Genomic DNA, 49369 nt, shown 5'->3' on the forward strand with positions numbered 1-49369 from the left:
TTTCACAACGAGGTCAGCACCATGAACAGCAGCTCTCCATCAGATCCGCCTTCCGGGTCTGTGAACGATTCAGCAAGCCGCAAGGGAGAGCGCTCGAAACCGTCCGCGAAAAAACCGTCGAGCTTCTACATGAAGCAGATGCGCGCGGGCCTGGGTGCCGCCGGTTATGTAAAACACGAGACTTGGGTGCTTCCCGAAAACCGAAGCCTGCTCAAGCAGATGGAGAAACAGCTACGCCAACCGATCCTGGCTGGCTCATTCATGTCGGAGAATTACATGAGCGCAGGTAACAACTGGAACATCGATCGCCTCTACAGCGCCCTTCAAGCCCTGGACGAAGTGGTCTCGAACGACATCACCCTCTCCCTCGTCCAAGGCTCCGAATCCAGCATCAAGCTGGAAATGAACGACTTCGGTGGCTTGCCGATTTACATCGCGGTAGTGGGCGACCAGATCATCGTCGATACCGTGCTGGTCGACGTCGAGTCGATCAAGGACGTGCCGGCCTTCAATGATGCCGTGCTGCGCAGCCGGGAAATGTTCCCGCTGTCGTCGATCGGCATCGAGTCCATGCCTAACGGGCAGGTCGTTTACAACATGTTTGGCGCGCTCAGCTCCGACTCGAGCCTGACCAACGTCGTGACCGAGGTCAAAACCCTCGTCGACAACGTGCAGCGCGCCAGCGAAGCCTTCGAACGTTTTTTCAATTAATTATTCGGGAATCAGGGAAAATCCAATGACTCAGTCCATCTGGAGCAAATTGTTCACCGCACTGCGTGGCGGTGCCAATGAAGTCGGCGAATCGATCGTCGACCAACAGGCCCTGCGCATCCTCGACCAGGAAATTCGCGATGCCGACAGCGCGCTGGCCAACGCCAAGCGTGAGCTGGTCACCATCATGGCCAAGCACAAACTGTCCGCTGATCGCGTCAGCGAGTACAACGCCAAGATCAAGGACCTGGAATCCAAGGCGCTGGCCGCCATTCAGGCCAACCGCGAAGACCTGGCACTGGAAGTGGCCGAAGCCATTTCGACCCTGACCAACGAGCTGGATGTCGAGCAGAAGCAGGCCACCGAATTCGGCGGTTATGCGGACAACATGCGCAAAGACATCACCAAGGCTGAAAGCCGCATCAAGAGCCTGCGCCAGCAAGTGGACATGGCCAAGGCCCGTGAAAGCGTGCAGAAAGCCCAGGTCAGCGCATCCATCGCCAGCGGCGGCGCCAACGGCAAACTGGAAACCGCAGTCGGCACGCTGAACCGCTTGCAAGCCAAGCAGCAGCAACGCGCCGCTGAACTGGAAGCCCAGGACCAACTGGCCGATGCATCGACCGGCACCGACCTGGAGCGCAAACTGCGCGAAGCCGGCATCACGCCGGACGAGGGCAGCGCCAACGCGATCCTGGAGCGCCTGAAGCAGAAATCGGCTGAGTAACCCACTCAGTCGCAGATGCATAACCTGTGGGAGCTAGCCTGCTAGCGATTACGGTTTGTCAGGCGACATTAATGTTGACTGACACTCCCTCTTCGCGAGCAGGCTCGCTCCCACATTGGATATGCGTTTCAGTTTTTCGTTGAATCGAGGTCAAGGATGGATGCCCTGAAGGGTTTCAAGACAATCGCCAGCCTCGCCATTTTCATGGTGGCGCTGCAACTGCTCAACGTCGCGACCGGCTACAGCCTTGTGGCATTCGGCCTGGTGCCGAGAACAGCCCACGGACTGGTCGGCATCATCACCTCGCCTTTTTTGCACGCGTCCTTTGCGCACCTCAGCGCCAACCTGATTCCCTTCCTGATTCTGGGCACCCTGGTCATTGTCGACGGGCTCAACCGGTTCCTGGCCGTCAGCGCGATCATCATTCTGCTGGGCGGCGCGCTGGTCTGGCTGTTCGGGTTTTCCGGCGTGCACATTGGCGCCAGCGGCTGGGTATTCGGGCTGTGGGCCTACCTCCTGTCCCGCGCCTGGTTTCACCGCAGCTGGGGCAACCTGATCACGGCCAGCGTCGTGGCGTTGCTCTATGGCGGCCTGGTCTTTGGCTTCCTTCCGCGTCAGGGTGTGTCCTTCGAAGGACATCTCTTTGGGGCGCTCGCCGGATTTATTGCAGCCAAGGTACTTTTCTCTGCGCCGCGCAGCAGGTTTAATGCCGCCGGTTAACCGCACTTGAGCATTCAGACGCCGAGGCGATAACGTCGCCAGGAATGAGTACCCACGGAGTCAGGGACGAAATGTCGATTTTCCTTTTATTGCGCATGTATGCCTCGTCCCTCTTCCACCGATTCGGTTGGGCGGGACTGGTCATCGCCTTGGCCGTGCACCTGACCACGGCGTATCTGGGCCTGGTGTTGCTGGGCGAACAGCACCTCACCGCCCCCGCCACGTTTACCTACTTCTATCTCACCACCACGCTTACCGTAGGCTATGGCGATCTCGCGCCACAGACATCGGCGGGGCGCATTTTCGTGGCCACCTGGGTCATGCTCGGCGGCATTGCGCTGCTGACGGCAGCCATCGGCAAAACCACCAGCAGCGTTATCGATGTATGGAGAAAAAGCATGAAGGGCAAAGGTGACTACACCGGCAATGTCGGGCATACGGTGCTCATCGGCTGGGAAGGTGCATCCAGCGAACGGGTCGTTGAGTTGTTGCTTCAGGATGAAACCTCCAACGACAACCTGATCGTCATTTGCGATTGCACCCTTGAAGAAAACCCCATGCCTGGCCAGGCGTCCTTCATCAAGGGCGAAAGCCTGTCCTCGGTGGCGCTGCTACTGCGCGCCGGCGTTCCCGGTGCCGAACGCGTTCTGGTGCGAACCCATTCAGACGACCTGACCCTGGCCACCGTGCTGGCGGTCAATCAACTGAAGCCTGTCGGGCATGTGGTCGCCCACTTCAATGACAGTGAAATCGCCTCGCTCGCCAGCGCCTACGCCCCTAGCCTGGAATGCACATCAAGCATGGCCATCGAGATGCTTGTGCGCGCGTCTCAGGACCCCGGCTCGTCCGTGGTCATCAACGAATTGCTGTGCGTGGGCCAGGGCGCGACCCAATACCTGATGAAACTGCCCGATACGTTTAACGCGACCTTCGGCGATCTGTACACGCAGATGAAAGAACGTCACAACGCCACCCTCATCGGCTACCGCGCCAAGGGCGCCCGACAACCATCGATCAACCCGCCTGGCGCCACACGCGTCGAGGGCGGCGAGCTCTTCTACATCGCCTCCACTCGCCTCAAGGAAATCTCCAATGGGATGGTTTAAACAGTTGTTGGGGCTTGAGGCCCCGAACGCGAATTCAGAATCGAAATGGACCGCCAGCGAAACCCAACCGGCCGCCGGCCCGCTGGGTCTGGCGCTGGGCAAAGGCGTGATGTTCGACAGCACGCTGCAATTGTTGCTCGACGAAAAAACCGCCGTGGCCATCCCCGGCTCGCAGCAGATCTGGAGCAACGGCACCATTGACCTCGGGCAGTCGACCTGGCTGTCGCGCTACTACATGAACGACGAAGACTACTGGCTGCAAGTGCACACCACCGGCGACATCGCCGGCCAGGTCGAGTCGGTGATCCTGTTCAACTACCTCAGTTACATCACCATCAGCAGCGAAGCGGAGCTGCGCCGTCTGGCCGGCCCGAACAGCCTGATCGGGCTGCCGACCTACACCCACAACGGCGTCGAATACACCCGCGAATGGGGCACCGAGAATGGCCAGACTGAACTGGTGGCGTTGAGCGAACAGCTGAAAAACCCGGATGAGTCCTACAGCGTCGAGCACCGTTCGATGCTGTACGCCCGCGAAACCGGCCTGACCGACCGCCGTGAATTCCTGCTGTTTTCTGTCGAAGAAGACGCCGAAGGTACGATCAGCTTGAGCACTTCGCTGGGCATTTCGCTGTACACCACCGACTTGAACACTTTTTAAAAAGGAAGAAACCCCATGCTAGAAGCGCTCTCCGTCTCCCTGAACAAAGCCGCCGTGCTCGGGTTTGTTGCGTACATCCTCGGCGCCGCCGTGCTGTTCGCGCTGTTCCAGTTCATCTACACCCGCATCACCCCGCACAAGGAATTCGAGCTGATCCGTTCGGGCAACGTCGCGGCTGCAATCGCCCTGGGCGGTGCGGTCATCGGTTTCGCGATTCCGGCCAGCAACGTGATCGCCTACTCGGTCAGCCTCCTCGACTTCGTGGTCTGGGCAGTCATCGCCGCGTTCGTGCAATTGTTGGCGTTCCTGATGACCAGCCTGGTGCTCAAGGGCACCTCCGAGCGCATCAAGAAAGGTGAAATCGCCGCCGGCATCTACGTGGCAGCCGTGGCCATCAGCGTCGGCATGTTGAACGCCGCCTGCATGACCCCTTCCTCGAACTGATCGCGCACGGAGCTCCCGATGAAACGAAGCAAGTACGTTCAGCTGTCGCTGGCAGCCTCGGTCGCGATGGCGATTTCGGGCTGCGGGCCGACGGAAAAAACCTACTCGGTGCAGAAAAAGTACAACTTCCAGTCCGTGCAGCAATGCGCCGATGAAAAACTTCCGGTGGACGTCTGCTCGGACGCCTTCATGACCGCCATGGCCGAACATCGACGCATTGCACCGGTGTACGACAACCAGGCCGATTGCGAAGCCGACTTCGTCGCCGACTGGTGCCAGCAAGATTCCGCAGGCAAGTTCATCCCCAAACTCGGCGGCTTCGAACTGACCGCCAATGGCGAGGTGACGCAATCCCAGGTGGATGCCGCCAAAGCGCAATTGCCTGCCTCGGAAGCGAACAGTGGCGGTTCGGGATTCTCCGGCACCAGCCTGCTGACCGGCCTGCTGATCGGCAACATGCTGAGCAACAACCGCAACAGCTACTATTCCGAGCCGGTGTACCGCTACCGCGACGACCGTGGCAGCTATTCGTCTTCGACACTCGGCCAGCGGATTTCGAAAGGTTCGACCTTTACCAAATCCAATCAGGCGCGATACGGCAGCAGCAACTACGCCGACTCGATTCGTTCCGCCAGCAAACCGGTGTCCGTTGCCTCGTCCACTTCCCGTGGCGGCTTCGGCAGCAAAGCCAGTGCGCGCAGCGGCTGGGGTGGCGGCGGGTCGAGCAGTTAAGGAAACAGGGCCATGAAGAAAATCCTCTGCGCAGAGCGTCATGACTGGAAACAGACCGCCGAAAACCTCGGCTTTCTGTTCCACACCATCGACGACGAACCCTATTGGGACGAGAGCGCGTACTACCAGTTCACGCTCAAACAGATCGAGAACGATCTCGAAGACCCGACCACCGAGATCCATGAGATGTGCATGGACCTGGTGGCTCGCGTGGTGCAGAGCGAGGAGTTGCTGGAACGCCTGAGCATTCCGGCACCGTTCTACGACCTGGTTCGTACGTCATGGCTCGAAGGTCATCCGCATCTGTACGGGCGCATGGACTTTTCCTACAACGGCAACGGCCCGGCCAAGCTGCTGGAGCTCAACTACGACACGCCGACCAGCCTCTACGAAGCGGCGGCGTTCCAGTGGGGCTGGCTGGAGCAGTGCATTGAGCGTGGTTTGTTGCCCAAGAACGCCGACCAGTTCAACAGCATCGACACCAAGCTGCATCAGGCCTTTGCTCAACTGCAGATCACGCAGCCCTTCTATTTCGCCTCGATGAAAGACTCGGTCGAGGACAAGGGCACCACCGATTACCTGCGGCTGGTTGCGGAAAAAGTCGGCATCGAATCCCGTCACATCGACATCGAAGACATTGGCCTCACCAGTGACGGACGTTTCGTCGATCTTGAAGATCGCTGGATTCCTCACCTGTTCAAACTGCACGCCTGGGAGTTCATCTTCCACGAGCCCTTTGGTGCAGCGATTGCCCAGAGCGATACGCAGTTTTTCGAACCGGCCTGGAAATCCATCATCTCCAACAAAGGCATCCTGCCGCTGCTGTGGGAATTCAACAAAGGCCATCCGAACCTGCTCGCCGCCCACCTGGATACCGCCCCGAACAAAGCGGTGCCCAAGGGTTGGGTGCGCAAGCCATTCTTCTCGCGGGAAGGCGCCAACATCGAGCTGCAAACAACGGACGGTCTGATCGTGAAAGAGGATGGGCCCTACACGGATGCGCCGTTTATCCTTCAGGAGTTCGCGCCGCTGCCGAAGTTTGGCGATAGCTACACGTTGATCGGCTCCTGGGTGATCGGCGATCAAGCCGCGGGCATCGGTGTGCGCGAGGACAACAGCCTGATTACCAAGGATTCCAGCCGATTCTTGCCGCACCTGATACTCGACTGAACATTTACCGTCAGTGAAAAAGCCCGTTGCCATGCATCGGGCGTCGGGGTGAAACAGGTGTAAACCCGATCAGGGACCCGACAACCACAAGACTTACCGCTGAAAAGCCGGATAATGGCGGCCAAATCGTCTAGCCCGTTATTCTGGTACCCCCCCATGGAAATCAAGGTCAACTTTCTCGACAACCTTCGGCTTGAAGCCAAGTTCGACGACTTCACGGTGGTGGCCGACCAACCAATCCGCTACAAGGGCGATGGCTCGGCACCCGGTCCGTTCGACTACTTCCTGGCTTCGTCGGCGTTGTGTGCGGCGTATTTCGTGAAGTTGTACTGCAGCACACGCAATATCCCCACGGATAACATCCGCCTGTCGCAGAACAACATTGTTGACCCGGAAAACCGCTACAACCAGATTTTCAAGATCCAGGTCGAGTTGCCCGCGGACATCTCCGACAAGGACCGCCAGGGCATCCTGCGCTCCATTGACCGTTGCACCGTGAAAAAAGTGGTGCAGGCCGGGCCTGAGTTTGTGATCGAAGAAGTGGAAAACCTCGACGCCGATGCCCAGGCGCTGTTGATGCCTGCTTCCAGTTCAGAGGCGAGCACTTACATTGCGGGTAAGGATCTGCCGCTGGAACAAACCATCGCCAACATGTCGGCCATTCTGGCGGACCTGGGCATGAAGATTGAAATCGCCTCGTGGCGCAATATCGTGCCCAATGTGTGGTCGCTGCATATCCGCGATGCGCACTCGCCGATGTGCTTCACCAACGGCAAGGGTGCGACCAAGGAAAGCGCACTGGCGTCGGCGTTGGGCGAGTTTATCGAGCGGCTCAACTGCAACTTCTTCTACAACGACCAGTTCTGGGGCGAAGACATCGCCAACGCGGAATTTGTGCATTATCCGGACGAGCGCTGGTTCAAGCCTGGCCGCAAAGACGCGCTGCCGACCGAGATTCTCGACGAGTACTGCCTGAAGATTTACAACCGCGACGGCGAGTTGCGCGGTTCCCATCTGATCGACACCAACTCGGGCAATGAAGAGCGCGGTATCTGCTCGCTGCCGTACGTGCGCCAGTCGGACGGCGAGGTGGTGTATTTCCCGTCCAACCTGATTGAAAACCTGTATCTGAGCAACGGCATGAGTGCCGGCAACACGCTGGCCGAAGCGCAGGTGCAGTGCCTGTCGGAGATCTTCGAGCGCGCGGTAAAACGCGAAATCATCGAAGGTGAATTTGCACTGCCGGATGTGCCGGCCCACGTGCTGGCAAAGTACCCAGGGATCCTCGCCGGCATTCAGGCGCTGGAAGAACAGGGTTTCCCGGTGTTGGTGAAGGATGCGTCCCTGGGCGGTGAATTCCCGGTGATGTGCGTTACGTTGATGAACCCGCGTACCGGCGGTGTGTTCGCCTCGTTCGGCGCGCACCCAAGCCTTGAAGTGGCATTGGAACGCAGCCTCACCGAATTGCTCCAAGGCCGCAGCTTCGAAGGTCTCAACGACCTGCCCCAGCCGACGTTTGAAGGTCATGCGGTGACCGAGCCGAACAACTTCGTCGAGCACTTCATCGACTCGAGCGGCGTTGTGTCGTGGCGCTTCTTCAGTTCGAAGTCGGATTACGAATTCGTGGAGTGGGACTTCTCCGGCCAGGGTGAAAACTCGAATACCGAGGAAGCCGCGACCTTGTTCGGCATTCTCGAAGGCATGGGCAAGGAAGTGTACATGGCGGTCTACGAGCATATCGGCGCGACGGCCTGCCGCATTCTGGTGCCGGACTATTCGGAAATTTATCCGGTAGACGATCTGATCTGGGATAACACCAACAAAGCGCTGTTCTTCCGCGAAGACATCCTGAACCTGCATCGCCTGGACGAAGAAGAGCTGCGAGCGCTGGTCGAGCGCCTGGTGGAAAGTGAGCTGGACGACTACACCGACATCACCAGCTTGATCGGCATCGAATTTGACGACAATACCGCTTGGGGCCAGTTGACGATCCTGGAGTTGAAGCTGCTGATTTATCTCGCCCTGCAACAATTTGAAGAGGCGAAAGAGGCGGTGGAAATGTTCCTGCAGTACAACGACAACACGGTTGAGCGCGGCTTGTTCTACCAGGCTGTCAATGTGGTGCTGGAGATGAAACTGGACGAAGACCTGGAACTGGAAGACTACGAGGCCAATTTCCGTCGGATGTTTGGCAGCGAGCGGACGGATGCAGCAATCGGCTCGGTGGACGGGACCGTGCGCTTCCATGGCTTGACGCCGACCAGCATGAAACTGGAGGGGCTCGACAGGCATCTGCGCCTGATCGACAGCTACAAAAAACTGCACACGGCGCGGGCCGCTGTCACCACGTCATCCCGTTAACCACAAACCTGTAGGAGCCGGCTTGCCGGCGATGGCGGAGGTTCAGTCAACCTGTTTATTGACTGGATGGACGCCATCGCCAGCAAGCTGGCTCCTACAAATTAATGTGCAAAAGAAAACCCCCGACCAGTCCAGAGGACCGATCGGGGGTTTCGAGGCTAAACCTTACAAAGGCCTAAGCCATATCCTAGAACGGGATATCGTCATCAAAGCTGTCGAAATCCGGAGCCGGCTGAGGAGCGGCCTGCTGTGGAGCCGGACGCGACTGTTGCGGTGCCGACTGCTGCGGACGCGGCGCCTGCTGCTGGCGTGGAGCCGGAGCGGACTGCTGATAGTTGTTGCCCCCGCCTTGTTGGTCGCCCTGCTGTGGACGGCCGCCCAGCAGTTGCATGGTGCCTTGCATGTCGACCACGATTTCAGTGGTGTAACGCTTGATACCGTCTTTTTCCCACTCGCGGGTCTGCAGCTTGCCTTCGATGTAGACCTGCGAACCTTTACGCAGGTATTCGCCGGCGATTTCCGCCACTTTGCCGAACATCGACACACGGTGCCATTCGGTCTTCTCGACCTTCTGACCGGTCTGCTTGTCGGTCCACTGTTCGCTGGTCGCCAGACTCAGGTTGGTCACGGCGTTACCGTTAGGCAAGTAGCGAACTTCGGGATCCTGGCCGCAAGTGCCGACCAATATGACTTTGTTAACCCCACGGGCCATAACGTTCTCCTAGGCTACGCACGCTGCCTCGGGCGGGTTGTTCACCAGGCGCTCGAGGGTAGTGCGATCCAATAGTTCTGTGTCCAATTTGATGTAAATCGCTGCTTCATCAGCAACGATTACCGCATCTGTTACCCCTACGACGGCCTTCAGGCGCTCAACCAGACCCGCTTCGCGGATCGCCTCGGGCGACAACGGCAAGCGCAGGCTCGTGACATAAGGTGGTTCGCGCATGGTAACAGCAAAGGCCAGCCAGAGGGCAGCCAGGCCGGCGCATCCGAGGAAGACAACCGACAGACCGCCATGCTGGAACATCCAGCCGCCGAGGATCCCGCCCAGTGCCGATCCGAGGAACTGACTGGTGGAATAAACCCCCATCGCCGTGCCCTTGCCGCCCGCCGGTGAAACCTTGCTGATCAGCGATGGCAACGAAGCTTCCAGCAAGTTGAACGCGGTAAAGAACACCACCGTCCCGATCACCAGAGCCCGCAAGCTATCGCCGAACTGCCAGAAGAATAGCTCAGTGAGCATCAGCGTCAGCACTGCGCCCAATAAAACTCGTTTCATTTTGCGTTTCTTTTCGCCGTAGATAATGAACGGGATCATGGCGAAGAAGGAAATCAGCAGCGCGGTCAGGTAGACCCACCAGTGCTGCTCTTTGGGCAGCCCGGCTTTTTCGACCAGGGCCAGCGGCAATGCAACGAAGCTCGACATCAACATCGCGTGCAACACAAAAATACCCAGGTCCAGACGCAGCAGGTCCGGGTGCTTGAGCGTCGGCATCAGTGCCTGGCGCGCGACGCCGGATTCACGGTGCTGCAACGGCCCGGTGGAGCGCGGCACCATGAACATCACGATCACGATACCCACCAGCGCCATGCCACCGGTGGCGAGGAACAACCCGGACAGCCCAAAGGCACGAGTCAGCAAAGGCCCTACCACCATGGCGACCGCGAACGACAGACCAATCGTCATGCCGATCATGGCCATGGCTTTGGTCCGATGCTGTTCGCGGGTCAGGTCTGACAGCAACGCCATCACTGCTGCGGAAATCGCCCCGGCGCCTTGCAGGATTCGTCCGGCGATAACGCCCCAGATCGAATCGGCGTTGGCCGCCAGCACACTGCCGAGGGCGAACACGATCAGCCCCAGGTAAATCACCGGGCGGCGCCCGATGCGGTCGGAAATGAAGCCGAACGGAATCTGAAATATCGCCTGGGTCAGGCCGTAAGCGCCAATCGCCAGCCCGATGAGGGCCGGGGTCGCTCCTGCCAGATCCATCCCATAGGTCGCCAGTACCGGCAACACCATGAACATGCCAAGCATACGGAACGCGAACACGAGGGCCAGACCGCTTGCTGCGCGGGTCTCACTGCCACTCATGCGTTCGCTGTGGGGATCGTGCATGGAAAAACCTCATGTGAACCGGCGGCGATTCTACCAGTCCCATCGATTGACAGGGTATATCGCGACGCTTTGACGCGTTCCGCTGACAGACTCTTCATGTACGACAGTAAACCACTCGTTTGATAGTGTGCATCCATCCAGTATTTGGCCGTATACTCCTACGTTTTCGACGCCCGCCGAGCGAGGCCACTTTGGACAAGATCCTGATTCGTGGGGCCCGAACCCACAACCTGAAGAACATCGACCTGACCCTGCCACGGGACAAACTGATCGTCATCACCGGCTTGTCCGGATCCGGCAAATCGTCCCTGGCGTTCGACACGCTGTACGCCGAAGGCCAGCGCCGCTATGTCGAGTCGCTGTCGGCCTATGCCCGGCAGTTTTTGTCGATGATGGAAAAGCCTGACGTCGACACCATTGAAGGTTTGTCGCCAGCCATTTCCATTGAGCAGAAGTCGACCTCGCACAACCCGCGTTCGACGGTCGGCACCATCACCGAAATCTACGACTATCTGCGCCTGCTCTACGCTCGCGTCGGTATTCCGCGCTGCCCGGATCACGACATTCCGCTGGAAGCGCAGACCGTCAGCCAGATGGTCGACCTGGTCCTCGCCCAACCGGAGGGCAGCAAACTGATGCTGCTGGCGCCGGTGATCCGCGAGCGCAAAGGCGAACACCTTTCGGTCTTCGAAGAACTGCGCGCCCAGGGCTTTGTCAGGGCCCGGGTCAACGGCAGGATCTGCGAACTGGACGAACTGCCGAAGCTGGACAAGCAGAAGAAGCATTCGATTGACGTCATCGTCGACCGCTTCAAGGTTCGCGCCGATCTGCAACAGCGTCTGGCCGAATCCTTCGAGACCGCGCTGAAACTGGCGGACGGCATTGCCCTGGTCGCACCGATGGACGACGAACCCGGCGAAGAGATGATCTTCTCAGCGCGCTTCGCCTGCCCGATCTGCGGTCACGCGATCAGCGAGCTGGAACCCAAGCTGTTCTCCTTCAACAACCCGGCCGGCGCCTGCCCGACGTGCGATGGTCTGGGCGTGAAGCAATTCTTCGACATCAAGCGACTGGTCAATGGCGAACTGACTCTGGCCGAAGGTGCGATTCGCGGCTGGGACAGGCGTAACGTCTATTACTTCCAGATGCTCGGGTCGCTGGCGGCGCACTACAAGTTCAGCCTCGAAGTACCGTTCAACGAACTGCCGGCCGAACAGCAGAAATTCATCCTGCACGGCAGCGGCTCCCAGAACGTCGATTTCAAATACCTGAATGACCGTGGCGACATCGTCAAACGTTCGCACCCGTTCGAAGGCATCGTGCCAAACCTGGAACGTCGCTACCGCGAAACCGAATCGGCTTCGGTGCGTGAAGAGCTGGCCAAGTTCCTCAGCACCCAGCATTGCCCGGATTGCCGTGGCACCCGCCTGCGTCGCGAGGCGCGGCATGTCTGGGTCGGCGAGAAGACACTGCCGGCGGTGACCAATCTGCCGATCGGCGATGCGTGCGAATACTTCGGTGTGCTGAAGCTGACCGGGCGTCGTGGTGAAATTGCCGACAAGATCCTCAAGGAAATCCGCGAGCGCCTGCAGTTCCTGGTCAACGTCGGCCTCGACTATCTGTCGCTGGATCGCAGTGCCGACACGTTGTCCGGTGGCGAGGCGCAGCGGATTCGTCTGGCCAGTCAGATTGGTGCCGGCCTGGTGGGCGTTCTATACATCCTCGATGAACCGTCGATTGGTCTGCACCAACGCGACAACGACCGTTTGCTCGGCACGCTCAAGCACCTGCGCGACATCGGCAACACGGTGATCGTGGTCGAACACGATGAAGATGCCATTCGCCTGGCTGACTATGTCGTGGATATCGGCCCGGGTGCCGGCGTGCACGGGGGGCATATCGTCGCCGAAGGTACGCCAGCGGAAGTTATGGCTCACCCTGACTCGCTGACCGGCAAGTACTTGTCGGGTCGGGTGAAGATTGCCGTTCCAGCCAAACGCACACCGCGTAACAAGAAGTTGTCGCTGTCCCTCAAGGGCGCTCGCGGCAACAACTTGCGCAACGTCGATCTGGAGATTCCGATTGGCCTGCTGACCTGCGTAACCGGCGTGTCCGGTTCGGGCAAGTCGACGCTGATCAACAACACACTGTTTCCCTTGAGCGCTACGGCACTCAACGGTGCGACAACGCTTGAGGCTGCGGCTCACGACAGCATCAAAGGGCTGGAACACCTGGACAAGGTCGTCGACATTGACCAGAGCCCGATCGGCCGTACGCCACGCTCCAACCCGGCGACGTACACCGGGCTGTTCACGCCGATTCGCGAACTGTTCGCCGGCGTGCCGGAATCCCGTTCCCGCGGTTACGGGCCGGGGCGTTTCTCCTTCAACGTGAAGGGCGGACGCTGCGAGGCCTGCCAGGGCGATGGCCTGATCAAGGTTGAAATGCACTTCCTGCCGGACATCTATGTTCCGTGCGACGTCTGCAAGAGCAAGCGCTACAACCGCGAAACGCTGGAGATCAAGTACAAGGGCAAGAGCATCCACGAAACCCTCGAGATGACCATCGAGGAAGCCCGGGTGTTCTTCGACGCGGTGCCGGCACTGGCACGCAAGCTTCAGACGTTGATGGATGTCGGCCTGTCGTACATCAAGCTGGGGCAATCGGCGACCACCCTGTCTGGTGGTGAAGCGCAGCGGGTGAAGCTGTCCCGCGAGCTGTCCAAGCGCGATACCGGCAAGACGCTGTACATCCTCGATGAGCCAACCACTGGTTTGCACTTCGCGGATATCCAGCAACTGCTCGACGTGCTGCATCGACTGCGCGACCACGGCAACACCGTGGTGGTGATCGAGCACAACCTGGACGTGATCAAGACCGCTGACTGGTTGGTGGATCTGGGGCCGGAAGGTGGTTCCAAAGGCGGGCAGATCATTGCCGTCGGTACGCCGGAAGAAGTCTCCGAGATGAAGCAGTCTCACACCGGTTTCTATCTCAAACCGCTGCTGGCTCGCGACAGGGACTGAATCAAGCCCATGAAAAAGCCCCTGTCACTTTGTCGGTGACAGGGGCTTTTTCGTTGACACTGTAGGAGCACAGCTTGCTGGCGATGGCGATATCAAGGAAGCCTTCGCCAGCAAGCTGTGCTCCTACGGTTCAATGTCAGGTGTGAGATTGCAGGTAATTTTCCAGACCGATCAACTTGATCAGACCCAACTGCTTCTCGAGCCAGTAGGTGTGGTCTTCTTCGGTATCGTTCAGTTGAATGCGCAGCATCTCGCGGCTGACGTAGTCTTTGTGCTGCTCGCAGAGTTCGATGCCCTTGCAGAGCGCGGCGCGGACTTTGTATTCCAGTCGCAGGTCGGCAGCTAGCATGTCAGGAACCGTGGTGCCGACATCAAGATCGTCCGGACGCATGCGTGGCGTGCCTTCGAGCATCAGAATTCGGCGCATCAGCGCATCGGCGTGCCCCGCTTCCTCTTCCATCTCGTGGTTGATTCGTTCGTAGAGCTTGGTGAATCCCCAGTCCTCATACATCCGCGAGTGAACGAAATATTGATCACGCGCGGCCAGTTCGCCGGTCAGCAACGTGTTGAGGTAATCGATTACGTCTGGGTGGCCTTGCATCGCCCTACATCTCCCTGCTTGAAAGTCTGTAGTTTGAACCACAGCGACTGTTTGGTCACTTGGTTTGCGCGATAAAAGCGAAGATATTCTGAGAAAAGTAGTTTAAATAGCGCAAAAACCGCCCTAATGAGGGCGGTTCTGCTTCTCGTTTAGACTTCGTTAATCTGTACGTTGAGCGCCTTTGCGATTGCGTCTCCATAAGCCGGGTCGGCCTTGAAGAAATGCTGCAACTGGCGATCCACTACATCAGCGGAGACCCCTGCCATCGCGCCCGCAATATTGTTGGTCAGCAGGTTTTTCTGCTCATCACTCATCAAACGGAACAACGCACCTGCGTGGCTGTAGTAGTCCGTGTCTTCGCGATGATCGTAACGATCAGCCGCACCGCTCAATGCCAAAGCAGGCTCAGCATAACGAGGCGCCTGTTTTGGCGACTCTACGTAACTGTTCGGCTCGTAGTTCGGCGCTGCACCACCATTGCTGCCAAACGCCATGGAGCCATCACGCTGGTAGCTGTTGACCGGGCTGCGCGGCGCATTCACCGGCAGTTGCTGATGGTTGGTACCAACACGGTAGCGGTGCGCATCGGCGTAAGCGAACACTCGCCCTTGCAGCATGCGGTCTGGCGACAGGCCAACACCTGGAACCATGTTGCTCGGACCGAACGCCGCTTGTTCAACTTCCGCGAAGTAGTTCTGCGGATTGCGGTTGAGCTCGAGCTCACCCACTTCGATCAGTGGAAACTCTTTCTGCGACCAGGTCTTGGTCACATCGAAAGGGTTCTCGTAATGCGCCGCAGCCTGGGCCTCGGTCATGATCTGAATGCACACACGCCATTTGGGGAAGTCGCCGCGCTCAATCGCTTCAAACAAGTCGCGCTGTGCGTAATCCGGATCGGTGCCCGCCAGGCGAGCAGCTTCTGCCGGCGCCAGGTTCTTGATCCCTTGCTGGGTCTTGTAATGCCACTTCACCCAGTGACGCTCGCCGCTGGCACTGATCAGGCTGTAAGTGTGGCTGCCGAAGCCGTGCATGTGACGGTAGCCGTCAGGGATGCCACGGTCCGAAAACAGGATGGTGACCTGGTGCAGCGCCTCAGGCGAGTGCGACCAGAAGTCCCACATCATCTGCGCACTTTTCAGGTTGCTTTGCGGCAGGCGTTTTTGGGTGTGGATAAAGTCCGGAAACTTGAGCGGATCGCGAATGAAGAACACTGGCGTGTTGTTGCCAACGATGTCCCAGTTACCTTCTTCGGTATAGAACTTCAGGGCAAAACCACGTGGGTCGCGTTCCGTGTCAGCCGAGCCGCGCTCACCGCCCACGGTGGAAAACCGCAGAAAGGTTGGGGTCTGCTTACCGACGGATTCGAACAGCTTGGCGCTGGTGTACTCAGTGATGTCGCGCGTCACGGTGAACGTACCGTAAGCACCCGAGCCCTTGGCGTGTACGCGGCGCTCAGGAATGTTTTCACGGTTGAAGTGGGCAAGCTTCTCGATCAGGTGGAAGTCGTCGAGCAGCAATGGGCCACGAGGGCCGGCAGAGCGGGAATTCTGGTTGTCGGCGACAGGAGCGCCACTGGCGGTGGTAAGTATTTTATTTTGGCTCATGCGATCTCTTCCTCTGTCAGTCTAGAACTGCCGGCTAATCGGCTGAGAGGAAGTATTGATCACCAACGTTACACCTACAAATTCATTAACTTGTAAGTGTCGATAGAAAATTACTAACGTAGAGTCTACTTTTCAGACGCCCACAAAAAACCGGGCACTAGGCCCGGTTCTTCGTTTCAGACTGACGTCTTACTCAGCGGATACAGCTTCACCGCCGGTAGCACGATCAACCAACTCGACGTACGCCATAGGCGCGTTGTCGCCAGTGCGGAAGCCGCACTTGAGGATGCGCAGGTAGCCACCCTCACGGGTAGCGTAACGCTTGCCCAGGTCGTTGAAGAGCTTACCAACGATAGCTTTCGAACGAGTACGGTCGAAAGCCAGACGGCGGTTAGCCAGGCTGTCTGTCTTGGCCAAAGTGATCAGCGGCTCAGCAACGCGACGCAGTTCTTTAGCTTTCGGCAGTGTAGTTTTGATCAGCTCGTGCTCGAACAGCGACACTGCCATGTTTTGGAACATGGCCTTGCGGTGCGAGCTAGTGCGGCTCAGGTGACGACCACTTTTACGATGACGCATGGTTCATTCCTTACCAAACACGACGTTCGGTGATTACGACGATCAGGCAGTCGCCTTGTCGTCCTTCTTAAGACTTGCAGGCGGCCAGTTGTCGAGGCGCATGCCGAGGGACAGACCGCGGGAGGCCAGAACGTCCTTGATTTCAGTCAAGGATTTCTTGCCAAGGTTCGGAGTCTTCAACAGCTCTACTTCGGTACGCTGAATCAGGTCACCGATGTAGTAGATGTTTTCCGCCTTAAGGCAGTTAGCCGAACGTACAGTCAGTTCCAGATCGTCAACCGGGCGAAGCAGGATCGGATCGATCTCGTCTTCCTGCTCGACAACCACTGGCTCACTGTCACCTTTGAGGTCGACGAACGCAGCCAACTGCTGTTGCAGAATGGTTGCAGCGCGACGGATAGCCTCTTCAGGATCCAGAGTACCGTTGGTTTCCAGATCAATAACCAGCTTGTCCAGGTTAGTACGCTGCTCGACACGGGCGTTTTCCACCACGTATGCGATACGGCGAACCGGGCTGAACGAAGAGTCAAGCTGCAAGCGACCGATGCTGCGGCTTTCGTCTTCATCGCTCTGACGCGAGTCTGCCGGTTCATAACCACGACCACGAGCTACGGTGAGCTTCATGTTCAGGGCGCCGTTAGACGCCAGGTTAGCGATTACGTGATCGGGGTTAACGATCTCGACATCATGATCCAGCTGAATATCGGCAGCGGTAACCACCCCCGAACCCTTCTTCGACAAGGTCAGCGTAACTTCGTCACGACCGTGCAGCTTGATAGCCAGACCTTTAAGGTTCAACAGGATTTCAATTACGTCTTCCTGTACGCCTTCGATTGCGCTGTACTCATGGAGTACACCGTCAATCTCGGCCTCGACTACTGCACAGCCGGGCATTGAGGACAACAGGATGCGGCGCAGCGCGTTGCCCAGGGTGTGGCCGAAACCACGCTCGAGAGGCTCGAGAGTGATCTTGGCGCGGGTTGGACTGACAACCTGCACATCAATATGGCGGGGTGTCAGGAACTCATTTACCGAAATCTGCATGGATGCACCTATTTTCTAGCCCTTACTTGGAGTAGAGCTCGACAATCAGGCTTTCGTTGATGTCGGCGGACAGATCACTGCGAGCTGGAACGTTCTTGAAAACGCCCGACTTCTTCTCAGTGTCTACTTCTACCCATTCTACGCGGCCACGTTGGGCACACAGATCGAGAGCTTGGACAATGCGAAGTTGGTTCTTTGCTTTCTCGCGAATCGCGACCACGTCACCAGCACGAACCTGGTAAGACGGTACGTTTACGGTCTGGCCGTTAACGCTGACGGATTTGTGCGATACCAGCTGACGGGATTCGGCACGAGTAGAGCCAAAACCCATACGGTATACAACGTTGTCCAGACGGCATTCGAGCAGTTGCAGCAGGTTTTCACCGGTTGCACCTTTCTTGCCAGCAGCTTCTTTGTAGTAGCCGCTGAATTGACGCTCGAGAACGCCGTAGATACGACGAACCTTCTGCTTTTCACGCAGTTGGGTGCCGTAATCGGACTGGCGACCGCGGCGTTGGCCGTGGATACCAGGTGCTGCTTCAATGTTGCACTTCGATTCGATCGCGCGCACGCCGCTCTTCAGAAAGAGATCGGTGCCTTCGCGACGAGCGAGTTTGCATTTTGGACCAATGTAACGAGCCATTCTTTACAATCTCCTGGATTACACGCGGCGCTTCTTCGGCGGACGGCACCCGTTGTGCGGGATTGGCGTCACGTCGGTGATGCTGGCGATCTTGTAGCCACAGCCGTTCAAAGCGCGGACTGCAGATTCACGACCTGGGCCTGGACCTTTGACGTTAACGTCGAGGTTTTTCAGACCGTATTCCAGCGCAGCTTGGCCAGCACGTTCAGCAGCTACTTGAGCAGCAAACGGGGTGGACTTGCGGGAACCGCGGAAACCCGAACCACCGGAGGTAGCCCAGGAAAGAGCGTTGCCTTGACGGTCGGTGATGGTCACGATTGTGTTGTTAAAAGAAGCATGGATGTGGGCGATGCCATCAACCACTGTCTTTTTAACTTTTTTACGAGGACGAGCAGCAGGTTTAGCCATGATTAATTTCCTGTCGATTCGCTGGGGCGATTACTTGCGGATCGGCTTACGCGGACCTTTACGGGTACGCGCGTTAGTCTTGGTACGCTGACCGCGTACTGGAAGACCACGACGATGACGCAGACCGCGATAGCAACCGAGGTCCATCAAACGCTTGATTTTCATGTTGATTTCGCGACGCAGGTCACCTTCAGTGGTGAACTTCGCCACTTCGCCACGCAGCTGTTCAATCTGCTCGTCGCTCAGATCCTTGATCTTTGCGGCTGGGTTTACCCCAGTCACTGCACAGATCTTCTGTGCAGTAGTGCGACCAACACCATAGATGTAGGTCAGCGAGATAACAGTATGCTTGTTATCTGGAATGTTAACGCCTGCAATACGGGCCATTCAGTGGGACTCCAATTGACAGCTACCTACGCCCCGGAAGCCAAGAAATAGGGCGCGAGATAATATCGCTGTAATAACAAATAATCAACCCGGTAGCGCACTAGCTACCGGGCTTGAAGCACAATCACACTCAGCCTTGGCGCTGTTTGTGACGCGGTTCCGCGCTGCAAATTACTCGAACAACACCTTCGCGGCGAATAATCTTGCAGTTACGGCACAGCTTTTTCACCGATGCACGAACTTTCATCACCAACTCCTCGAACCTTATGGGTACTCAGCGCAACATGCCGCTGCCGTAACCCTTCAGGTTGGCTTTCTTCATCAGGGATTCGTACTGGTGCGAAACGAGGTGCGATTGTACTTGGGACATGAAGTCCATCACAACCACGACGACGATCAGCAACGAGGTCCCGCCAAGGTAGAACGGTACGTTTGCCGCAACCACCAGGAACTGGGGAAGCAGACACACGGCCGTCATGTAAAGAGCACCGAACATGGTCAAGCGAGTCAGAACGCCATCAATGTAGCGCGCAGACTGCTCACCTGGACGGATGCCCGGAATAAAGGCACCGGACTTCTTCAGGTTTTCCGCTACGTCTTTCGGATTGAACATCAACGCCGTATAGAAGAAGCAGAAGAAAATAATCCCTGCACTAAACAGCAGAATATTCAACGGCTGACCAGGAGCGATCGACTGCGAGATGTCCTGCAACCAGCCCATACCTTCAGACTGGCCGAACCAGGCACCCAACGAAGCCGGGAACAGCAAAATGCTGCTCGCGAAAATGGCCGGAATAACACCGGCCATGTTCACCTTCAGCGGCAAGTGGCTAGTCTGCGCAGCGAAGACCTTACGGCCCTGCTGACGCTTGGCGTAGTGAACAGCAATACGACGCTGACCACGCTCAATGAACACCACGAAACCGATAATCGCTACTGCCAGCAAACCGATGGCAACCAGGGCGAAGATGTTGATATCACCCTGACGTGCAGACTCGAAAGACTGCCCGATCGCTCTCGGAAGACCGGCGACGATACCCGAAAAAATCAACATCGAGATACCGTTGCCAACACCACGCTCAGTAATCTGCTCACCCAGCCACATCATGAACATCGCACCAGCCACAAATGTGGATACCGCGACGAAATGGAAGCCAAAGTCACCAGTGAACGCAACGCCCTGCCCTGCCAGACCAATGGACATGCCAATTGCCTGAACAAGAGCGAGGACGACAGTGCCGTAGCGGGTGTACTGGCTGATCTTGCGACGGCCAGCTTCACCTTCCTTCTTCAACTGCTCCAGCTGCGGGCTGACGGCGGTCATCAGCTGCATGATGATCGATGCCGAAATGTACGGCATGATCCCCAATGCAAAGATGCTCATCCGTTCCAGCGCGCCGCCGGAAAACATGTTGAACAAGCTAAGAATGGTCCCCTCATTCTGTCGAAACAGGTCCGCGAGTCGGTCCGGGTTGATACCTGGAACCGGGATGTGTGCGCCTATTCGGTAGACGATAATCGCCAGGAACAGAAAACGCAGACGAGCCCAGAGTTCAGACATACCGCCTTTGCCGAGCGCAGAGAGAGCACCTTGCTTAGCCATTTATTCCTCGAACTTGCCGCCAGCTGCTTCGATAGCCGCACGCGCACCTTTGGTGGCGCCGATTCCCTTTCCGATGGTAACAGCGCGAGTCACTTCACCGGACAGCATGATTTTCACACGCTGTACGTTGACGTTGATCACGTTGGCATCTTTCAAGGACTGCACGGTGACGATGTCGCCTTCCACTTTAGCCAGCTCGGACAAACGCACTTCTGCGCGATCCATGGCTTTCAGGGAAACGAAACCGAACTTCGGCAGGCGACGATGCAGCGGCTGTTGACCGCCTTCAAAGCCTGGAGCAATGGTGCCACCGGAGCGGGAGGACTGACCTTTGTGGCCACGGCCACCGGTCTTACCCAAACCACTACCGATACCACGGCCCGGACGATGCTTTTCGCGACGGGAACCCGGCGCTGGACTCAGATCATTGAGTTTCATCGATTAACCCTCGACACGCAGCATGTAGTAAGCCTTGTTGATCATCCCGCGATTCTCGGGAGTATCAAGTACTTCTACAGTGTGACCGATGCGACGCAGACCCAGACCCTTAACGCACAGTTTGTGGTTAGGGATGCGGCCGGTCATGCTTTTGATCAGCGTAACTTTAACGGTAGCCATGATCAGAAGATCTCCTTGACGCTTTTGCCACGCTTGGCGGCAATGGATTCAGGAGACTGCATAGCTTTCAAACCTTTGAAAGTGGCGTGAACCACGTTTACCGGGTTAGTCGAGCCGTAGCACTTGGCCAGAACGTTCTGAACGCCAGCAACTTCGAGGACAGCACGCATAGCGCCGCCAGCGATGATACCGGTACCTTCAGAAGCAGGCTGCATGTACACCTTCGAAGCGCCGTGACCGGACTTCATTGCGTACTGCAGAGTGGTGCCGTTCAGGTCAACTTGGATCATGTTGCGGCGAGCAGCTTCCATTGCCTTCTGGATCGCAGCAGGCACTTCACGTGACTTGCCACGGCCGAAGCCAACACGCCCTTTACCATCACCAACCACGGTCAACGCGGTGAAAGTGAAGATACGGCCGCCTTTAACGGTTTTGGCTACGCGGTTAACTTGAACCAGCTTCTCGATGTAGCCTTCGTCGCGCTTTTGGTCGTTATTTGACATAACTTAGAACTCCAGCCCAGCTTCACGAGCAGCATCAGCCAGCGCCTTGACGCGGCCGTGGTACTTGAAGCCAGAGCGGTCGAAAGCCACCTGCGAGACGCCAGCGGCTTTAGCACGCGTAGCGACCAGCTGGCCAACCTTAGTGGCCGCGTCGATGTTGCCAGTGGCGCCATCACGCAGTTCTTTATCCAAAGTCGAGGCAGATGCCAGGACTTTGTTGCCGTCGGCCGAAATGACCTGGGCGTAGATGTGCTGCGACGAGCGGAACACGCAGAGACGCACGACTTCGAGTTCGTGCATTTTCAGGCGTGCTTTGCGAGCGCGACGCAGTCGAGTAACTTTTTTGTCGGTCATTTGCTATGCCCTACTTCTTCTTGGCTTCTTTACGACGGACGACTTCGTCCGCGTAGCGCACACCTTTGCCTTTGTACGGCTCTGGTGGACGGAAGTCGCGGATCTCGGCGGCCACTTGACCTACCAGCTGCTTATCGATGCCCTTGATCAGGATATCGGTCTGGCTAGGAGTCTCAGCGGTGATGCCTTCCGGCAGTTCATAATCCACTGGGTGCGAGAAGCCAAGAGCCAGGTTCAGCACTGTGCCTTTTGCTTGCGCTTTGTAACCAACACCGACCAGCTGGAGCTTACGCTCGAAGCCTTGGCTTACGCCTTGGACCATGTTGTTTACCAACGCACGAGTGGTACCAGCCATTGCGCGAGTTTGTTGATCGCCATTGCGAGCAGCGAAACGCAGCTCACCAGCTTCTTCAACGATCTCAACGGACGAATGGATGTTCAGTTCGAGAGTGCCCTTGGCACCCTTCACCGAAAGCTGTTGGCCTGCGAATTTGACTTCGACGCCGGCTGGCAGCTTAACGGGGTTCTTAGCGACGCGTGACATGCTTATCCCCCCTTAGAACACAGTGCAAAGAACTTCGCCGCCGACACCGGCAGCGCGCGCAGCACGATCCGTCATCACACCTTTGTTGGTGGAGACGATAGACACACCGAGACCGCCACGAACTTTTGGCAGATCATCGACGGACTTGTACTGACGCAGGCCTGGACGGCTAACGCGCTTCACTTCCTCGATGACCGGACGGCCTTCGAAGTACTTCAGCTCGATGGACAGCAGTGGCTTGATTTCGCTGCTGATCTGATAACCCGCAATGTAACCTTCGTCCTTCAGGACTTTGGCAACAGCTACCTTCAAAGTAGAAGATGGCATGCTTACGACGGACTTTTCAGCCATCTGGGCATTACGGATTCGAGTTAGCATGTCCGCTAACGGGTCCTGCATACTCATGGGCTAGACGCTCCTAATACACAAAAAATTAGCCTTGCGGCTACTACGTGTCGCCGAGGACATCCGTGCAAAAAAAGCACGGGCTCAGGCGAGCCGGGTATTCTAGACACACCCCACAAATGAATCAAGCCCCAAAAGGGGCTTGATTCAAGTTCAAGGTCACCGGCGGTCAGGATCTTGCGATCCCGAACACCGAGACTTTGATAGTGCTTACCAGCTGGCTTTAACCAGACCAGGTACGTCACCACGCATTGCAGCTTCACGCAGTTTGTTACGGCCGAGGCCGAACTTGCGGTAAACGCCGTGTGGACGACCGGTCAGGCGGCAGCGGTTACGCATGCGCGAAGCGCTTGCGTCACGTGGCTGCTTTTGCAGAGCTACTGTAGCTTCCCAACGCGCTTCTGGACTTGCGTTCAGATCAACGATGATAGCTTTCAGTGCTGCACGCTTTTTGGCGTACTTGGCAACCGTGAGCTGACGCTTCAGCTCGCGGTTTTTCATGCTCATCTTGGCCATTTTCCTACTCCAATCAGTTGCGGAACGGGAATTTGAAAGCACGCAACAGGGCGCGACCTTCATCATCGTTCTTGGCAGTGGTGGTCAGGGTAATGTCCAGACCGCGGAGAGCATCGATCTTGTCGTAGTCGATTTCCGGGAAGATGATCTGCTCTTTAACGCCCATGCTGTAGTTACCACGACCATCGAAGGACTTGGCATTCAGGCCGCGGAAGTCGCGAACCCGAGGCAGGGAGATCGACAGCAGACGATCCAGGAACTCGTACATACGCTCACGGCGCAGGGTCACTTTGACGCCGATCGGCCAACCTTCACGGACTTTAAAGCCAGCGATGGATTTCCGAGCGTAAGTCACAACGACTTTCTGGCCGGTGATCTTTTCCAGGTCAGCAACGGCGTGCTCGATGACTTTTTTGTCACCGACTGCTTCGCCCAGACCCATGTTCAGGGTGATTTTGGTAACGCGTGGAACTTCCATCACGTTCGAAAGCTTAAGTTCTTCCTTAAGCTTCGGTGCGATTTCTTTCCAGTAAATCTCTTTTAGTCGTGCCATGGTCTCATCTACCTAGCAGTGTTCAAGCATCAACCGCTTTTTGGGTCGACTTGAAGACACGAATTTTCTTGCCGTCTTCTACTTTGAAACCAACGCGATCAGCCTTGTTGGTTTCGCCGTTGAAAATGGCTACGTTAGAAGCGTCCAGTGGAGCTTCTTTCTCGACGATACCGCCTTGTACGCCCGACATCGGGTTAGGCTTGGTATGACGCTTGACCAGGTTCAGACCACCGATAACCAGACGGTTATTAGCGAGAACCTTAAGCACCTTACCGCGCTTACCTTTGTCTTTGCCGGCGATCACGATGATCTCGTCGTCACGACGAATCTTTTGCATGTCGGATCTCCTTACAGCACTTCTGGGGCGAGCGAGACGATCTTCATGAACTTCTCAGTACGAAGTTCACGGGTCACTGGCCCAAAGATACGGGTGCCGATCGGCTCTTGCTTGTTGTTCAGAAGAACAGCAGCGTTGCCATCAAAGCGGATAATGGAGCCATCAGCACGACGAACGCCGTGACGAGTGCGGACTACAACAGCAGTCATCACTTGGCCTTTTTTCACTTTACCGCGAGGAATTGCTTCCTTCACGGTAACTTTGATGATGTCACCGATACCAGCGTAACGACGATGGGAGCCACCCAGCACCTTGATGCACATAACGCGGCGAGCGCCGCTGTTATCGGCCACATCGAGCATGGATTGAGTCTGAATCATATAATTTCTCCGACCCCTAGTCCTTAGACTTCCACAGCGCGTTCGAGAACATCAACCAGCGCCCAAGACTTGGTCTTGGCCAAAGGACGAGTTTCACGAATAGTGACTTTGTCGCCGATGTGGCACTGATTGGTTTCGTCGTGCGCGTGCAGCTTAGTCGAACGCTTAACGTATTTACCGTAGATCGGGTGCTTAACGCGACGCTCGATCAGAACGGTGATGGTCTTGTCCATTTTGTCGCTGACAACACGGCCAGTCAGCGTACGGACGGTTTTTTCGGCTTCAGCCATGATTACTTACCTGCCTGCTGTTTGAGCACAGTCTTCACGCGAGCGATGTCACGCTTAACTTGCCGGAGCAGGTGAGACTGCCCCAACTGGCCAGTTGCTTTCTGCATGCGCAGATTGAACTGGTCGCGCAGCAGGCCGAGCAGTTGCTCGTTAAGCTGCGGCGCGTCTTTTTCACGAAGTTCGTTCGCTTTCATCACATCACCGTCCGTTTAACGAAGGCAGTGGCGAGCGGCAGCTTTGCAGCAGCCAGGGCAAATGCCTCACGCGCCAGCTCTTCAGAAACACCCTCGATTTCATACAGGACTTTGCCTGGCTGAATCTGGGCAACCCAGTATTCCACGCTACCTTTACCTTTACCCATCCGAACTTCGAGTGGCTTCTTGGAAATAGGCTTGTCCGGGAATACACGGATCCAGATCTTGCCGCCACGTTTAACGTGACGGGTCAGTGCACGACGCGCTGACTCGATCTGACGAGCGGTGAGACGACCACGAGCTACAGACTTCAGCGCGAACTCGCCGAAGCTGACTTTGCTACCGCGCAATGCCAGGCCACGGTTGTGACCAGTCATCTGCTTGCGGAACTTCGTACGCTTTGGTTGCAACATTTGGCGTACCCCTTACTTAGCAGCTTTTTTACGAGGCGCTGGTGCTTGTGGTTTCAGTTCTTCTTGGCGACCACCAATTACTTCGCCTTTGAAGATCCAAACCTTTACACCGATCACACCGTAAGTGGTGTGAGCTTCGTAGTTGGCATAGTCGATGTCGGCACGCAGGGTGTGCAGTGGCACACGACCTTCGCGATACCATTCAGTACGTGCGATTTCAGCACCGCCGAGACGACCGCTCACTTGGATTTTGATGCCTTTGGCACCAATGCGCATGGCGTTCTGTACAGCGCGCTTCATAGCGCGACGGAACATTACGCGACGCTCCAGCTGCTGAGCTACGCTCTGCGCAACCAACATACCGTCGAGTTCCGGCTTGCGGATTTCTTCGATATTGATGTGCACAGGCACACCCATTTGCTTGGTCAGGTCCTGACGCAGTTTCTCAACATCTTCACCTTTCTTCCCGATAACGATACCTGGACGAGCGGTGTGGATGGTGATACGTGCAGTTTGGGCCGGACGATGGATATCGATACGGCTTACGGACGCGCTTTTTAGTTTGTCTTGGAGATACTCACGCACCTTCAGATCAGCGAACAAATAGTCCGCATAAGTCCGACCGTCTGCGTACCAGACGGAGGTGTGCTCCTTGACGATTCCCAGGCGAATGCCAATGGGATGTACTTTCTGACCCATCTCTTCGACTCCGTTACTTGTCAGCAACCTTGACAGTGATATGGCAAGACCGCTTGACGATGCGATCAGCACGGCCTTTGGCACGTGGCATGATTCGCTTCAGCGAACGCCCTTCGTTGACGAAAACGGTGCTGACTTTAAGGTCATCAACGTCTGCGCCTTCGTTATGCTCGGCGTTGGCTACGGCCGACTCCAGCACTTTCTTCATGATCTCGGCGGCTTTCTTACTGCTGAAAGCCAACAAGTTGAGCGCTTCGCCCACCTTCTTCCCGCGGATCTGGTCGGCGACCAAGCGGGCTTTCTGGGCGGAGATTCGAGCGCCCGACAACTTAGCGGCTACTTCCATTTCCTAACCCCTTAACGCTTGGCTTTCTTGTCAGCCACGTGCCCACGATAAGTGCGGGTACCGGCGAACTCGCCCAGTTTGTGGCCGACCATGTCTTCGTTCACGAGAACTGGCACATGTTGACGACCGTTGTGTACTGCGATGGTCAGACCGACCATTTGTGGCAGGATCATCGAACGGCGCGACCAGGTTTTAACTGGTTTGCGATCGTTCTTTTCCGCCGCCACTTCGATCTTCTTCAGTAGGTGAAGATCGATAAAAGGACCTTTTTTCAGAGAACGTGGCACTGTCGTATCCCTCTATTTACTTGCGACGACGGACGATCATTTTGTCGGTACGCTTATTACCACGAGTCTTCGCGCCCTTAGTCGGGAAGCCCCATGGCGATACCGGATGACGACCACCAGAGGTACGACCTTCACCACCACCATGTGGGTGGTCAACCGGGTTCATGGCAACACCACGAACGGTTGGGCGAACGCCACGCCAGCGTTTGGCACCAGCTTTACCCAGCGAACGCAGGCTGTGCTCGGAGTTCGAGACTTCGCCCAGGGTCGCGCGGCATTCAGCCAGCACTTTACGCATCTCACCAGAACGCAGACGCAGGGTCACATAGACACCTTCACGAGCGATCAGCTGAGCCGAAGCACCAGCGGAACGAGCGATTTGCGCGCCTTTACCTGGCTTCAATTCGATGCCGTGTACGGTACTACCAACTGGAATGCTGCGCAGTTGCAACTGGTTGCCCGGCTTGATCGGAGCCAAAGCACCCGAAATCAGCTGATCACCAGCGTTCACGCCTTTAGGGGCGATGATGTAACGGCGTTCGCCGTCTGCGTACAACATAAGAGCAATGTGAGCAGTACGGTTTGGATCGTATTCGATACGCTCGACAGTGGCTGGAATGCCATCTTTGTCGTTGCGACGGAAATCGACCAGACGATAATGCTGCTTATGGCCACCACCGATGTGACGAGTGGTAATACGACCATTGTTGTTACGACCACCAGACTTCGATTTCTTCTCGAGCAGCGGTGCGTGAGGAGCGCCTTTATGCAGCTCCTGGTTGACCACCTTGACCACATGACGGCGGCCAGGGGAAGTCGGTTTGCATTTAACGATTGCCATGATGCACCCCTTCCTTACTCAGCACTGCTGCTGAAATCGAGATCTTGGCCTGGCTGAAGGGAGATAACTGCCTTCTTCCAGTCATTACGCTTGCCCAGACCGCGAGCAGTGCGCTTGCTCTTACCCAGAACATTCAGGGTAGTAACACGCTCTACTTTCACGCTGAACAGGCTTTCGACGGCCTTCTTGATTTCCAGCTTGGTTGCGTCAGTGGCAACCTTGAAAACGAACTGGCCTTTCTTGTCTGCCAGAACCGTAGCCTTCTCGGAAACGTGCGGGCCAAGCAGAACTTTAAATACGCGTTCCTGGTTCATCCCAGCAGCTCCTCGAATTTCTTCACGGCCGACACGGTGATCAACACCTTGTCGTATGCGATCAGACTAACTGGATCGGAACCTTGCACATCACGTACATCTACGTGCGGCAGGTTGCGAGCAGCCAGGTACAGGTTCTGATCAACAGCGTCAGACACGATCAGAACGTCGGTCAGGCTCATGTTGTTCAGTTTGCCCAGCAGGTCTTTGGTTTTCGGCGTTTCAACGGCGAAATCCTGAACCACGACCAGACGATCAGTACGCACCAGCTCAGCAAGGATGGAACGCATTGCTGCGCGATACATCTTCTTGTTCAGCTTCTGGGAGTGATCCTGAGGACGAGCTGCGAAAGTGGTACCGCCGCCACGCCAGATTGGGCTACGGATAGTACCGGCACGAGCACGGCCAGTACCTTTCTGACGCCATGGGCGCTTACCGCCACCACGAACGTCGGAACGGGTCTTTTGCTGCTTGCTACCTTGACGGCCGCCGGCCATGTAGGCCACGACTGCTTGGTGAACCAGCGTCTCGTTGAATTCGCCGCCAAATGTCAGTTCGGAAACTTCGATCGCTTGAGCGTCATTTACATTTAATTGCATGTCAGCTTCCCCTTAACCGCGAGCCTTGGCTGCTGGACGTACAACCAAGTTGCCGCCAGTAGCGCCAGGAACAGCGCCCTTGACCAACAACAGATTGCGTTCAGCGTCCACGCGCACTACTTCGAGGGACTGCACGGTCACGCGCTCAGCGCCCATATGACCGGACATTTTTTTGCCCTTGAATACACGACCAGGAGTCTGGCACTGGCCGATAGAGCCTGGAACGCGGTGGGACACGGAGTTACCGTGGGTATTATCTTGCCCGCGGAAGTTCCAACGCTTGATCGTACCCTGGAAGCCTTTACCTTTGGACTGACCGGTTACATCAACCAGTTGACCAGCAGCGAAGATTTCAGCGTTGATCAGATCGCCAGCCTGGTACTCGCCTTCTTCAAGGCGGAATTCCATTACGGTACGACCAGCGGCAACGTTCGCTTTAGCGAAGTGGCCAGCCTGAGCAGCTGTAACACGCGAAGCACGACGCTCGCCTACAGTGACTTGCACTGCACGATAGCCATCGGTCTCTTCAGTTTTGAACTGGGTGACGCGATTCGGCTCGATCTCAATGACCGTGACCGGAATGGAGACACCTTCTTCGGTGAAAATACGGGTCATACCGCATTTACGACCGACTACACCAATAGTCATGTTGTAAACCTCATGAGTGTACGGGGCTTTCACCCGCTATGGCCGCCCATTTCAGAGCGTTACACGACTAAGACCGAGTCTTAGCCGAGGCTGATCTGCACTTCCACACCGGCCGCAAGATCAAGCTTCATAAGAGCATCAACGGTTTTATCCGTTGGCTGGACGATGTCCAGAACGCGCTTATGAGTACGGATCTCGTACTGGTCACGCGCGTCTTTGTTGACGTGCGGGGAGACCAGAACGGTGAACCGCTCTTTACGGGTAGGCAGTGGAATTGGACCACGCACTTGAGCACCAGTACGTTTCGCGGTTTCCACGATTTCCTGGGTGGATTGGTCGATCAGGCGATGGTCAAAAGCCTTCAACCTGATACGGATTTGCTGATTTTGCATTGGATTTCAGACTCCGGCTGCTATTCCCACCGGGCGCAATACGCCCGTTAAAAGGAGGCGCAATTCTATAGACGCCCCAGATAGGTGTCAACCCAATAAAAAAGCCCCCGCTAAGCGGGGGCTTTTTCAACTCATCAAAGCTTACTCAAAAAGAGCTTACTCGATGATTTTGGCTACGACGCCAGCGCCGACGGTACGACCGCCTTCACGGATAGCGAAACGCAGACCGTCTTCCATTGCGATGGTTTTGATCAGGGTAACAGTCATCTGAATGTTGTCACCTGGCATTACCATTTCAACGCCTTCTGGCAGCTCGCAGTTACCAGTCACGTCAGTAGTACGGAAGTAGAACTGTGGACGGTAGCCTTTGAAGAACGGAGTATGACGACCGCCTTCTTCCTTGCTCAGAACGTAAACTTCTGCGGTGAACTTGGTGTGCGGCTTAACCGAACCCGGCTTAACCAGAACCTGGCCACGCTCAACGTCGTCACGCTTGGTACCACGCAGCAGAACGCCGCAGTTCTCGCCAGCACGACCTTCGTCGAGCAGTTTGCGGAACATTTCAACACCGGTGCAGGTGGTGACGGTGGTGTCACGCAGACCAACGATTTCCAGTGGATCCTGAACGCGAACGATACCGCGCTCGATACGGCCAGTCACAACAGTACCACGACCCGAGATCGAGAATACGTCTTCGATTGGCATCAGGAACGGCTTGTCGGTCAGACGAACTGGCTCTGGGATGTAGCTGTCCAGAGTTTCAACCAGTTTACGAACGGCAGTGGTGCCCATTTCGTTTTCGTCGTTGCCTTCCAGAGCCATACGAGCAGAACCGATGATGATCGGAGTGTCGTCACCTGGGAAGTCGTAAGTGCTGAGCAGGTCGCGAACTTCCATCTCAACCAGTTCCAGCAGCTCTGCGTCGTCTACCAGGTCAGCCTTGTTCAGGAAAACCACGATGTACGGAACGCCTACCTGACGGGACAGCAGGATGTGCTCACGGGTTTGTGGCATCGGACCATCAGCGGCCGAGCAAACCAGGATAGCGCCGTCCATCTGAGCAGCACCGGTGATCATGTTCTTCACATAGTCAGCGTGACCTGGGCAGTCAACGTGAGCGTAGTGACGGATCAGCGAGTTGTATTCAACGTGCGCGGTGTTGATGGTGATACCACGAGCTTTCTCTTCTGGTGCGCTGTCGATCTTGTCGAAGTCAACACGAGCCGAACCGAAAACTTCGGAGCAGACGCGAGTCAGAGCAGCAGTCAGAGTGGTTTTACCGTGGTCAACGTGACCGATGGTGCCAACGTTGACGTGCGGAAGGGAACGATCAAATTTTTCTTTAGCCACGACAATTAACTCCTAGCCTAAAGGACTGAATCAGCCTTGTTTTTTGGTTACAGTTTCGACGATGTGCGACGGAGCTGTATTGTATTTTTTGAATTCCATAGAGTAGCTTGCGCGACCTTGGGACATGGAACGAACGTCGGTCGCATAACCGAACATCTCGCCCAACGGAACCTCGGCACGAATTACTTTACCGGAAACCGTATCTTCCATACCCAGGATCATGCCGCGACGACGGTTAAGGTCGCCCATCACGTCACCCATATAGTCTTCAGGTGTAACAACCTCTACAGCCATGATCGGCTCAAGCAACTCACCACCGCCCTTCTGGGCCAGTTGCTTGGTCGCCATGGAAGCAGCCACCTTAAACGCCATCTCGTTCGAGTCGACGTCATGGTAGGAACCATCAAACACGGTAGCCTTCAGGCCGATCAGCGGATAGCCGGCAACAACGCCGTTCTTCATCTGCTCTTCGATACCCTTCTGGATAGCCGGGATGTATTCCTTAGGAACCACACCACCCACTACTTCGTTCAGGAATTGCAGACCTTCCTGACCTTCGTCAGCAGGAGCAAAGCGAATCCAGCAATGACCGAACTGGCCACGACCGCCGGACTGACGAACGAACTTGCCTTCGATTTCGCAGCTCTTCGTGATGCGCTCACGGTACGAAACTTGAGGCTTACCGATGTTGGCTTCGACGTTGAACTCACGGCGCATCCGGTCAACCAGGATGTCCAGGTGCAACTCGCCCATGCCGGAGATGATCGTTTGACCAGTCTCTTCATCAGTCTTGACGCGGAAAGACGGGTCTTCCTGAGCAAGTTTGCCCAGAGCGATACCCATTTTTTCCTGGTCATCCTTGGTCTTAGGCTCTACGGCAACCGAAATAACCGGCTCCGGGAAGTCCATGCGAACCAGGATGATTGGCTTGTCAGCGTTGCACAAAGTCTCACCAGTGGTGACGTCCTTCATGCCGATCAAGGCCGCGATGTCACCAGCGCGAACTTCCTTGATCTCTTCGCGGGCGTTTGCGTGCATTTGCACCATACGACCCACACGCTCTTTCTTGCCTTTAACCGAGTTGATCACGCCGTCGCCGGAGGCCAACACGCCCGAGTAAACTCGAACAAAGGTCAAAGTACCCACGAATGGGTCGGTAGCGATCTTGAACGCCAGAGCCGAGAACGGCTCGCTGTCGTCTGCGTGACGCTCCATTTCCTTGGTCTCGTCATCCGGGTCAGTACCCTTGATGGCAGGAATGTCGGTAGGAGCAGGCAGATAGTCGATAACGGCGTCGAGAACCAGGGGAACGCCCTTGTTCTTGAAGGAAGAACCGCAAACAGCCAGAACGATCTCGCCAGCAATAGTACGCTGACGCAGAGCGGCCTTGATTTCCGCGTTGGTGAGTTCTTCACCTTCGAGGTACTTGTTCATCAGCTCTTCGCTGGCTTCGGCCGCAGCTTCAATCATGTTGCTGCGCCACTCGTCAGCCAATTCCTGCAATTCAGCAGGGATAGGCTCGCGACGTGGAGTCATGCCTTTGTCAGCGTCATTCCAGTAAACAGCTTCCATGGACATCAGATCGATCTGACCCTGGAAGTTGTCTTCGGAACCGATAGCCAACTGGATTGGCACCGGAGTGTGACCCAGACGCTGCTTGATCTGACCGATCACGCGCAGGAAGTTTGCACCAGCACGGTCCATCTTGTTTACGTAAACAAGACGTGGAACGCCGTACTTGTTGGCCTGACGCCATACGGTTTCCGACTGAGGCTCAACACCCGAGGTACCGCAGAACACAACGACCGCGCCGTCGAGAACACGCAGGGAACGTTCAACTTCAATAGTGAAGTCAACGTGGCCCGGGGTGTCGATGACGTTGAAGCGATACTGATCTTTGTGCTGCTTCTCGGAACCCTGCCAGAAGGCGGTAATAGCAGCAGAAGTAATGGTAATACCACGCTCCTGCTCCTGCACCATCCAGTCTGTGGTCGCGGCGCCGTCATGCACCTCGCCCATTTTGTGACTTTTGCCAGTGTAAAAAAGGACGCGCTCGGTGGTGGTGGTTTTACCAGCATCCACGTGAGCAACGATACCAATGTTACGGTAGCGATTAATCGGTGTAGTACGAGCCATAAAGCCCTCGCAAAATTAGTGACGCTAAAATTAGAAGCGGTAGTGCGAGAAAGCCTTGTTGGCTTCAGCCATACGGTGCACGTCTTCACGCTTCTTAACTGCAGCACCTTTGCCTTCAGCAGCGTCCAACAGTTCGCCAGCCAAACGCAGAGCCATAGACTTCTCGCCGCGCTTACGGGCGAAGTCTACCAACCAGCGCATTGCCAGAGCGTTACGACGGGACGGACGAACTTCGACCGGAACCTGGTAAGTAGCACCGCCTACACGGCGCGACTTTACTTCGACCAGCGGAGCGATGGCGTCGAGAGCTTTCTCGAAGATTTCCAGGGGGTCGCTGTTCTTGCGTTCTTTAACCTTCTCCAGCGCGCCATAAACGATACGCTCGGCAACGGCTTTCTTGCCGCTTTCCATCACGTGGTTCATGAACTTGGCCAGGATTTGGCTTCCGTATTTTGGATCGTCAAGCACTTCGCGCTTGGCTGCTACGCGTCTTCTTGGCATGGATAAGCCCTCAAACGGTCTTCAGGTTCGCTCGGAATCAGTGCCCTTTCGGGACGCCTCCGACCTTACTCTTATCGACTCAGAAAAATAGATGATTCAGTTTTTACAAAAAGCCACTACTACTTAGGCTTCTTGGTACCGTACTTCGAACGACCTTGGTTACGACCTTTAACGCCGGAAGTATCCAAAGAGCCGCGAACGGTGTGGTAACGAACACCTGGCAAGTCTTTTACACGACCGCCGCGGATCAGTACCACGCTGTGCTCTTGCAGGTTGTGGCCTTCACCGCCGATGTACGAGGAAACCTCGAAACCGTTGGTCAGACGCACACGGCATACTTTACGCAGTGCCGAGTTAGGTTTTTTCGGCGTGGTGGTATACACACGGGTGCATACGCCACGACGTTGCGGGCAGTTCTGCAGCGCAGGCACGTCGGATTTCTCGACGATACGCTTACGCGGCTGACGTACCAGCTGGTTGATAGTTGCCATCTACTAGCTCCACTGTTGTCTTGCGACGCTATTGTCTTGCAAGAAAAGCAAAATGGCAGGAACGAATTCCCGCCAAATTTAGGGGTACAAGAGTCTAAAGAGGATCTTGCCCCCAGTCAAGACAAGGCCCCGACCTTCCCGCTTATCCAACCTCGACAAAATGTCTTGATTCGATGAACGGAACGATCAGGGCCTTGGCTCATTTATCGCAGAACTCAGTTACCGCTCGAGTTCAGCGCTTCGGTCAGTGCAGCTTCCACTTCACTGGCGCTTACGCGCAACGGTTTGTCAGCATCACGACGGCGTTTACGCTCGCTGTGATAAGCCAGACCGGTACCAGCCGGGATCAGACGACCCACGACCACGTTTTCTTTCAGGCCGCGCAAGTAATCGCGCTTGCCGGTTACCGCCGCTTCGGTCAGTACGCGAGTGGTTTCCTGGAAGGAAGCCGCCGAGATGAACGATTCGGTGGACAACGACGCCTTGGTGATACCCAGCAGCACGCGAGTGAACTTGGAAACGAATTTCTCGTCGTTCGCCAGGCGCTCGTTTTCTACCAGTACGTGAGTCAATTCCATCTGGTCGCCCTTGATGAAACTGGAATCGCCGGATTCAGCGATTTCAACTTTACGCAGCATCTGACGCAGGATGGTCTCGATGTGCTTGTCGTTGATCTTCACGCCTTGCAGACGGTAAACGTCCTGGATCTCGTTCACGATGTACTTGGCCAGCGCACTTACACCCAGCAGACGCAGGATGTCGTGTGGATCGCTCGGGCCGTCGGAGATAACTTCGCCGCGGTTTACCTGTTCGCCTTCGAAGACGTTCAGGTGACGCCACTTCGGAATCAGCTCTTCGTACGGATCGCTACCGTCGTTCGGAGTGATGACCAGACGGCGCTTGCCTTTGGTCTCTTTACCGAACGCGATGGTGCCGCTGACTTCAGCCAGAATCGAGGCTTCTTTCGGACGACGGGCTTCGAACAAGTCGGCAACACGCGGCAGACCACCGGTGATGTCACGGGTCTTCGAAGTCTCTTGCGGAATACGAGCGATAACATCACCGATCGCGATTTTCGCACCGTCCGCAACACCGACCAGGGCGTTGGCTGGCAGGAAGTACTGAGCGATAACGTCAGTGCCTGGCAGCAACAGATCCTTGCCGTTGTCATCAACCATCTTCACAGCAGGACGGATATCTTTACCGGCAGCTGGACGGTCTTTGGCGTCGAGGACTTCAATGTTGGTCATACCGGTCAATTCGTCAGTCTGACGCTTGATCGTGATGCCTTCTTCCATGCCCACGTAGGTCACGGTACCTTTCATTTCGGTAACGATTGGGTGAGTGTGCGGATCCCACTTGGCCACGATTGCGCCAGCGTCGACCTTGTCACCTTCTTTAACCGAAATCACAGCACCGTACGGCAGCTTGTAACGCTCGCGCTCACGACCGAAGTCATCAGCGATTGCCAGCTCACCGGAACGGGACACAGCAACCAGGCAACCATCCACTCGCTCAACGTGCTTCAGGTTGTGCAGACGGACGGTACCGCCATTCTTCACCTGAACGCTGTCAGCTGCGGAGGTCCGGCTTGCCGCACCACCGATGTGGAACGTACGCATGGTCAGCTGGGTACCCGGCTCACCGATGGACTGGGCAGCGATAACGCCGACCGCTTCACCGATGTTCACCTGGTGACCACGAGCCAAGTCACGGCCGTAGCACTTGGCGCAAATGCCATAGCGGGTTTCGCAGCTGATCGGCGAACGCACGATCACTTCGTCGATGCTGTTCAGCTCGATGAACTCGACCCACTTCTCGTCTACCAGAGTGCCGGCAGGAACGATAACTTCCTCGGTACCTGGCTTGAATACGTCACGGGCAATGACACGACCCAATACGCGCTCACCCAACGGCTCAACAACGTCACCGCCTTCAATGTGCGGAGTCATTACCAGGCCATGTTCGGTGCCGCAATCGATCTCGGTCACAACCAGATCCTGCGCCACGTCTACCAGACGACGAGTCAGGTAACCGGAGTTCGCAGTTTTCAACGCGGTATCCGCCAAACCTTTACGAGCACCGTGAGTCGAGATGAAGTACTGAAGTACGCTCAAACCTTCACGGAAGTTCGCAGTAATCGGCGTTTCGATGATGGAACCGTCCGGCTTGGCCATCAGGCCACGCATACCGGCGAGCTGACGGATCTGCGCAGCAGAACCCCGTGCGCCCGAGTCGGCCATCATGTACATCGAGTTGAAGGACTCTTGGTCGACTTCGACGCCATGACGGTCGATGACTTTCTCTTTCGAGAGGTTGGCCATCATCGCCTTGGAAACTTCGTCGTTCGCCTTGGACCAAAGGTCGATCACTTTGTTGTACTTCTCGCCCTGGGTTACGAGGCCGGAGGCGTACTGACTTTCGATCTCTTTCACTTCGTCGGTAGCAGCACCGATGATGCGGGCTTTTTCATCCGGGATAACGAAGTCGTTAACACCGATGGAAACGCCGGAAATAGTCGAATAGGCAAAACCGGTGTACATCAACTGGTCAGCGAAGATCACGGTCTCTTTCAAACCAACCACGCGGTAGCACTGGTTGATCAGCTTGGAGATCGCCTTTTTCTTCATCGGCAGGTTGACGACGTCGTACGACAGACCTTTTGGTACAACCTGGAACAACAGCGCACGGCCGACAGTGGTGTCGACGATACGAGTGTTGGTCACGCTGCCGCCATCACGGTCATTGACGGTTTCGTTGATCCGCACTTTGACTTTTGCGTGCAGTGCGGCTTCGCCGGCACGGAACACACGGTCAACTTCTTGCAGATCCGCGAACACACGACCTTCGCCCTTGGCGTTGATCGCTTCACGAGTCATGTAGTACAGACCCAATACAACGTCCTGCGACGGAACGATGATTGGCTCACCGTTGGCTGGCGACAGAATGTTGTTGGTCGACATCATCAACGCACGCGCTTCCAACTGGGCTTCCAGTGTCAGCGGTACGTGCACGGCCATTTGGTCGCCGTCGAAGTCGGCGTTGTACGCAGCACAGACCAGAGGGTGCAGCTGGATAGCCTTACCTTCGATCAGTACTGGTTCAAACGCCTGGATACCCAGACGGTGAAGGGTCGGTGCACGGTTGAGAAGCACTGGGTGTTCGCGGATAACTTCAGCGAGAACGTCCCAAACTTCCGGCAGCTCGCGCTCGACCATCTTCTTCGCAGCTTTGATGGTGGTAGCGAGACCACGCATTTCCAGCTTGCCGAAAATGAACGGCTTGAACAGCTCGAGAGCCATTTTCTTCGGCAGACCGCACTGGTGCAGACGCAGGGTCGGACCTACGGTAATTACCGAACGACCGGAGTAGTCAACACGCTTACCGAGCAAGTTCTGACGGAAACGACCTTGCTTACCCTTGATCATGTCAGCCAGGGATTTCAGAGGACGCTTGTTGGAACCGGTGATAGCGCGGCCACGACGACCGTTGTCGAGCAGTGCATCGACGGCTTCCTGCAACATACGCTTTTCGTTGCGCACGATGATGTCCGGAGCGGACAGATCGAGCAGACGCTTCAAGCGGTTGTTACGGTTGATCACTCGACGATACAGATCGTTGAGGTCGGAAGTCGCGAAGCGACCGCCATCCAGCGGGACCAGTGGACGCAGATCTGGCGGCAGAACCGGCAGAACGGTCAGCACCATCCATTCTGGAAGGTTGCCGGAACCCTGGAAGGCTTCCATCAACTTCAGACGCTTGGACAGCTTCTTGATTTTGGTTTCGGAGTTGGTTTGCGGAATTTCTTCACGCAGACGGCCAATCTCGTGTTCCAGGTCGATAGCGTGCAGCAGTTCGCGGACAGCTTCGGCACCCATGCGGGCATCGAAATCGTCACCGAACTCTTCCAGCGCTTCGAAGTACTGCTCATCGTTCAGCAGCTGACCTTTTTCAAGGGTGGTCATGCCTGGATCGATAACGACATAGCTCTCGAAATAGAGAACGCGTTCGATATCACGCAGGGTCATGTCCATCAGCAAGCCGATACGCGACGGCAGCGATTTCAGGAACCAGATGTGGGCAACTGGCGAGGCCAGTTCGATGTGCGCCATGCGCTCACGACGAACTTTAGCCAGCGCGACTTCAACGCCGCACTTCTCGCAGATCACACCACGGTGCTTCAAGCGCTTGTACTTACCGCACAGGCACTCGTAATCCTTTACCGGGCCAAAGATCTTGGCGCAGAACAGGCCGTCACGCTCAGGTTTGAACGTACGGTAGTTGATGGTTTCCGGCTTTTTAACTTCACCGAACGACCACGAACGGATCATCTCAGGCGATGCCAATCCAATACGGATGGCGTCGAACTCTTCGACTTGACCCTGGTTTTTCAGCAAATTCAGTAGGTCTTTCAAGGCCTTTCCTCCTGGCGGAGCAGAGAGCGGGCAATCCTGCCCCGCTCTCGATTCGCGTCACGTGTTATTCGGTTTCCAGATCGATATCGATGCCGAGGGAACGAATTTCCTTGATCAACACGTTGAAGGACTCGGGCATGCCCGGCTCCATACGGTGATCGCCATCCACGATGTTTTTGTACATCTTGGTACGGCCGTTCACATCGTCCGACTTCACTGTGAGCATTTCTTGCAGAGTGTAAGCGGCACCGTATGCTTCCAGTGCCCAGACCTCCATCTCCCCGAAACGCTGACCACCGAACTGTGCCTTACCACCCAGCGGCTGCTGGGTAACCAGGCTGTACGAACCGGTAGAACGAGCGTGCATCTTGTCGTCTACCAAGTGGTTCAGCTTCAGCATGTACATGTAGCCAACAGTAACCGGGCGCTCGAACTTGTTGCCGGTACGGCCGTCGGTCAGCTGCATCTGGCCGCTTTCTGGCAGGTCTGCAAGTTTCAGCATGGCCTTGATTTCGCTTTCCTTGGCGCCGTCGAACACTGGAGTGGCCATTGGAACGCCGCCACGCAGGTTCTTCGCCAGATCCAGGATTTCCTGATCAGAGAAGCTATCCAGATCTTCGTTACGACCGCCGATCTCGTTGTAGATCTCGTGCAGGAACTTGCGAAGCTCGGCGACTTTGCGCTGCTCTTCGATCATCCGGTTGATCTTCTCGCCCAGACCTTTGGCCGCGAGGCCCAGGTGGGTTTCAAGGATCTGACCAACGTTCATACGCGAAGGTACGCCCAACGGGTTGAGGACGACGTCGACCGGGGTGCCATTGGCATCGTGCGGCATGTCTTCAACCGGCATGATCACGGAGACCACACCTTTGTTACCGTGACGACCGGCCATCTTGTCGCCCGGCTGGATGCGGCGACGGATTGCCAGGTAAACCTTGACGATTTTCAGCACGCCTGGAGCCAGGTCATCGCCCTGCTGCAGTTTGCGCTTCTTGTCTTCGAACTTGTCGTCCAGCAGACGGCGGCGATCAACGATGTAGGCCTGAGCCTTCTCGAGCTGCTCGTTCAGAGCATCTTCAGCCATGCGCAGTTTGAACCACTGACCATGCTCAAGACCGTCGAGAACTTCGTCGGTGATGTCCTGACCTTTCTTCAGACCGGCGCCGCCTTCGGCTTTATGGCCGACCAGAGCGGAACGCAGACGTTCGAAAGTGGCGCCTTCAACGATACGGAACTCTTCGTTCAGATCCTTGCGGATCTCGTCGAGCTGAGTCTTCTCGATCGACAGTGCACGAGCATCACGCTCAACGCCGTCGCGGGTGAAGACCTGTACGTCGATGACAGTACCCTTGGTACCGGTAGGTACACGCAGGGAGGTGTCTTTAACGTCGCTGGCTTTTTCACCGAAGATGGCACGCAGCAGCTTCTCTTCCGGAGTCAGTTGAGTCTCGCCTTTCGGAGTGACCTTACCGACCAGAATGTCGCCTGCGCCAACTTCAGCACCTACGTAAACGATACCGGCTTCGTCCAGTTTGTTCAGTGCAGCTTCACCCACGTTAGGGATGTCTGCAGTGATTTCCTCAGGCCCAAGCTTGGTGTCACGTGCCACACAGGTCAGTTCCTGAATGTGGATCGTGGTGAAGCGATCTTCCTGAACAACACGCTCGGACAGGCAGATGGAGTCTTCGAAGTTGAAGCCGTTCCATGCCATGAACGCGATGCGCATGTTCTGACCCAGAGCCAGCTCACCCATGTCGGTGGACGGACCGTCGGCCATGATGTCGCTGCGCTGGACCCGATCACCTTTACGCACCAGCGGACGCTGGTTGATGCAGGTGTTCTGGTTAGAGCGGGTGTATTTGGTCAGGTTGTAGATGTCGACACCAGCTTCGCCGGTTTCAACTTCGTCATCAGCAACACGAACCACGATACGGCTGGCGTCCACGGAATCGATAACGCCGCCACGACGAGCCACGACGCAAACGCCGGAGTCACGAGCTACGTTACGCTCCATGCCGGTACCGACCAGCGGCTTGTCAGCGCGCAGGGTTGGTACAGCTTGACGCTGCATGTTCGAACCCATCAACGCACGGTTGGCGTCGTCGTGCTCGAGGAACGGGATCAGCGACGCTGCAACCGAAACTACCTGCTTCGGCGATACGTCCATCAAGGTGACGTCTTCCGGCGCCTTGACGGTGAACTCGTTCAAGTGACGAACAGCTACCAGCTCGTCGATCAGGACTTTCTTGTCGTTCATCGTGGCCGAAGCCTGAGCGATCACGTGATCAGCTTCTTCGATGGCGGACAGGAACACGATCTCGTCGGTGACCAGAGCGTCTTTCACCACACGGTACGGGCTCTCGAGGAAGCCGTACTGGTTGGTGCGCGCATAGGCGGCCAGGGAGTTGATCAGACCGATGTTCGGACCTTCCGGCGTTTCGATCGGGCATACACGACCGTAGTGAGTCGGGTGTACGTCACGAACTTCAAAGCCGGCACGCTCACGAGTCAAACCGCCAGGGCCGAGTGCTGACACACGACGCTTGTGGGTGATCTCGGACAGCGGGTTGTTCTGGTCCATGAACTGGGACAGCTGGCTGGAACCGAAGAACTCTTTCACCGCCGCAGCCACTGGCTTGGCGTTGATCAGGTCTTGCGGCATCAGGCCTTCGCTTTCAGCCATCGACAGACGCTCTTTGACCGCACGCTCAACACGTACCAGGCCAACGCGGAACTGGTTCTCGGCCATTTCGCCTACGCAGCGAACACGACGGTTACCCAGGTGGTCGATGTCATCGACGATGCCTTTACCGTTACGGATGTCGACCAGAGTCTTCAGAACCGCGACGATGTCTTCTTTGCACAACACGCCCGAACCTTCGATCTCGGTACGACCGATACGACGGTTGAACTTCATCCGGCCGACCGCAGACAGGTCATAGCGCTCAGGGCTGAAGAACAGGTTGTTGAACAGAGTCTCGGCAGCGTCTTTGGTTGGCGGCTCGCCTGGACGCATCATGCGATAGATCTCGACCAGCGCTTCCAATTGGTTGCTGGTGGAGTCGATCTTCAGGGTGTCGGAGACGAACGGACCGCAGTCGATATCGTTGGTGTACAGAGTTTCGATGCGGACAACCTGAGCCTTGGCGATTTTCGCCAGGATCTCGGTGTTCAGCTCGGTGTTGCACTCTGCCAGGATTTCGCCGGTTGCCGGATGCACGATGACCTTGGCGGTAGTGCGACCCAGGACGTAGTCCAGAGGCACTTGCAGCTCTTTGATCCCGGCTTTTTCCAGCTGGTTGATGTGGCGAGCGGTGATACGACGACCTTGCTCGACAATAACCTTGCCTTTGTCATCCAGGATATCCAGGACAGCAATTTCACCACGCAGGCGCTGAGGCACCAGTTCCAGGCTGAGGTTTTCACCTTGCACGTGGAAGACGTTGGTGGTGTAGAACGCGTCGAGCACTTCTTCAGTGGTATAGCCGAGCGCACGCAGCAGTACCGATGCAGGCAGCTTGCGACGACGGTCGATACGCACGAACACGCAGTCTTTCGGATCGAACTCGAAGTCCAACCACGAACCGCGGTAAGGAATGATGCGCGCGGAGTACAGCAGTTTGCCGGAGCTGTGCGTCTTGCCACGGTCGTGGTCGAAGAACACGCCCGGGGAACGGTGCAGCTGGGAAACGATTACACGCTCGGTACCGTTGATTACGAAGGTACCGTTCTCAGTCATCAGGGGGATTTCACCCATGTAGACTTCTTGCTCTTTGATGTCCTTGATCGCTTTGTTCGACGATTCTTTGTCGAAAATGATCAGGCGCACTTTTACCCGCAAAGGTACGGCATAAGTTACACCGCGCAATACGCATTCTTTGACATCAAATGCCGGTTCGCCCAGGCGATAACCGACGTACTCCAGCGCAGCATTGCCGGAGTAGCTGATGATCGGGAAAACGGATTTGAAGGCCGCATGCAGGCCCACGTCGCGGAACTGATCTTTAGTCGCTCCCGCTTGCAAGAATTCACGATACGAATCCAGCTGGATGGCCAGGAGGTACGGCACATCCATGACGTCCGGCAACTTGCTAAAGTCCTTGCGGATACGTTTTTTCTCAGTATATGAGTAAGCCATCAGCGTTCCCCAGCTTGGTCACCTGCTTGTTTGGCCCCTCCCGACGGGAGCAGCCAGAAAATCGTGCAAACCCCATGGTTTGCGCCACCGCATCGGGTGGTTACAACTCGTTATCAGCACCGACCCAGTCGGCTGCCAATAACGGAAAAAGGCCGGTGGCAAGAGCCACCAGCCATCAGCCTTTCGCTTAACGCTCGGGCTGGAGGAGCAAAGTCGATGCTTACTTCAGCTCGACTTTAGCGCCTGCTTCTTCCAGTACTGCTTTGGCTTTGTCAGCTGCGTCTTTGGCAACAGCTTCCAGAACCATGGCAGGAGCGCCGTCAACTACAGCCTTGGCTTCTTTCAGGCCCAGACCGGTCAGTTCACGTACTGCCTTGATCACGTTAACTTTCTTCTCGCCAGCTTCGGTCAGCATGACGTTGAATTCAGTTTGCTCTTCAACAACAGCGGCAGCAGCAGCTGGACCAGCCGATGCAGCAGCAGCGGTAACACCGAATTTTTCTTCGAAAGCTTTGATCAGCTCAACAACTTCCATTACGGACATGTTGCCAACTGCTTCAAGGATATCGTTCTGAGAGATAGACATGAATCTAATTCCTGATATTGGGGACGGCCTACGCGACCATCGAAAAAAACAAAAAACGCGAGAAGCTGACGAGCCTTAGGCTGCAGCGGCTTCTTTCTGGTCGCGAATTGCCGCCAGAGTACGAGCCAATTTGCTGGTAGCGCCTTGAATCACGCTCATCAGCTGAGAAATTGCTTCGTCACGGGTCGGCAGAGTTGCCAGTACGTCGATTTGGTTAGCTGCGAGGAACTTGCCCTCGAACGCAGCTGCCTTGATCTCGAACTTGTCCTGACCCTTTGCGAACTCTTTGAAGATCCGGGCAGCAGCGCCTGGATGTTCTTTGGAGAAGGCAATCAGGGTAGGGCCAGTGAACGTGTCGTTGAGAACACTGAATTCAGTGTCAGCAACGGCGCGCTTGAGCAGGGTGTTACGTACAACACGTACGTAAACGCCAGCTTCACGAGCCTCTTTACGGAGTCCGGTCATTGCGCCTACTGTTACGCCACGGGCATCAGCCACGACAGCGGACAGAGCGACTTTGGCAGCCTCGTTGACTTCAGCGACGATGGCCTTCTTGTCTTCGAGTTTAATTGCCACGGGTTTAACTCCTGCTTGTTACCGTTTCATCTGGTCGAAACCGGATGTCGTTTTGGTGTCTGATTCGGTAAGGAACCGGGAGCACCATCTGCGTAGGCTTGTGGTTTAAGACTTGCGTCGCCTACGGTCTTGGATAGCCCCCGCCAGGCAGGGACCCCAATCTTTCAATTGGCGTAATCGCTTACGCCAACTTTTGTCTTACGCGTCGAGCGAGCTTTGGTCGATGACCAGACCTGGGCCCATAGTGGTGCTCAGGGTAACGCGCTTGACGTAAATGCCTTTCGAGGAAGCTGGCTTGATACGCTTCAGATCAGCGATCAGGGCTTCAACGTTTTCCTTCAGCTTGACGGCGTCGAAGCCGATCTTGCCAACGGAAGTGTGGATGATGCCGTTTTTGTCGGTGCGATAACGAACCTGACCAGCCTTGGCGTTTTTAACCGCGGTAGCTACGTCTGGAGTTACGGTGCCGACTTTAGGGTTAGGCATCAGACCACGTGGACCGAGGATCTGACCCAACTGGCCTACAACGCGCATTGCATCCGGGGATGCGATAACTACGTCATAGTTCAGGTCGCCGCCTTTCATTTCGGCAGCCAGGTCGTCCATACCTACACGGTCAGCGCCGGCAGCCAGAGCGGCCTCAGCAGCTGGACCCTGGGTGAACACAGCAACGCGAACAGTCTTGCCAGTACCGTGCGGCAGCACAGTAGCGCTACGAACGACCTGGTCGGATTTACGCGGGTCAACACCCAGGTTCACAGCAACGTCGAACGACTCGCTGAACTTGACAGTCGACAGCTCAGCCAGCAGAGCAGCAGCGTCTACAAAGTTGTAGGACTTGCCTGCTTCGATTTTGCCGGCGATAGCCTTTTGACGCTTGGTCAACTTAGCCATTACACACCCTCCACGTTAAGGCCCATGCTACGAGCAGAACCGGCGATGGTACGCACGGCTGCTTCCATATCAGCTGCAGTCAGATCCGCGTTTTTAACTTTCGCGATTTCTTCCAGCTGAGCACGAGTCACAGTGCCAACCTTAACGGTGTTCGGACGAGCGGAACCGCTAGTCAGACCAGCCGCCTTCTTCAGCAGAACCGAAGCAGGGGTGGATTTGGTTTCGAAAGTGAAGCTACGGTCGCTGTAGACAGTGATGATCACTGGAGTCGGCAGACCTGGCTCAATACCCTGAGTACGGGCGTTGAAAGCCTTGCAGAATTCCATGATGTTCACGCCGTGCTGACCCAGAGCAGGACCAACAGGTGGGCTTGGGTTAGCCTGAGCGGCCTTCACTTGCAGCTTGATGTAAGCGGTAATCTTCTTGGCCATGAGGCACTCCAATTACGGGTTCGAACGCCTCGAAAGGCTCCCCGGTTACTTGCGCGTTTATCCCAGTGACGACAAAACCCCACAGCCTAGGGCTGCGGGGTTGGGATGCTTGCTCAGCTAGACTTTTTCGACCTGGCTGAACTCTAGCTCTACCGGAGTAGAGCGACCGAAAATGAGCACTGCCACTTGGATCCGGCTCTTTTCGTAGTTAACTTCTTCAACCGTGCCGGTAAAGTCGGCAAACGGCCCGTCATTGACACGCACCGACTCGCCAGGCTCGAACAACGTCTTCGGCTTCGGCTTATCGCTACCATCAGCGACACGACGCAGAATCGCTTCTGCCTCTTTATCTGTGATTGGTGCTGGCTTATCAGCGGTACCGCCGATGAAACCCATCACCCGAGGAGTATCCTTGACCAAGTGCCAAGTACCCTCATTCATGTCCATCTGAACCAGCACATAACCTGGGAAGAACTTACGCTCGCTTTTGCGCTTCTGGCCATTACGCATTTCAACCACTTCTTCAGTGGGAACCAGAATTTCGCCAAAGCCATCTTCCATGCCAGCCAGCTTTACGCGCTCTACTAACGAGCGCATGACATGCTTCTCGTAACCGGAGTAAGCATGCACAACGTACCAACGCTTAGCCACGGGACACCCTTAGCCGACAATCAAGGAAACAAGCCAGCCGAGCAGGGAATCAAGCCCCCACAACAGCAACGCCATAACCAACACAACAGCGACAACGATCAACGTGGTCTGCGTGGTTTCTTGGCGAGTTGGCCATACGACTTTACGAATCTCGGTGCGAGCTTCCTTAACCAGTACAAAGAAAGACTTGCCCTTGACTGTTTGCAGGCCTACGAAGGCAGCCACAGCAGCGATGACAAGCAATGCAAGTACGCGGTACAGGATCGGCGAAGCAGAGTAATACTGATTACCAACAACGCCAACAACCACCAAAGCGACTACTACTAGCCACTTGAGCAGATCGAAGCGAGAGCCTTGAGCTTCAGCTTTAGGAGTCATCTATGAAGATCCTGTGAAAAGAAAGCCAGACACACCAGGTGAATCTGGCAGGTCAGGAGGGAATCGAACCCCCAACCTACGGTTTTGGAGACCGTCGCTCTGCCAATTGAGCTACTGACCTAAAACAAAATCAGGCCGACCATTATGCCGACCCGAAAAAGACATTACAACACCTTACTCGACAGCCTCGACCCTAAGACCAAAGCCACCCGCGCAACCAGCCAACAAAAAACAACAAGGCCTGATCGCAACCCTTAAAACAAAGGCAGATATTTTCATATCTGCCTTGTTATATGGAGCTCTTGAGCGGATTTGAACCGCTGACCTCACCCTTACCAAGGGTGTGCTCTACCAACTGAGCTACAAGAGCGTAACACTTTGCAGGACCTGCAAACTTGGAGCGGGTAGCGGGAATCGAACCCGCATCATCAGCTTGGAAGGCTGAGGTTCTACCACTAAACTATACCCGCGAGGCTTGCAGCTCTCGCTAAAAATGGTGGAGGGGGAAGGATTCGAACCTTCGAAGTCGTAGACGTCAGATTTACAGTCTGATCCCTTTGGCCGCTCGGGAACCCCTCCTAAGCGAGCCGGCATTCTATATCATGCCAGCCTTCTGTCAAGCATTTTCTCATTAAAAACCTGAGGTTAGCTGCGTTGACATCGCTTCGTTGTGTTTGCCGTTAAAGGCGTTCACTGCGAAGCGGGCGCCATTCTATTCAAACTATTCAGCGGGTGCAACCCCCTCGCACGGCATTATTTTATGTTTTAACTCATTGAATTCTCTAGAAAGGTTTTGCAGCTGAACCTCGCCCAGCCAACGCCGGCTTTCAGGGGCGATCCGAACCCAATAACCCGCGAATTCAAGATGATCCTTTGGCAGGAGCTGATACTTGATTTCCATGCCATTCAAGCGCCGCTCAACTGCCTGAACCGCTTCTTGACGAACAAAACCACCCAAGTACAAACAGCTATTGTCCGGCAGAGCGGCCTTCCCCTTATCAAGGACCGGATCAGCCGCCTCGCTCAACAAGCGAATATCCTGCTGCCCTCCCCTATACAAACTCAGAGGAGTGACATCCTTCGCGCGCAGAGGAGCCTCTTGTTGGTGCCAGATGTAATAAAACACATTCAAAACAAGCAGCAGCAGAAACAACCAACGCATAAGAACCTCAGGACAAAGGACATGCCATAGCCAAACCCACAAATACCAGGTCCGGAACCACTCTAGCCTCTGGCACAATCTCAGAAACCAACCCGGCATCCCCACCGGTCAGAAACACGGAGAAATCCGCCCCCCAGTAGCTACGCGCAAGCTCCAGCTGGGTCAGAACAAAGCCTCTAAGCATCAACGAGCACCCCCGCTCAACCGCTTCGACGGTTGTGCGACCTGGAACGAGACTCTCCATGGCGCGCTCAGCTGCCAGATCCCCATAACGAATTTTACGGGTATGGGTGCGCAATTGATTTCGCATCAATGGCATTCCCGGACAAATAAACCCCCCTAGATGCTCTCCATCACCGGCAACGAAATCCGCAGTGACAGCAGTACCAAAATCAAGCACCAGGCATGCACCCGACGCTAATTGGAACCCCCCAAGCATCGCCAGCCAGCGGTCGAGCCCCAGGCGTTCGAACTCTTCATAGCCATTGCGAACCCCCGACATTTCGCGAGCGGGCGCAGCGCAAACTACTGACACTCCAAAAGTATCGGTCAGCAGAGTTATCAATGCACCGGTCTCTTCTGCCGTTCGGACACTGACCAATCGGCAAAACTTGAGGGCGAGCCCCTTGAGCGCGCTCAAGCTCTCCAGCAATGCAAGATTGGAGTCGACGACGCCCTCGCCAACCGTCTGGCGAGCATCAGCTTCAAGCACTCGCCACTTGATAAAACTGTTTCCGCAGTCGAGCTCAAGAATCATCACGCAACCTCAAGCTGAGCTCACCACCACTAAAGACTTTTTCCACACCACCCACCTTCAAGCGCAGAGCACCCTGACTATCAATACCCAGTACCTCGCCATCTATATGGTTAACTCCGGCGATCAACGACACCGCCCGACCCTGCCACAGATGATTCTGCTCCCACTCAGCCTGGATAGCGGAAAATCCGCCGACTTGATGTCGACTCAAATATACCTGGAGCATCTGCCCCAACTGCGCGACCAAGTGATTGCGATCGAATGTCCGCCCCGACTCGAGCCGCAAGGACGTCCACTGCTGATCAACCTCTTCGGTCATCTGCATGTTCACATTGATCCCGACACCCAGAACCACATGACACACATCAGCAGGATCGCCTACCAACTCAAGCAGTATCCCCGCGAGCTTTTTTTGACCAACCAGAACATCATTGGGCCACTTCAAGCCTGCATCTGATACGCCCAGCGCTCGCAAGGTTTGCAAGACAGCAAGCCCAACAACAAGACTCAAGCCTTCCAACTGGCGCATGCCACCTTCAATACGCAGCACCAGACTGTAATAGATATTTTCCGCGAAAGGACTCGCCCACTTACGCCCGCGGCGCCCACGGCCAGACGTCTGCCGCTCGGCAAGCACAAGAAATGGCGCTACCTGACCGCGCTCTATTGCACGCAGCGCCTCGGCGTTAGTGGAGTCAATTGAATCGAAAACCAGAATGGGCCAATTACAAGAAGGCGCCTGCTCTGCTATTGCGACAGAGTCGAGCAGTGTCAACGGCGAGGCCAATTGATAACCACGCCCCCGCACCTTGTGAATGGACAAGCCAAGCTCAGCCTCGAGCAGCTGAAGCTGCTTCCACACAGCACTGCGACTGACACCTAAAGCGGTGCCCAGGGCCTGGCCTGAATGGAATCGGCCATCCTTAAGAAGCTTTAACAACGTCAGCATGCAAGTCCCGCCTCACAATGAGGCCCGCATGATAGCCATGCCTTGAGCCGTTGCATAGAAACCGTACTGGGCAGATTTTCT

At 56.0% G+C, this 49369-nt stretch carries 57 protein-coding genes and 4 tRNA genes; 10 read left to right on the forward strand and 51 right to left on the reverse strand.

The annotated features are described in order from the left end of the window. The first annotated feature begins 129 nt into the window (after nucleotides 1-129). The 9 genes from J4E42_RS26085 (at nucleotide 130) to J4E42_RS26125 (ending at nucleotide 8629) form a co-directional block, all read left to right on the forward strand. On the forward strand, nucleotides 130-711 hold the full coding sequence (locus J4E42_RS26085; protein WP_085988408.1) for a YjfI family protein: 582 nt from the start codon (nucleotides 130-132) through the stop codon (nucleotides 709-711). A 25-nt stretch (nucleotides 712-736) separates the two neighbouring features. After that, nucleotides 737-1435, forward strand: coding sequence for a PspA/IM30 family protein (locus tag J4E42_RS26090; RefSeq protein ID WP_207286518.1), 699 nt, complete (start codon nucleotides 737-739; stop codon nucleotides 1433-1435). 156 nt (nucleotides 1436-1591) lie between these two features. Then, nucleotides 1592-2155: a rhomboid family intramembrane serine protease gene (locus tag J4E42_RS26095; protein WP_008041319.1), complete on the forward strand. Its 564-nt coding sequence runs from the start codon at nucleotides 1592-1594 to the stop codon at nucleotides 2153-2155. Nucleotides 2156-2226: 71 nt separating this feature from the next. Then, nucleotides 2227-3261, forward strand: a complete 1035-nt coding sequence (locus tag J4E42_RS26100; RefSeq protein ID WP_008041318.1) for an ion channel — start codon at nucleotides 2227-2229, stop codon at nucleotides 3259-3261. Then, a complete protein-coding gene (locus J4E42_RS26105; protein WP_192228086.1) occupies nucleotides 3248-3922 on the forward strand; it encodes a DUF2491 family protein in 675 nt (224 codons plus the stop codon). The genes J4E42_RS26100 and J4E42_RS26105 overlap by 14 nt, the downstream gene beginning before the upstream one ends. Before the next feature lie 15 nt (nucleotides 3923-3937). Beyond that, complete coding sequence (locus tag J4E42_RS26110; RefSeq protein ID WP_008030949.1) at nucleotides 3938-4366, forward strand: DUF350 domain-containing protein; 429 nt, start codon at nucleotides 3938-3940, stop codon at nucleotides 4364-4366. Nucleotides 4367-4384: 18 nt separating this feature from the next. Further along, nucleotides 4385-5098 (forward strand): DUF1190 domain-containing protein, encoded by a 714-nt coding sequence (locus J4E42_RS26115; protein ID WP_008041314.1) that lies wholly within the window; start codon nucleotides 4385-4387, stop codon nucleotides 5096-5098. A gap of 12 nt (nucleotides 5099-5110) precedes the next feature. Further along, nucleotides 5111-6268 (forward strand): glutathionylspermidine synthase family protein, encoded by a 1158-nt coding sequence (locus J4E42_RS26120; protein WP_207286519.1) that lies wholly within the window; start codon nucleotides 5111-5113, stop codon nucleotides 6266-6268. A gap of 156 nt (nucleotides 6269-6424) precedes the next feature. Then, nucleotides 6425-8629, forward strand: a complete 2205-nt coding sequence (locus J4E42_RS26125; protein ID WP_207286520.1) for an OsmC domain/YcaO domain-containing protein — start codon at nucleotides 6425-6427, stop codon at nucleotides 8627-8629. 187 nt (nucleotides 8630-8816) lie between these two features. Here the strand turns inward: J4E42_RS26125 and J4E42_RS26130 are convergent, their stop codons facing one another. Then, nucleotides 8817-9341 carry a single-stranded DNA-binding protein gene (locus J4E42_RS26130; protein WP_008041307.1) on the reverse strand — a complete coding sequence of 175 codons (525 nt, stop codon included), beginning with the start codon at nucleotides 9339-9341 and terminating at the stop codon, nucleotides 8817-8819. 9 nt (nucleotides 9342-9350) lie between these two features. Then, a complete protein-coding gene (locus J4E42_RS26135) occupies nucleotides 9351-10748 on the reverse strand; it encodes an MFS transporter (protein ID WP_008030907.1) in 1398 nt (465 codons plus the stop codon). A 191-nt stretch (nucleotides 10749-10939) separates the two neighbouring features. On the opposite strand from J4E42_RS26135, the gene uvrA reads away from it, so the two are divergent. Further along, nucleotides 10940-13774, forward strand: coding sequence for an excinuclease ABC subunit UvrA (gene uvrA / locus J4E42_RS26140; protein ID WP_008041305.1), 2835 nt, complete (start codon nucleotides 10940-10942; stop codon nucleotides 13772-13774). 136 nt (nucleotides 13775-13910) lie between these two features. On the opposite strand, the gene bfr is transcribed toward uvrA, so the two are convergent. The 49 genes from bfr to birA form a co-directional block, all read right to left on the reverse strand. After that, entirely contained in the window at nucleotides 13911-14375 is a 465-nt protein-coding gene (gene bfr, locus J4E42_RS26145; protein WP_008030905.1) for a bacterioferritin, read from the reverse strand. Between the two features lie 149 nt (nucleotides 14376-14524). Further along, on the reverse strand, nucleotides 14525-15979 hold the full coding sequence (locus J4E42_RS26150; protein WP_192420659.1) for a catalase: 1455 nt from the start codon (nucleotides 15977-15979) through the stop codon (nucleotides 14525-14527). Nucleotides 15980-16168: 189 nt separating this feature from the next. Beyond that, nucleotides 16169-16555 (reverse strand): 50S ribosomal protein L17, encoded by a 387-nt coding sequence (gene rplQ, locus J4E42_RS26155; protein ID WP_007943777.1) that lies wholly within the window; start codon nucleotides 16553-16555, stop codon nucleotides 16169-16171. A gap of 42 nt (nucleotides 16556-16597) precedes the next feature. Further along, nucleotides 16598-17599 carry a DNA-directed RNA polymerase subunit alpha gene (locus tag J4E42_RS26160; RefSeq protein WP_003186012.1) on the reverse strand — a complete coding sequence of 334 codons (1002 nt, stop codon included), beginning with the start codon at nucleotides 17597-17599 and terminating at the stop codon, nucleotides 16598-16600. Nucleotides 17600-17621: 22 nt separating this feature from the next. Then, entirely contained in the window at nucleotides 17622-18242 is a 621-nt protein-coding gene (gene rpsD, locus J4E42_RS26165; protein WP_003210056.1) for a 30S ribosomal protein S4, read from the reverse strand. Between the two features lie 18 nt (nucleotides 18243-18260). Continuing rightward, a complete protein-coding gene (gene rpsK, locus J4E42_RS26170; protein ID WP_002555466.1) occupies nucleotides 18261-18650 on the reverse strand; it encodes a 30S ribosomal protein S11 in 390 nt (129 codons plus the stop codon). A gap of 30 nt (nucleotides 18651-18680) precedes the next feature. Further along, entirely contained in the window at nucleotides 18681-19037 is a 357-nt protein-coding gene (gene rpsM / locus J4E42_RS26175; protein WP_003186020.1) for a 30S ribosomal protein S13, read from the reverse strand. A gap of 130 nt (nucleotides 19038-19167) precedes the next feature. After that, complete coding sequence (gene rpmJ, locus J4E42_RS26180; protein ID WP_002555468.1) at nucleotides 19168-19284, reverse strand: 50S ribosomal protein L36; 117 nt, start codon at nucleotides 19282-19284, stop codon at nucleotides 19168-19170. 27 nt (nucleotides 19285-19311) lie between these two features. After that, on the reverse strand, nucleotides 19312-20640 hold the full coding sequence (gene secY / locus J4E42_RS26185) for a preprotein translocase subunit SecY (protein ID WP_003228718.1): 1329 nt from the start codon (nucleotides 20638-20640) through the stop codon (nucleotides 19312-19314). After that, the gene (gene rplO, locus J4E42_RS26190; protein ID WP_007896782.1) at nucleotides 20641-21078 is read right to left on the reverse strand and encodes a 50S ribosomal protein L15; all 438 of its coding nucleotides are present in this window, start codon (nucleotides 21076-21078) and stop codon (nucleotides 20641-20643) included. Between the two features lie 3 nt (nucleotides 21079-21081). Then, nucleotides 21082-21258 carry a 50S ribosomal protein L30 gene (rpmD, locus tag J4E42_RS26195; protein WP_003186033.1) on the reverse strand — a complete coding sequence of 59 codons (177 nt, stop codon included), beginning with the start codon at nucleotides 21256-21258 and terminating at the stop codon, nucleotides 21082-21084. A 2-nt stretch (nucleotides 21259-21260) separates the two neighbouring features. After that, complete coding sequence (rpsE, locus tag J4E42_RS26200; RefSeq protein ID WP_007943782.1) at nucleotides 21261-21761, reverse strand: 30S ribosomal protein S5; 501 nt, start codon at nucleotides 21759-21761, stop codon at nucleotides 21261-21263. A 3-nt stretch (nucleotides 21762-21764) separates the two neighbouring features. Beyond that, the gene (gene rplR, locus J4E42_RS26205; RefSeq protein WP_003186037.1) at nucleotides 21765-22115 is read right to left on the reverse strand and encodes a 50S ribosomal protein L18; all 351 of its coding nucleotides are present in this window, start codon (nucleotides 22113-22115) and stop codon (nucleotides 21765-21767) included. Between the two features lie 10 nt (nucleotides 22116-22125). Continuing rightward, a complete protein-coding gene (gene rplF / locus J4E42_RS26210) occupies nucleotides 22126-22659 on the reverse strand; it encodes a 50S ribosomal protein L6 (protein WP_003176412.1) in 534 nt (177 codons plus the stop codon). 12 nt (nucleotides 22660-22671) lie between these two features. Next, a complete protein-coding gene (gene rpsH, locus J4E42_RS26215; RefSeq protein ID WP_003186040.1) occupies nucleotides 22672-23064 on the reverse strand; it encodes a 30S ribosomal protein S8 in 393 nt (130 codons plus the stop codon). Nucleotides 23065-23274: 210 nt separating this feature from the next. Beyond that, the gene (gene rpsN / locus J4E42_RS26220) at nucleotides 23275-23580 is read right to left on the reverse strand and encodes a 30S ribosomal protein S14 (protein WP_003176414.1); all 306 of its coding nucleotides are present in this window, start codon (nucleotides 23578-23580) and stop codon (nucleotides 23275-23277) included. A 13-nt stretch (nucleotides 23581-23593) separates the two neighbouring features. Then, a complete protein-coding gene (gene rplE / locus J4E42_RS26225; RefSeq protein WP_003176415.1) occupies nucleotides 23594-24133 on the reverse strand; it encodes a 50S ribosomal protein L5 in 540 nt (179 codons plus the stop codon). Between the two features lie 22 nt (nucleotides 24134-24155). Beyond that, on the reverse strand, nucleotides 24156-24470 hold the full coding sequence (gene rplX / locus J4E42_RS26230; protein WP_003176416.1) for a 50S ribosomal protein L24: 315 nt from the start codon (nucleotides 24468-24470) through the stop codon (nucleotides 24156-24158). 11 nt (nucleotides 24471-24481) lie between these two features. Further along, nucleotides 24482-24850, reverse strand: a complete 369-nt coding sequence (rplN, locus tag J4E42_RS26235) for a 50S ribosomal protein L14 (RefSeq protein WP_002555479.1) — start codon at nucleotides 24848-24850, stop codon at nucleotides 24482-24484. A gap of 23 nt (nucleotides 24851-24873) precedes the next feature. Next, complete coding sequence (gene rpsQ / locus J4E42_RS26240) at nucleotides 24874-25140, reverse strand: 30S ribosomal protein S17 (RefSeq protein WP_003176419.1); 267 nt, start codon at nucleotides 25138-25140, stop codon at nucleotides 24874-24876. Nucleotides 25141-25142: 2 nt separating this feature from the next. Continuing rightward, entirely contained in the window at nucleotides 25143-25334 is a 192-nt protein-coding gene (gene rpmC, locus J4E42_RS26245; protein WP_008030901.1) for a 50S ribosomal protein L29, read from the reverse strand. Further along, nucleotides 25334-25747: a 50S ribosomal protein L16 gene (rplP, locus tag J4E42_RS26250; protein WP_008030899.1), complete on the reverse strand. Its 414-nt coding sequence runs from the start codon at nucleotides 25745-25747 to the stop codon at nucleotides 25334-25336. Before rplP ends, rpmC begins: the two co-directional genes overlap by 1 nt. A 12-nt stretch (nucleotides 25748-25759) precedes the next feature. Continuing rightward, on the reverse strand, nucleotides 25760-26446 hold the full coding sequence (rpsC, locus tag J4E42_RS26255; protein ID WP_003176422.1) for a 30S ribosomal protein S3: 687 nt from the start codon (nucleotides 26444-26446) through the stop codon (nucleotides 25760-25762). Between the two features lie 13 nt (nucleotides 26447-26459). Then, nucleotides 26460-26792, reverse strand: a complete 333-nt coding sequence (rplV, locus tag J4E42_RS26260; protein ID WP_003103908.1) for a 50S ribosomal protein L22 — start codon at nucleotides 26790-26792, stop codon at nucleotides 26460-26462. Nucleotides 26793-26803: 11 nt separating this feature from the next. Then, entirely contained in the window at nucleotides 26804-27079 is a 276-nt protein-coding gene (gene rpsS, locus J4E42_RS26265; RefSeq protein ID WP_002555486.1) for a 30S ribosomal protein S19, read from the reverse strand. 16 nt (nucleotides 27080-27095) lie between these two features. Further along, nucleotides 27096-27920 carry a 50S ribosomal protein L2 gene (gene rplB, locus J4E42_RS26270; protein WP_008030897.1) on the reverse strand — a complete coding sequence of 275 codons (825 nt, stop codon included), beginning with the start codon at nucleotides 27918-27920 and terminating at the stop codon, nucleotides 27096-27098. Nucleotides 27921-27934: 14 nt separating this feature from the next. Beyond that, nucleotides 27935-28234, reverse strand: a complete 300-nt coding sequence (gene rplW / locus J4E42_RS26275; protein ID WP_002555488.1) for a 50S ribosomal protein L23 — start codon at nucleotides 28232-28234, stop codon at nucleotides 27935-27937. Next, nucleotides 28231-28833 (reverse strand): 50S ribosomal protein L4, encoded by a 603-nt coding sequence (gene rplD, locus J4E42_RS26280; protein WP_003228735.1) that lies wholly within the window; start codon nucleotides 28831-28833, stop codon nucleotides 28231-28233. The genes rplW and rplD overlap by 4 nt, the downstream gene beginning before the upstream one ends. Before the next feature lie 12 nt (nucleotides 28834-28845). Beyond that, entirely contained in the window at nucleotides 28846-29481 is a 636-nt protein-coding gene (gene rplC, locus J4E42_RS26285) for a 50S ribosomal protein L3 (RefSeq protein ID WP_003186059.1), read from the reverse strand. A gap of 80 nt (nucleotides 29482-29561) precedes the next feature. Beyond that, nucleotides 29562-29873, reverse strand: a complete 312-nt coding sequence (rpsJ, locus tag J4E42_RS26290; RefSeq protein ID WP_003186070.1) for a 30S ribosomal protein S10 — start codon at nucleotides 29871-29873, stop codon at nucleotides 29562-29564. Nucleotides 29874-30029: 156 nt separating this feature from the next. After that, on the reverse strand, nucleotides 30030-31223 hold the full coding sequence (gene tuf, locus J4E42_RS26295) for an elongation factor Tu (RefSeq protein WP_008030895.1): 1194 nt from the start codon (nucleotides 31221-31223) through the stop codon (nucleotides 30030-30032). A 30-nt stretch (nucleotides 31224-31253) separates the two neighbouring features. Continuing rightward, on the reverse strand, nucleotides 31254-33359 hold the full coding sequence (gene fusA, locus J4E42_RS26300) for an elongation factor G (protein WP_008030893.1): 2106 nt from the start codon (nucleotides 33357-33359) through the stop codon (nucleotides 31254-31256). A gap of 30 nt (nucleotides 33360-33389) precedes the next feature. Continuing rightward, nucleotides 33390-33860, reverse strand: a complete 471-nt coding sequence (gene rpsG / locus J4E42_RS26305) for a 30S ribosomal protein S7 (RefSeq protein ID WP_002555493.1) — start codon at nucleotides 33858-33860, stop codon at nucleotides 33390-33392. 119 nt (nucleotides 33861-33979) lie between these two features. Beyond that, nucleotides 33980-34351, reverse strand: coding sequence for a 30S ribosomal protein S12 (gene rpsL, locus J4E42_RS26310; RefSeq protein WP_002555494.1), 372 nt, complete (start codon nucleotides 34349-34351; stop codon nucleotides 33980-33982). A gap of 215 nt (nucleotides 34352-34566) precedes the next feature. Beyond that, nucleotides 34567-38766 (reverse strand): DNA-directed RNA polymerase subunit beta', encoded by a 4200-nt coding sequence (gene rpoC, locus J4E42_RS26315; RefSeq protein WP_008030891.1) that lies wholly within the window; start codon nucleotides 38764-38766, stop codon nucleotides 34567-34569. A gap of 64 nt (nucleotides 38767-38830) precedes the next feature. Next, nucleotides 38831-42904, reverse strand: coding sequence for a DNA-directed RNA polymerase subunit beta (rpoB, locus tag J4E42_RS26320; protein ID WP_008030889.1), 4074 nt, complete (start codon nucleotides 42902-42904; stop codon nucleotides 38831-38833). 220 nt (nucleotides 42905-43124) lie between these two features. After that, nucleotides 43125-43490: a 50S ribosomal protein L7/L12 gene (gene rplL, locus J4E42_RS26325; RefSeq protein WP_008030886.1), complete on the reverse strand. Its 366-nt coding sequence runs from the start codon at nucleotides 43488-43490 to the stop codon at nucleotides 43125-43127. A 75-nt stretch (nucleotides 43491-43565) separates the two neighbouring features. Next, nucleotides 43566-44066, reverse strand: a complete 501-nt coding sequence (gene rplJ, locus J4E42_RS26330) for a 50S ribosomal protein L10 (RefSeq protein WP_110755008.1) — start codon at nucleotides 44064-44066, stop codon at nucleotides 43566-43568. Nucleotides 44067-44264: 198 nt separating this feature from the next. After that, on the reverse strand, nucleotides 44265-44960 hold the full coding sequence (gene rplA, locus J4E42_RS26335) for a 50S ribosomal protein L1 (RefSeq protein ID WP_008041297.1): 696 nt from the start codon (nucleotides 44958-44960) through the stop codon (nucleotides 44265-44267). Next, a complete protein-coding gene (gene rplK, locus J4E42_RS26340; RefSeq protein WP_008030880.1) occupies nucleotides 44960-45391 on the reverse strand; it encodes a 50S ribosomal protein L11 in 432 nt (143 codons plus the stop codon). Before rplK ends, rplA begins: the two co-directional genes overlap by 1 nt. A gap of 117 nt (nucleotides 45392-45508) precedes the next feature. Continuing rightward, nucleotides 45509-46042 carry a transcription termination/antitermination protein NusG gene (gene nusG / locus J4E42_RS26345; RefSeq protein WP_007896622.1) on the reverse strand — a complete coding sequence of 178 codons (534 nt, stop codon included), beginning with the start codon at nucleotides 46040-46042 and terminating at the stop codon, nucleotides 45509-45511. A 9-nt stretch (nucleotides 46043-46051) separates the two neighbouring features. Beyond that, on the reverse strand, nucleotides 46052-46420 hold the full coding sequence (gene secE, locus J4E42_RS26350) for a preprotein translocase subunit SecE (protein ID WP_007896620.1): 369 nt from the start codon (nucleotides 46418-46420) through the stop codon (nucleotides 46052-46054). A 45-nt stretch (nucleotides 46421-46465) separates the two neighbouring features. Continuing rightward, a tRNA-Trp gene (locus J4E42_RS26355) sits at nucleotides 46466-46541 on the reverse strand. A gap of 173 nt (nucleotides 46542-46714) precedes the next feature. Beyond that, nucleotides 46715-46790 (reverse strand) — tRNA-Thr (locus tag J4E42_RS26360). 26 nt (nucleotides 46791-46816) lie between these two features. Further along, nucleotides 46817-46890 (reverse strand) — tRNA-Gly (locus tag J4E42_RS26365). 24 nt (nucleotides 46891-46914) lie between these two features. Beyond that, nucleotides 46915-46999, reverse strand: a tRNA-Tyr gene (locus J4E42_RS26370). A 142-nt stretch (nucleotides 47000-47141) separates the two neighbouring features. Then, nucleotides 47142-47582 carry a hypothetical protein gene (locus tag J4E42_RS26375; protein ID WP_008041291.1) on the reverse strand — a complete coding sequence of 147 codons (441 nt, stop codon included), beginning with the start codon at nucleotides 47580-47582 and terminating at the stop codon, nucleotides 47142-47144. Nucleotides 47583-47589: 7 nt separating this feature from the next. After that, a complete protein-coding gene (locus tag J4E42_RS26380) occupies nucleotides 47590-48339 on the reverse strand; it encodes a pantothenate kinase (RefSeq protein ID WP_008030876.1) in 750 nt (249 codons plus the stop codon). Further along, nucleotides 48329-49288 (reverse strand): bifunctional biotin--[acetyl-CoA-carboxylase] ligase/biotin operon repressor BirA, encoded by a 960-nt coding sequence (gene birA, locus J4E42_RS26385; protein ID WP_008041288.1) that lies wholly within the window; start codon nucleotides 49286-49288, stop codon nucleotides 48329-48331. Before birA ends, J4E42_RS26380 begins: the two co-directional genes overlap by 11 nt. Nucleotides 49289-49369: the final 81 nt, after the last annotated feature.

Origin of the sequence: Pseudomonas sp. FW300-N2A2, from assembly GCF_017351735.1 — a bacterium.
GTDB classification, from domain to species: Bacteria; Pseudomonadota; Gammaproteobacteria; order Pseudomonadales; family Pseudomonadaceae; genus Aquipseudomonas; species Aquipseudomonas migulae.

Excerpts from the sequence above, each read along its gene's own strand:
- J4E42_RS26085 (WP_085988408.1), top strand. The coding sequence starts at position 130 with ATGAAGCAGATGCGCGCGGGCCTGGGTGCCGCCGGTTATGTAAAACAC.
- J4E42_RS26090 (WP_207286518.1), top strand. The coding sequence starts at position 737 with ATGACTCAGTCCATCTGGAGCAAATTGTTCACCGCACTGCGTGGCGGT.
- J4E42_RS26095 (WP_008041319.1), top strand. The coding sequence starts at position 1,592 with ATGGATGCCCTGAAGGGTTTCAAGACAATCGCCAGCCTCGCCATTTTC.
- J4E42_RS26100 (WP_008041318.1), top strand. The coding sequence starts at position 2,227 with ATGTCGATTTTCCTTTTATTGCGCATGTATGCCTCGTCCCTCTTCCAC.
- J4E42_RS26105 (WP_192228086.1), top strand. The coding sequence starts at position 3,248 with ATGGGATGGTTTAAACAGTTGTTGGGGCTTGAGGCCCCGAACGCGAAT.
- J4E42_RS26110 (WP_008030949.1), top strand. The coding sequence starts at position 3,938 with ATGCTAGAAGCGCTCTCCGTCTCCCTGAACAAAGCCGCCGTGCTCGGG.
- J4E42_RS26115 (WP_008041314.1), top strand. The coding sequence starts at position 4,385 with ATGAAACGAAGCAAGTACGTTCAGCTGTCGCTGGCAGCCTCGGTCGCG.
- J4E42_RS26120 (WP_207286519.1), top strand. The coding sequence starts at position 5,111 with ATGAAGAAAATCCTCTGCGCAGAGCGTCATGACTGGAAACAGACCGCC.
- J4E42_RS26125 (WP_207286520.1), top strand. The coding sequence starts at position 6,425 with ATGGAAATCAAGGTCAACTTTCTCGACAACCTTCGGCTTGAAGCCAAG.
- J4E42_RS26130 (WP_008041307.1), bottom strand. The coding sequence starts at position 9,341 with ATGGCCCGTGGGGTTAACAAAGTCATATTGGTCGGCACTTGCGGCCAG.
- J4E42_RS26135 (WP_008030907.1), bottom strand. The coding sequence starts at position 10,748 with ATGCACGATCCCCACAGCGAACGCATGAGTGGCAGTGAGACCCGCGCA.
- bfr (WP_008030905.1), bottom strand. The coding sequence starts at position 14,375 with ATGCAAGGCCACCCAGACGTAATCGATTACCTCAACACGTTGCTGACC.
- J4E42_RS26150 (WP_192420659.1), bottom strand. The coding sequence starts at position 15,979 with ATGAGCCAAAATAAAATACTTACCACCGCCAGTGGCGCTCCTGTCGCC.
- rplQ (WP_007943777.1), bottom strand. The coding sequence starts at position 16,555 with ATGCGTCATCGTAAAAGTGGTCGTCACCTGAGCCGCACTAGCTCGCAC.
- J4E42_RS26160 (WP_003186012.1), bottom strand. The coding sequence starts at position 17,599 with ATGCAGATTTCGGTAAATGAGTTCCTGACACCCCGCCATATTGATGTG.
- rpsD (WP_003210056.1), bottom strand. The coding sequence starts at position 18,242 with ATGGCTCGTTACATTGGTCCAAAATGCAAACTCGCTCGTCGCGAAGGC.
- rpsK (WP_002555466.1), bottom strand. The coding sequence starts at position 18,650 with ATGGCTAAACCTGCTGCTCGTCCTCGTAAAAAAGTTAAAAAGACAGTG.
- rpsM (WP_003186020.1), bottom strand. The coding sequence starts at position 19,037 with ATGGCCCGTATTGCAGGCGTTAACATTCCAGATAACAAGCATACTGTT.
- rpmJ (WP_002555468.1), bottom strand. The coding sequence starts at position 19,284 with ATGAAAGTTCGTGCATCGGTGAAAAAGCTGTGCCGTAACTGCAAGATT.
- secY (WP_003228718.1), bottom strand. The coding sequence starts at position 20,640 with ATGGCTAAGCAAGGTGCTCTCTCTGCGCTCGGCAAAGGCGGTATGTCT.
- rplO (WP_007896782.1), bottom strand. The coding sequence starts at position 21,078 with ATGAAACTCAATGATCTGAGTCCAGCGCCGGGTTCCCGTCGCGAAAAG.
- rpmD (WP_003186033.1), bottom strand. The coding sequence starts at position 21,258 with ATGGCTACCGTTAAAGTTACGCTGATCAAAAGCATGACCGGCCGCATC.
- rpsE (WP_007943782.1), bottom strand. The coding sequence starts at position 21,761 with ATGTCAAATAACGACCAAAAGCGCGACGAAGGCTACATCGAGAAGCTG.
- rplR (WP_003186037.1), bottom strand. The coding sequence starts at position 22,115 with ATGACCGACAAAAAAGTTACTCGACTGCGTCGCGCTCGCAAAGCACGC.
- rplF (WP_003176412.1), bottom strand. The coding sequence starts at position 22,659 with ATGTCACGCGTCGCTAAGAACCCCGTTAAGCTGCCAGCCGGCGTCGAA.
- rpsH (WP_003186040.1), bottom strand. The coding sequence starts at position 23,064 with ATGAGTATGCAGGACCCGTTAGCGGACATGCTAACTCGAATCCGTAAT.
- rpsN (WP_003176414.1), bottom strand. The coding sequence starts at position 23,580 with ATGGCCAAGATGAGCATGAAAAACCGCGAGCTGAAGCGTCAGCTCACG.
- rplE (WP_003176415.1), bottom strand. The coding sequence starts at position 24,133 with ATGGCACGACTAAAAGAGATTTACTGGAAAGAAATCGCACCGAAGCTT.
- rplX (WP_003176416.1), bottom strand. The coding sequence starts at position 24,470 with ATGCAAAAGATTCGTCGTGACGACGAGATCATCGTGATCGCCGGCAAA.
- rplN (WP_002555479.1), bottom strand. The coding sequence starts at position 24,850 with ATGATTCAGACTCAATCCATGCTCGATGTGGCCGATAACAGCGGCGCT.
- rpsQ (WP_003176419.1), bottom strand. The coding sequence starts at position 25,140 with ATGGCTGAAGCCGAAAAAACCGTCCGTACGCTGACTGGCCGTGTTGTC.
- rpmC (WP_008030901.1), bottom strand. The coding sequence starts at position 25,334 with ATGAAAGCGAACGAACTTCGTGAAAAAGACGCGCCGCAGCTTAACGAG.
- rplP (WP_008030899.1), bottom strand. The coding sequence starts at position 25,747 with ATGTTGCAACCAAAGCGTACGAAGTTCCGCAAGCAGATGACTGGTCAC.
- rpsC (WP_003176422.1), bottom strand. The coding sequence starts at position 26,446 with ATGGGTCAGAAAGTACATCCCATTGGCATTCGCCTGGGAATCGTCAAG.
- rplV (WP_003103908.1), bottom strand. The coding sequence starts at position 26,792 with ATGGAAGTAGCCGCTAAGTTGTCGGGCGCTCGAATCTCCGCCCAGAAA.
- rplB (WP_008030897.1), bottom strand. The coding sequence starts at position 27,920 with ATGGCAATCGTTAAATGCAAACCGACTTCCCCTGGCCGCCGTCATGTG.
- rplW (WP_002555488.1), bottom strand. The coding sequence starts at position 28,234 with ATGAACCAGGAACGCGTATTTAAAGTTCTGCTTGGCCCGCACGTTTCC.
- rplD (WP_003228735.1), bottom strand. The coding sequence starts at position 28,833 with ATGCAATTAAATGTAAATGACGCTCAAGCGATCGAAGTTTCCGAACTG.
- rplC (WP_003186059.1), bottom strand. The coding sequence starts at position 29,481 with ATGACTATTGGTGTAGTCGGTCGTAAATGCGGTATGACCCGTATTTTC.
- rpsJ (WP_003186070.1), bottom strand. The coding sequence starts at position 29,873 with ATGCAAAATCAGCAAATCCGTATCAGGTTGAAGGCTTTTGACCATCGC.
- fusA (WP_008030893.1), bottom strand. The coding sequence starts at position 33,359 with ATGGCTCGTACTACACCGATTAATCGCTACCGTAACATTGGTATCGTT.
- rpsG (WP_002555493.1), bottom strand. The coding sequence starts at position 33,860 with ATGCCAAGAAGACGCGTAGCAGCCAAGCGCGAAGTGCTTGACGATCCA.
- rpsL (WP_002555494.1), bottom strand. The coding sequence starts at position 34,351 with ATGGCAACTATCAACCAGCTGGTACGTCAGCCGCGTAAGCGTATCGTC.
- rpoB (WP_008030889.1), bottom strand. The coding sequence starts at position 42,904 with ATGGCTTACTCATATACTGAGAAAAAACGTATCCGCAAGGACTTTAGC.
- rplL (WP_008030886.1), bottom strand. The coding sequence starts at position 43,490 with ATGTCTATCTCTCAGAACGATATCCTTGAAGCAGTTGGCAACATGTCC.
- rplA (WP_008041297.1), bottom strand. The coding sequence starts at position 44,960 with ATGGCTAAGTTGACCAAGCGTCAAAAGGCTATCGCCGGCAAAATCGAA.
- rplK (WP_008030880.1), bottom strand. The coding sequence starts at position 45,391 with ATGGCCAAGAAGATTACCGCTTACATCAAGCTGCAAGTGAAGGCCGCT.
- secE (WP_007896620.1), bottom strand. The coding sequence starts at position 46,420 with ATGACTCCTAAAGCTGAAGCTCAAGGCTCTCGCTTCGATCTGCTCAAG.
- J4E42_RS26375 (WP_008041291.1), bottom strand. The coding sequence starts at position 47,582 with ATGCGTTGGTTGTTTCTGCTGCTGCTTGTTTTGAATGTGTTTTATTAC.
- J4E42_RS26380 (WP_008030876.1), bottom strand. The coding sequence starts at position 48,339 with ATGATTCTTGAGCTCGACTGCGGAAACAGTTTTATCAAGTGGCGAGTG.
- birA (WP_008041288.1), bottom strand. The coding sequence starts at position 49,288 with ATGCTGACGTTGTTAAAGCTTCTTAAGGATGGCCGATTCCATTCAGGC.